The sequence below is a fragment of the Acinetobacter sp. GWC1_38_13 genome (genome assembly GCF_001767535.1).
Lineage (GTDB): Bacteria > Pseudomonadota > Gammaproteobacteria > Pseudomonadales > Moraxellaceae > Acinetobacter > Acinetobacter junii.
Genome location: NZ_MELG01000049.1, coordinates 1 through 48751 on the forward strand (window position 1 = coordinate 1; position 48751 = coordinate 48751).

Annotated in this window: 47 protein-coding genes and 1 pseudogene; 29 read left to right on the forward strand and 19 right to left on the reverse strand. The window is 37.8% G+C overall.

Translation table 11 applies throughout. The features are described from left to right. The 13 genes from A2003_RS04850 to alr form a co-directional block, all read left to right on the forward strand. On the forward strand, positions 1-753 hold a 753-nt coding region (locus tag A2003_RS04850), incomplete at its 5' end, for an RDD family protein (RefSeq protein WP_286686884.1). A gap of 298 nt (positions 754-1051) precedes the next feature. Continuing rightward, positions 1052-2107: a ubiquinol oxidase subunit II gene (gene cyoA, locus A2003_RS04855; RefSeq protein ID WP_004912161.1), complete on the forward strand. Its 1056-nt coding sequence runs from the start codon at positions 1052-1054 to the stop codon at positions 2105-2107. A 3-nt stretch (positions 2108-2110) separates the two neighbouring features. Further along, positions 2111-4093, forward strand: coding sequence for a cytochrome o ubiquinol oxidase subunit I (gene cyoB / locus A2003_RS04860; protein WP_004962896.1), 1983 nt, complete (start codon positions 2111-2113; stop codon positions 4091-4093). 4 nt (positions 4094-4097) lie between these two features. Then, positions 4098-4718, forward strand: a complete 621-nt coding sequence (gene cyoC, locus A2003_RS04865) for a cytochrome o ubiquinol oxidase subunit III (RefSeq protein WP_004962899.1) — start codon at positions 4098-4100, stop codon at positions 4716-4718. Beyond that, entirely contained in the window at positions 4718-5047 is a 330-nt protein-coding gene (locus A2003_RS04870) for a cytochrome o ubiquinol oxidase subunit IV (RefSeq protein WP_004912170.1), read from the forward strand. Before cyoC ends, A2003_RS04870 begins: the two co-directional genes overlap by 1 nt. Positions 5048-5057: 10 nt before the next feature. Next, positions 5058-5936 carry a heme o synthase gene (cyoE, locus tag A2003_RS04875; RefSeq protein ID WP_004962903.1) on the forward strand — a complete coding sequence of 293 codons (879 nt, stop codon included), beginning with the start codon at positions 5058-5060 and terminating at the stop codon, positions 5934-5936. Between the two features lie 86 nt (positions 5937-6022). After that, positions 6023-8137 carry a PA5441 family protein gene (locus A2003_RS04880; protein WP_286686885.1) on the forward strand — a complete coding sequence of 705 codons (2115 nt, stop codon included), beginning with the start codon at positions 6023-6025 and terminating at the stop codon, positions 8135-8137. A 12-nt stretch (positions 8138-8149) separates the two neighbouring features. Continuing rightward, entirely contained in the window at positions 8150-8881 is a 732-nt protein-coding gene (locus A2003_RS04885) for a DUF3142 domain-containing protein (RefSeq protein WP_112987273.1), read from the forward strand. A gap of 132 nt (positions 8882-9013) precedes the next feature. Beyond that, positions 9014-9397, forward strand: coding sequence for a 30S ribosomal protein S6 (rpsF, locus tag A2003_RS04890; RefSeq protein WP_004912183.1), 384 nt, complete (start codon positions 9014-9016; stop codon positions 9395-9397). 11 nt (positions 9398-9408) lie between these two features. Further along, on the forward strand, positions 9409-9636 hold the full coding sequence (gene rpsR / locus A2003_RS04895) for a 30S ribosomal protein S18 (RefSeq protein WP_000090661.1): 228 nt from the start codon (positions 9409-9411) through the stop codon (positions 9634-9636). Positions 9637-9648: 12 nt separating this feature from the next. Continuing rightward, complete coding sequence (rplI, locus tag A2003_RS04900) at positions 9649-10095, forward strand: 50S ribosomal protein L9 (RefSeq protein ID WP_004912185.1); 447 nt, start codon at positions 9649-9651, stop codon at positions 10093-10095. Between the two features lie 182 nt (positions 10096-10277). Further along, positions 10278-11723, forward strand: a complete 1446-nt coding sequence (dnaB, locus tag A2003_RS04905; protein WP_004912188.1) for a replicative DNA helicase — start codon at positions 10278-10280, stop codon at positions 11721-11723. A gap of 56 nt (positions 11724-11779) precedes the next feature. Then, entirely contained in the window at positions 11780-12850 is a 1071-nt protein-coding gene (gene alr, locus A2003_RS04910) for an alanine racemase (RefSeq protein ID WP_005402360.1), read from the forward strand. Positions 12851-12885: 35 nt separating this feature from the next. On the opposite strand, the gene A2003_RS04915 is transcribed toward alr, so the two are convergent. The 4 genes from A2003_RS04915 to A2003_RS04930 form a co-directional block, all read right to left on the reverse strand. After that, the gene (locus tag A2003_RS04915) at positions 12886-13620 is read right to left on the reverse strand and encodes a proteasome-type protease (RefSeq protein ID WP_286686886.1); all 735 of its coding nucleotides are present in this window, start codon (positions 13618-13620) and stop codon (positions 12886-12888) included. Positions 13621-13635: 15 nt separating this feature from the next. Then, positions 13636-14415, reverse strand: a complete 780-nt coding sequence (locus A2003_RS04920; RefSeq protein WP_286686887.1) for a transglutaminase family protein — start codon at positions 14413-14415, stop codon at positions 13636-13638. Continuing rightward, complete coding sequence (locus A2003_RS04925) at positions 14412-15014, reverse strand: alpha-E domain-containing protein (RefSeq protein ID WP_286686888.1); 603 nt, start codon at positions 15012-15014, stop codon at positions 14412-14414. Before A2003_RS04925 ends, A2003_RS04920 begins: the two co-directional genes overlap by 4 nt. Before the next feature lie 85 nt (positions 15015-15099). Further along, a complete protein-coding gene (locus A2003_RS04930) occupies positions 15100-16650 on the reverse strand; it encodes a circularly permuted type 2 ATP-grasp protein (protein ID WP_125272007.1) in 1551 nt (516 codons plus the stop codon). Between the two features lie 212 nt (positions 16651-16862). Here A2003_RS04930 and A2003_RS04935 point away from each other — a divergent pair, with 212 nt between their 5' ends. Then, a complete protein-coding gene (locus A2003_RS04935; RefSeq protein ID WP_004955109.1) occupies positions 16863-17870 on the forward strand; it encodes a helix-turn-helix transcriptional regulator in 1008 nt (335 codons plus the stop codon). A gap of 371 nt (positions 17871-18241) precedes the next feature. Here the strand turns inward: A2003_RS04935 and A2003_RS04940 are convergent, their stop codons facing one another. From A2003_RS04940 to A2003_RS04955, 4 genes are all read right to left on the reverse strand, one after another. Further along, entirely contained in the window at positions 18242-19561 is a 1320-nt protein-coding gene (locus A2003_RS04940) for an adenylosuccinate synthase (RefSeq protein ID WP_004912203.1), read from the reverse strand. A 55-nt stretch (positions 19562-19616) separates the two neighbouring features. Next, positions 19617-20783, reverse strand: coding sequence for an ATP phosphoribosyltransferase regulatory subunit (locus A2003_RS04945; protein WP_136695100.1), 1167 nt, complete (start codon positions 20781-20783; stop codon positions 19617-19619). Between the two features lie 415 nt (positions 20784-21198). Beyond that, positions 21199-21513 (reverse strand): hypothetical protein, encoded by a 315-nt coding sequence (locus tag A2003_RS04950; protein ID WP_004955112.1) that lies wholly within the window; start codon positions 21511-21513, stop codon positions 21199-21201. A 37-nt stretch (positions 21514-21550) separates the two neighbouring features. After that, complete coding sequence (locus A2003_RS04955; protein WP_286686889.1) at positions 21551-22570, reverse strand: type I glyceraldehyde-3-phosphate dehydrogenase; 1020 nt, start codon at positions 22568-22570, stop codon at positions 21551-21553. Between the two features lie 261 nt (positions 22571-22831). Between A2003_RS04955 and alaS the strand changes: the two genes are divergently transcribed. From alaS to csrA, 3 genes are all read left to right on the forward strand, one after another. Next, positions 22832-25480 (forward strand): alanine--tRNA ligase, encoded by a 2649-nt coding sequence (alaS, locus tag A2003_RS04960; protein WP_286686890.1) that lies wholly within the window; start codon positions 22832-22834, stop codon positions 25478-25480. A gap of 63 nt (positions 25481-25543) precedes the next feature. Beyond that, a complete protein-coding gene (locus tag A2003_RS04965; protein WP_004955120.1) occupies positions 25544-26824 on the forward strand; it encodes an aspartate kinase in 1281 nt (426 codons plus the stop codon). A gap of 239 nt (positions 26825-27063) precedes the next feature. Then, positions 27064-27327: a carbon storage regulator CsrA gene (gene csrA, locus A2003_RS04970; protein WP_286686891.1), complete on the forward strand. Its 264-nt coding sequence runs from the start codon at positions 27064-27066 to the stop codon at positions 27325-27327. A gap of 80 nt (positions 27328-27407) precedes the next feature. On the opposite strand, the gene rnhB is transcribed toward csrA, so the two are convergent. The 3 genes from rnhB to A2003_RS04985 all read right to left on the reverse strand — a co-directional run bounded on the left by rnhB (position 27408) and on the right by A2003_RS04985 (position 28921). Further along, entirely contained in the window at positions 27408-27974 is a 567-nt protein-coding gene (gene rnhB, locus A2003_RS04975) for a ribonuclease HII (RefSeq protein ID WP_004912218.1), read from the reverse strand. A gap of 61 nt (positions 27975-28035) precedes the next feature. Continuing rightward, the gene (locus tag A2003_RS04980) at positions 28036-28404 is read right to left on the reverse strand and encodes a hypothetical protein (RefSeq protein WP_005402351.1); all 369 of its coding nucleotides are present in this window, start codon (positions 28402-28404) and stop codon (positions 28036-28038) included. Positions 28405-28543: 139 nt separating this feature from the next. Then, positions 28544-28921, reverse strand: coding sequence for a hypothetical protein (locus A2003_RS04985; RefSeq protein WP_004962943.1), 378 nt, complete (start codon positions 28919-28921; stop codon positions 28544-28546). Between the two features lie 212 nt (positions 28922-29133). Between A2003_RS04985 and A2003_RS04990 the strand changes: the two genes are divergently transcribed. Then, positions 29134-29688, forward strand: a complete 555-nt coding sequence (locus A2003_RS04990; RefSeq protein ID WP_004912224.1) for a cytochrome b — start codon at positions 29134-29136, stop codon at positions 29686-29688. A 42-nt stretch (positions 29689-29730) separates the two neighbouring features. On the opposite strand, the gene A2003_RS04995 is transcribed toward A2003_RS04990, so the two are convergent. The 6 genes and pseudogenes from A2003_RS04995 to mnmG form a co-directional block, all read right to left on the reverse strand. Then, positions 29731-30729, reverse strand: coding sequence for an adenosine deaminase (locus A2003_RS04995; RefSeq protein WP_286686892.1), 999 nt, complete (start codon positions 30727-30729; stop codon positions 29731-29733). Between the two features lie 82 nt (positions 30730-30811). Continuing rightward, complete coding sequence (locus tag A2003_RS05000; protein WP_279684812.1) at positions 30812-32131, reverse strand: NCS2 family permease; 1320 nt, start codon at positions 32129-32131, stop codon at positions 30812-30814. A 297-nt stretch (positions 32132-32428) separates the two neighbouring features. After that, complete coding sequence (locus tag A2003_RS05005; protein ID WP_004912232.1) at positions 32429-32623, reverse strand: hypothetical protein; 195 nt, start codon at positions 32621-32623, stop codon at positions 32429-32431. Between the two features lie 319 nt (positions 32624-32942). Next, positions 32943-33224 (reverse strand): annotated as a pseudogene (locus A2003_RS05010) (TonB-dependent siderophore receptor); the annotation flags it as partial. A gap of 188 nt (positions 33225-33412) precedes the next feature. Continuing rightward, on the reverse strand, positions 33413-33745 hold the full coding sequence (locus A2003_RS05015) for a DMT family transporter (protein WP_004912243.1): 333 nt from the start codon (positions 33743-33745) through the stop codon (positions 33413-33415). Positions 33746-33863: 118 nt separating this feature from the next. Then, a complete protein-coding gene (gene mnmG, locus A2003_RS05020; protein WP_099948890.1) occupies positions 33864-35744 on the reverse strand; it encodes a tRNA uridine-5-carboxymethylaminomethyl(34) synthesis enzyme MnmG in 1881 nt (626 codons plus the stop codon). A gap of 251 nt (positions 35745-35995) precedes the next feature. Between mnmG and A2003_RS05025 the strand changes: the two genes are divergently transcribed. The 9 genes from A2003_RS05025 to A2003_RS05065 all read left to right on the forward strand — a co-directional run bounded on the left by A2003_RS05025 (position 35996) and on the right by A2003_RS05065 (position 45273). Further along, positions 35996-36370, forward strand: coding sequence for a hypothetical protein (locus A2003_RS05025; RefSeq protein WP_286686893.1), 375 nt, complete (start codon positions 35996-35998; stop codon positions 36368-36370). Positions 36371-36554: 184 nt separating this feature from the next. Next, on the forward strand, positions 36555-37460 hold the full coding sequence (gene prmA / locus A2003_RS05030) for a 50S ribosomal protein L11 methyltransferase (protein WP_004962975.1): 906 nt from the start codon (positions 36555-36557) through the stop codon (positions 37458-37460). A gap of 14 nt (positions 37461-37474) precedes the next feature. After that, the gene (locus A2003_RS05035) at positions 37475-38338 is read left to right on the forward strand and encodes a DUF3426 domain-containing protein (protein ID WP_087540420.1); all 864 of its coding nucleotides are present in this window, start codon (positions 37475-37477) and stop codon (positions 38336-38338) included. A 375-nt stretch (positions 38339-38713) separates the two neighbouring features. Beyond that, complete coding sequence (gene fis / locus A2003_RS05040; protein WP_001086304.1) at positions 38714-38983, forward strand: DNA-binding transcriptional regulator Fis; 270 nt, start codon at positions 38714-38716, stop codon at positions 38981-38983. 83 nt (positions 38984-39066) lie between these two features. Beyond that, a complete protein-coding gene (gene purH / locus A2003_RS05045; RefSeq protein WP_005402339.1) occupies positions 39067-40641 on the forward strand; it encodes a bifunctional phosphoribosylaminoimidazolecarboxamide formyltransferase/IMP cyclohydrolase in 1575 nt (524 codons plus the stop codon). Positions 40642-40746: 105 nt separating this feature from the next. Beyond that, positions 40747-42033, forward strand: coding sequence for a phosphoribosylamine--glycine ligase (purD, locus tag A2003_RS05050; protein ID WP_004955161.1), 1287 nt, complete (start codon positions 40747-40749; stop codon positions 42031-42033). A 581-nt stretch (positions 42034-42614) separates the two neighbouring features. Continuing rightward, on the forward strand, positions 42615-43487 hold the full coding sequence (locus tag A2003_RS05055) for a MetQ/NlpA family ABC transporter substrate-binding protein (protein ID WP_004955163.1): 873 nt from the start codon (positions 42615-42617) through the stop codon (positions 43485-43487). A 68-nt stretch (positions 43488-43555) separates the two neighbouring features. Then, on the forward strand, positions 43556-44581 hold the full coding sequence (locus tag A2003_RS05060) for a methionine ABC transporter ATP-binding protein (RefSeq protein ID WP_004912274.1): 1026 nt from the start codon (positions 43556-43558) through the stop codon (positions 44579-44581). After that, entirely contained in the window at positions 44578-45273 is a 696-nt protein-coding gene (locus A2003_RS05065; protein ID WP_004912277.1) for a methionine ABC transporter permease, read from the forward strand. The genes A2003_RS05060 and A2003_RS05065 overlap by 4 nt, the downstream gene beginning before the upstream one ends. 56 nt (positions 45274-45329) lie before the next feature. On the opposite strand, the gene A2003_RS05070 is transcribed toward A2003_RS05065, so the two are convergent. Continuing rightward, complete coding sequence (locus A2003_RS05070) at positions 45330-46199, reverse strand: arginase family protein (RefSeq protein WP_286686894.1); 870 nt, start codon at positions 46197-46199, stop codon at positions 45330-45332. Further along, a complete protein-coding gene (locus tag A2003_RS05075) occupies positions 46193-47179 on the reverse strand; it encodes a hypothetical protein (RefSeq protein ID WP_286686895.1) in 987 nt (328 codons plus the stop codon). The genes A2003_RS05070 and A2003_RS05075 overlap by 7 nt, the downstream gene beginning before the upstream one ends. 369 nt (positions 47180-47548) lie before the next feature. On the opposite strand from A2003_RS05075, the gene gloB reads away from it, so the two are divergent. Together gloB and A2003_RS05085 are read left to right on the forward strand one after the other, a co-directional pair. Further along, a complete protein-coding gene (gene gloB, locus A2003_RS05080) occupies positions 47549-48280 on the forward strand; it encodes a hydroxyacylglutathione hydrolase (RefSeq protein ID WP_151738640.1) in 732 nt (243 codons plus the stop codon). Between the two features lie 296 nt (positions 48281-48576). Next, positions 48577-48751, forward strand: a 175-nt coding sequence (locus tag A2003_RS05085; protein WP_286686907.1) for a hypothetical protein, incomplete at its 3' end; no start/stop codon positions are given.

The window sequence follows — 48751 nt, forward strand, 5'->3', positions numbered from 1 at the left end:
GCTCGTAACAATCAACAAGCTGGACCTTACAGTTTAGAACAAGTAAACCAAATGCTCGCTAGTCAACAAGTTTTACTTACTGACTTAGCATGGCATGAAGGTATGACTGAATGGAAAACCCTTGGAGAATTAACTCAAGGCAAACTTGTATACGAACCTGTAGGTTATTCAACTTTTAATACACCAATTAAAAATGAAGCTGAAAATTCAAGCTTCAAAATTAAAGTTGAAACGAAGTCTGATAATTTTGAACTGGCGTCATTTGCGTCGCGTGCGTTGGCAAAAATATTTGATCTAATGCTATGGCTACCGATGGCAGCAATTCCCTCTTTCTTTTTTGATCAAAGCCAATACACTCAATTGTTTGAAATTCAAAAACAATTACAGGCTACAGACGTAGCATCTAGTAAAGCTGTTGAACTGCAACAACAACTTCTTCAATTAATTCCAAATGAAGCATGGATCAGTATTTTTGCATATCTTATTATCATGTTGATGTTACAAGCATTCATGATTGCAAAATCAGGTCAAAGTCTTGGAAAGAAAATTGCCAAAATCAAAATCGTAGATGCTGAGACAACCACAAATGTAAGTACAATTCGTGCTTTCTGGGTGAGAAGCATACTTTTCATCATTCTGAATCTACTATTTATGCCTTTTATCACAATTATTGATTATGGATTCTTCATGTTGAACAAAAAACGTCAAACTTTGCATGATAAATTAGCCAAAACGAAAGTCGTAAAGCAATAAATAAGTGAAGATATAAAAAAGAGGATTTACTCCTCTTTTTTTATATATTAAATTGATATCTATAGAGAAAAATAACAACTGAACCCGAATCCCTACAAGATAAATCGGGTTTGAAAACAAGCATTTCAGCGTACTTTATCAGTAGCTTAGTTTTTCAATATGAGGCATAATGCCCTACAACGTAGCGGTGTCGGATAATTGACAAGCATTTCACAAAAAATTCTTATCAATCATGCGACACTTTAATCGCTATCCCATAATTTAATTAGGGAATGGGACTCTTCACCGAGGTTGTAAAATGAGACAAACGATTTTAGCTGTATTGTCTTTATCAACGATGGCTGCACTCTTGACTGGGTGTGGCGGTGATATGGTACTACTAAACAATAAAGGTCCAGTTGGTCAAGGTCAAAGTGACCTCATGATGACTGCGATCTATCTAATGCTTTTGGTGGTAATTCCATCAATTATCATGGCATTATGGTTTGGTTGGCAATATCGCGCATCGAATAAAGATGCAGACTATAAACCTACTTGGGCACACTCTACGACAATTGAGATCGTTGTTTGGGGTGTTCCTGTCATTATTATTGGTATTTTAGCTTGGTTAACTTGGTGGGGTTCCCACAAGTACGACCCTTACCGTCCGTTAGAGTCAGATAAAGCGCCTTTAACTGTTCAAGCCATCGCTGAACAATTCAAATGGATTTTTATCTATCCTGAGCAAAACATTGCAACGGTAAACGAAGTACGCTTCCCAGAAAAAACGCCTGTAAGCTTTAAGATTACTTCTAACTTTACGATGAACTCGTTCTTCATCCCACAGTTAGGTGGTCAGATCTATGCTATGGCGGGTATGCAGACTCATCTTCACCTTTTAGCAGACGAACCAGGTGTATTCCGTGGTTTCTCAGCTAACTATTCAGGTTATGGTTTCTCACAAATGCGCTTCAAGGCACATAGTGTAACTGAACCAGAGTTTGCACAGTGGGTAGAAGCTGTTAAAGCGGGTAATGGTACAAGTATCAATGCTGAAGCAATTCAAAAAGGTACACTTGACCAAGCTGAATTAGCGACTCTTAAAGATGGCAATCGTTCTAAATATCAGATCGAAGCACTTGTAGCAAAAGCAAAGACTCCAGAAGAAAAGCAAGAGGCTGAAGAAATGAAGCCTTACCCTACAGAGCCACATCCTGTGACTTATTATTCTTCAGTTGAGCCTAAATTATTCGAATCTGTTATCAATCATTATATGAGCAACTATCATGGTGCAGACCACTCAGCTCCTGCTGAGCATGCAACTGAAGCAACTCATACCAATGATGAACATGCCACAGCTTCTGCAGAGGAATAAGACATGTTTGGAAAGTTAGGACTTGATGCAATTCCGCACGATCCGATCGTGTTGGTCACAGTTGCAATGATGGTTTTAGGTGGTATCGCGCTTGTTGCTGGTATTACTTATTTCAAAAAATGGGGCTATCTGTGGAACGAATGGTTCACATCAGTAGACCATAAAAAAATCGGTATTATGTATATCATTGTATCTGTAATCATGCTATTGCGTGGTTTCGCTGATGCAATCATGATGCGTTTACAACTTTTCCTCGCTAAAGGCGGTGGTGAAGGTTACCTACACCCAGAACACTACGATCAGATTTTTACCGCACATGGTGTAATCATGATCTTCTTCGTGGCAATGGGTCTTGTTGTAGGTATGATGAACATCTCAGTACCGCTACAAATTGGTGCTCGTGACGTTGCATTCCCATTATTGAACTCACTAAGTTTCTGGTTATTTGCTGGTGCTGCTGGGTTGATGATGGCTTCACTAGCGTTAGGTGAATTCGCTGCGACAGGTTGGATGGCTTATCCACCTCTATCTGGCATCGAATATTCTCCTGGTGTAGGTGTTGACTACTACATTTGGGCACTGCAAGTTTCAGGTTTAGGTACGCTTTTATCTGGTGTTAACTTCTTCGTTACCATTATTAAAATGCGTGCACCTGGCATGAAATTAATGGACATGCCAATTTTTACTTGGACATCACTCTGTACAGCTGTGTTAATCATTGCATCTTTCCCTGTATTAACAGGTACGCTTGCAATGTTGACATTAGACCGTTACTTCGGTTTCCACTTCTTCACAAATGAGCTTGGCGGTAGCCCAATGCTTTATGTGAACTTGATTTGGACTTGGGGTCACCCAGAAGTTTACATCTTAGTATTACCAGCATTTGGTCTATACTCAGAAATCGTTGCAACGTTCTCTCGTAAGACGTTGTTCGGTTACAAATCAATGGTATATGCAACTATCGCAATTACTGTACTTGCGTTCGTTGTATGGCTTCACCACTTCTTTACCATGGGTGCGGGTGCAAACGTTAACGCATTCTTCGGTATTATGACGATGGTTATTGCGATTCCTACAGGTGTGAAAATCTTCTCTTGGTTATTCACAATGTATAAAGGACGCATTACTTATACTACCCCGATGCTTTGGACACTTGGTTTCCTTGTGACTTTTGGTATCGGTGGTTTAACTGGTGTACTTATGGCTGTTCCGCCTGCGGACTTCCTTGTACACAACTCACTCTTCTTGATTGCTCACTTCCATAACGTAATTATCGGTGGTGTGGTGTTTGGTATGTTTGCCGGCATCATCTTCTACTGGCCGAAAATGTTTGGTTGGAAACTCAATGAAGCTTGGGGTAAAGCTGCGTTCTGGTTCTGGTTTATTGGTTTCTACTTTGCATTCATGCCTCTTTATATCCTTGGCTTCATGGGTATGACACGTCGTTTGAATACATATGACAACCCTGAATGGGATCCATACTTAGCAATTGCATTGTTCGGTGCGGTATTGATTGCTATCGGTATTGCTTGTTTCCTTATGCAGATTATCGTTGGTTTCTTACAACGTCATCAAAATATGGACTACACAGGCGATCCATGGGATGGTCGTACATTTGAATGGGCTACCTCATCTCCTGCTCCATTCTATAACTTTGCACATCTACCAGCAGCTGACGGTATCGACCGCTTCTGGACAGATAAAGAAAATGGTGTAGCTTACGCACGCGATACTAAATATGAAGATATCCATATGCCGACTAATCGTGCAGCTGGTTTCATCATTGCAATGTTCATTACTGTTCTTGGTTTTGCATTGATCTGGCATATTTGGTGGCTTGTAGTTGTTTCTTTCGTTGCTTCAGTTGTTAGCTTGATCGTAAGCTCATTCACTAAGAATGTTGATTACTATGTACCTGCTGCAGAAGTTGAACGTATTGAAAATGAACGCTATGCGTTACTTGAAAAACACTTGAAGAAGGACTAAGGAAATGGCTGAAGTACTTCATCACGACAACCACGGTCATGACGGTCATCACGAACACGATGACACAGACTTAACGGTCTTTGGTTTCTGGACATATTTGATGAGTGACTTGATTCTTTTCGGATCACTCTTCATTGCGTTCGCTGTATTAAGCAGTCATATTCCGCCTGGTACTCCAAGTGCGAAAGATCTTTTTGGTGATTCTTTAGGTTTTGTTTTAACTGAGACCTTTGCCCTTTTGATCTCTTCGGTAACATTTGGATTCGCTGTTCTTGCATCTTATAAAAAGAACGTTAATCAAGTGATTGCTTGGTTGTTTGTTACTTTCTTATTTGGTGCAACGTTCATTGGGATGGAAATTTATGAATTCCAGCACCTGGTACATGCTGGCCATGGTCCAACTCATAGTGCGTTCTTATCAGCATTCTTTACTTTAGTTGGTACACACGGTATCCACGTAACTTCTGGTTTAGTTTGGATGCTGGTACTTATGTATCAAATTAAAAAGAATGGTTTGACACTACCGAATACACGTCGTCTTGCTTGCTTAAGCTTGTTCTGGCACTTCCTTGACATCGTTTGGATCTGTGTATTCAGCGTCGTTTACTTAATGGGAGTTCTCTAATGAGTGGTCATGACCATAATGCTGCAGGTGCATCACACGGTAACTTCAAACAGTACACGGTTGGTTTCATCCTGTCTGTTGTCCTCACCATCATTCCTTTTGGAATGGTGATGGCGGGTGGTTTTAGTCGTGGTATTTTAATGACTGTAATCGCAATTACAGCGGTTGCTCAGGTGCTTGTACAGCTTGTGTATTTCCTACACATGAATACATCATCAGAACAACGCTGGAACTTGATTGCATTCATCTACACAATCCTATGCATCGCTGTTCTTCTTGTTGGTTCAGTATGGATTATGAATTACCTACACTACAACATGATGATCTAAACTGATTGTCATGTGGAAAAAGTATTTATTCCTGACTAAACCAGGAATTCTCTTCGGTAATTTTATTACCACCTTGGGCGGCTTCTTTTTAGCCGCCCAAGGCGCTATAGATATCCTCTTATTATTATTGACCTTACTAGGGACAACTTTTGTAGTTGCTTCTGGTTGTGTCGTGAATAATGTGATTGACCAAGATATCGATCAAAAAATGCAGCGTACGATGAATCGTGCTCTTGTTAAAAAGACAATCTCTCCAACAATTGCAATGCTCTATGCATTGGTCTTAGGAGCTATTGGATTTGGCATTTTATGGTTCTTTGTAAATGCATATGCATTCTTGTTTGCTGTCATTGGTTTTGTTGTCTATGTCGGTTTTTATAGTTTGTGGACTAAACGTACTACAATCCATCAAACTGTAATTGGTAGTATTTCTGGAGCGAGTCCTCCTGTTATTGGTTATACGGCTGTAACTCAACAATTTGATATGGCTGCCCTATTAATTTTTGTTGCATATGCTTTATGGCAAATGCCACATTCTTGGGCGATTGCTATCTATCGTTTTGATGATTATAAAAACGCAGGAGTACCAATTTTACCTGTAGCACGCTCTATTCTACGCACGAAAATAGAATCCTTAATTTATGTGATTTTATTTACTATTGCGATGAATGGTTTATATGTTTATGGATATACCAATATTGTATTCTTGGTGATCTGTAATTTACTTTGTGCTTACTGGTTCTACATTGGTATTTTAGGTTTTAAAGCTGAAAATGACCAACTTTGGGCAAAACGCTTTTTCTTATTTTCAGTGATTTTGATTACTGTAATTAGTTTAAGTTTCAGTTTTACTTTTAATAGTCCTGCACCCACCTTCCCTATTTTCTAAAAAGATAGAGGAACCTCTATCTTTTTATTCTCTGCTTCAATTGTTATCATTTCGTGCAATAAAAACATTCATACTTTATTGCCTAAATGAAACTTCAAAATATATCGATTTTAAAACCCATTTTTTATACTTTTATCACAGCAATTTCTATTCAAGCTCAAAGTATTTATGCTGGAGCTGAAAATATCTGTGAACCAAATCTACACTTAGATGATCGCGATCTAAATGGTTGCAGTAATTTACCTGTTCTATATCCTTCAAACGATAGTCAAACTAATACTGCCTTATTACTAAGCGATTTGGGTCTAGCTGAAATCGAACCAATGCCTATAGATCAAAACTTATGGGATGCGACTTTTGGTTCTGTGCCATTTGATGCTGCAAATGTATCATTGGCAACGAAGAATAAAATTCAGAATCAGAGAAATGAATTAACAGTAAAAGACGAAATCATATTTGATGAACGTTGTTATAGTTTTGATTCAGGCAACTATGCTTTTATTAATCAAGTTAAAACCCATAAACTAATTCCAGCAAATGAAAAGCTTGTTCTGATCAACGAACGCAAGAAGATGAATCAATGTGACAATAAAATTGCATTGATCTCTATCGATCCAAATTGGTCAACAACCACGCGTCAATACGCATCTTATTTAAATGCGAGTATTTTGTTTTATAATGCTAACTATTCATCTTCTACGAAAATTTTTACGGTATTAACTTCGGTTGAAGATGCATGGTTGAAAGAAACAGCTCAATATATGTTGATTCGGACGACTCTCAATTCAGCTTATGCAACAGGTGTTGATCAATACGGTGATGTATACCTTGATAATATTAATCAAAACTTACTAAAACAGTTCTTAGGTCATATCACGAACTATCTAAATGCTTACCCTAATGGTCGTTATGTAGCAAGTGCGCGTGGATTTTTACGTCGTGGTTTTTGGTTATCTAAACGCCAAGATCTTTTAGTCAATGAGATCGTATGGCAAATTCAAAATCCTAAATCTAAATTTTACAATTTAGATATGGGACAACTTCCTGCTGAAATTGATAGACGTATTTTTAGTAGCAATTCATTTGAACTCAAAAATCTCAAGGACCCTTTTTTCTTGACTATATATAATTTAATGAATATGCGTGACTACAAAACTGAACATTACCAACCTATTACGTGGTCTCAACTTAATGCACAAAAAGATTTCTTTAAAACTCAATCTGAATTATTTAACTATTTAAGAGCGATTCATTTATTTTTTATTCAGAATAAACCCCAAGATGCTTTAAATTATTTACCAAAGTCAAATATTAAAAATACTAATTATTTACAACTAAGCCAAACTTTTTTAAAAGGTCAAATATTGGAAAAACTCGGTCAAAACCAAACTGCTGAAGAATACTGGACTAACCAGCTTGCTCAAGCACATACACTTTATCAGAAGGCTTTATTTGAAACCGCATTATCTAAACATTTGAATATCAAACAAGATTATTCAGCTTTTATAGGAAAGCAAGCCAAAATAAGCCAACCAAATCTACAAAAACAATTTATAACTCAACAAGCAAATATAGATAGTTTAGACAAGATTATTCAATCAAATCAAAGCACAGTCGATCAAAAGCAAGCTGCTATTCATACCTTATTAAGCAAAAGTTTAGTTCACCAGAGATTCGATTTATTTCAACAAAAATATTCATATTTGCCTAAAAATGCGAGTGAATACAAAGGATATTCAAGTGCAAAAGAACACTTAAAAAACAAACCTGAGTTTGCTAATTTTATTTGGAATGGATCAAACATCACGGCTCAACTCAAATGCGATAATCTCTTAACATTGATCCAACAACTCAGTAAATTGCCAAATGATCCCCTACTCAACATTTGTTTGGGAGAGTTTATGCGAAGTGAGCAAGGTTATAGCCTGCAACAACTCAGCTATGACGAGCAGCAAAAACCAACTATAAGTGGAAAAATTTTCGCGCGCGGTGAAATTTATAAAGACATTATCAAATCTTCTCGAAAAGATGATTTACATGCTTATGCACTGTATAGGGCAATTCAATGTTATGCACCGAGTGGAATAAATGATTGCGGGGGTATCGAAGTGACTAAAAACACACGTAAACAATGGTACGATCAAATCAAAAGAGATTATCCAACAAGTACATGGGCTAAATCACTGAAATATTATTGGTAGGTTTATCCTTTGATGTGGTTAAGGTGTATTCTTTTTAGTGTGTTGCTGTTGATATTGGGACTAAACCAACCGAGTCGACCAGCAACTCCAACTATCGATGCCAATCAATTTCAATCCTTTTGGATTTGGGGTGAGATAAAATCTGCCCCCTATCTTTCAAAGGCTAAAGAGCTTTATATTCTGCAAGGTGAAATCCGTTATTCAAAACAAAAACAGACTTCAATTTTGATACCACAAGGTATTGGTACTTTAAAACTACCCAATCAAAAAATTTGGCTCGTTTTTAGAACCCACCACTTAGATTGGAGTTCACAAAATTACCAAACCATCTTAACTCGCTTAAACCATTGGAAAAATCTAGGCAATCAGATTGAAGGGATTCAAATTGATTTTGACAGTAAAACCCGCAATCTAAATGAATACGCATATTTTTTAAGTCAATTCAGAAGTCAACTTCCCGCTCAATATAAACTAAGTATTACAGGATTACTTGATTGGACAAATTTTAAAGAGCAAGGCACCCTAAAACTTCTTAGACAAAATATTGATGAACTAGTGATCCAAACCTATCAAGGCACCACCTCCATTCCCAATTATCCTGAATATTTAAAACGTATAGCAAGTCTTAAACTGCCTTATAAAATTGGTTTTGTGCAATATGGAAAATTATATAGTGACTTAAAGACAGTTTATGATCCGCATTTTAAAGGCTATGTGATCTTTTTACTGCGTGAAAAACCGTGAATTTACTTGCGATTTGGGTGAAAGGTGTCTAAAATCGCAGCTTCGCAATTTGCGACATAACTTTTTAAGTTATGACTCCTTGCTTCTGACTCATTTTAAGTTAGGGGCTGCTTAAACCGTAAGGAGCTGACAATGCGTCACTACGAAATCGTACTATTGGTACACCCAGACCAAAGCGATCAAGTTGTAGGTATGGTTGAACGCTATATCTCTCAGATCAAAGAAGCTGATGGTCAAATTCACCGTTTAGAAGATTGGGGCCGCCGCCAATTGGCTTACCCGATTAACAAGATTCACAAAGCACACTACATTCTTATGAATGTTGAATGTGGTCAAACGACTCTTGATGAATTAGAAGAATTGTTCCGTTATAACGATGCAATCATTCGTAACATCATCATCCGTCGTGAACACGCAATTACTGAAGAATCTTTACTTGCTAAGAGTGCTGAAGAAAAACGTGCGCGTAAAGCTCAACGTGAAGAAGCACAACAAGCAATTCAAGAAGCTGAATAAGGAGAACATCAATGGCACGTTTTTACCGTCGTCGCAAGTTCTGCCGCTTTACAGCTGAGAATGTTGCGTACATCGACTACAAAGATATCGACACTTTAAAACAGTACATCACTGAAAACGGCAAGATTGTTCCTAGCCGTATTACAGGTACTAAAGCTCGTTATCAACGTCAATTAGCGTTAGCTATTAAACAAGCTCGCTATTTGTCTTTGATTCCGTACACTGACAACCATAAGTAAGTGAGGTGAGCTGTGGACGTTATCTTATTACAACGCATTAAGAACCTTGGTAAATTAGGCGACAAAGTATCAGTAAAAGCTGGTTACGGTCGTAACTTCTTGATCCCTCAAGGTAAAGCTGTAGCTGCAACTGAAGCAAACACTGCTGCATTTGAAGCTCGTCGTGCTGAACTTGAGAAACAAGAAGCTGCTATTTTAGCTGCTGCGAACGCACGTGCTGAACAATTGAACGAAGTAAATATCGTTATCACTGCTAAAGCTGGTGATGAAGGTAAACTTTTCGGTTCTATCGGTACTCGTGACATCGCTGACGCTTTAACGAACGCTGGTCTAGCAGTAGATCGTGCTGAAGTTCGTTTACCAAACGGTGCGCTTCGTCACACTGGTGAATTCAACATCGCAATCCAATTGCATCATGATGTTGTTGCTGAAGTTCTCGTTACTATCGTATCTGAGTAATTTCTGCAAAAAAAAGAGCATGTTTTTACATGCTCTTTTTTTATGTCCATAATTTTGCTTTAAGCTTTGATTCTACTTTTTCATCACTTAAACAATTTTCTTTAATAAACTTCTCCTGTTGGTATCCATTTGGATTAAGATAGTCATTCATTCACGGTTTCATCTTTTTATTAGGTCTTGTTATGTCACAGGCAAATGCCAATTTTGCAAAAAATACTCCCAACGCTGAGAGTAAAGTGAATGACTCAAGTCAACTAAAAGAGTTTAGAACGCCTCCTCATAATCTTGCGATTGAGCAAGCTGTTTTAGCTGCATTAATGACGGTAGCAGAATCATTTGAACAAGTGGGTGACTTACTCAAGGAAAATGATTTTTACGCAACTCGACATAAGTATATTTATCGAGCTATTGAAAAATTAGCGCAAGAAAACTCACCTTATGATGCAGTGTTAGTCAATGACTGGTTACTTAAGCAGAATCTACTGGATGCGATTGGCGGTGAAGAATACTTAATGCAATTGATGGCGGATTCACCATCGAGCTTCTATAACCTTGAGATCTATGCCAGCAAAATTAAGGAATTTTCAACCTTACGCAGTATGATCAAAGTCAGTACTGATATTTTACAAAATGCTTACGACACCAAAGGTCGCCCTGTTAGTGAAATTCTAGACTTAGCCGAAACTAATATTTTCTCTTTAGCGGAACAGCACAACAACAATAAAAAAGATTCAGGTCCAAAGTCGATCAGCTCAGTAACAGCTGACGTAATTAGCAAATTAGATGAGCTTTCCAAAATGGATGGCAACATCACAGGACTTTCTACAGGTTTTCTGGAATTAGACAATAAAACCTATGGAATGCAGGCGGGCGATTTAATTATTGTTGCTGCACGTCCTTCGATGGGTAAAACCACGTTTGCCATGAATTTAGTCGAGAGCGTACTGTTTAATTGCAACCTCCCTGCTCTTGTTTATTCTATGGAAATGCCAGCAGATTCAATCGCAATGCGTTTGATTTCCTCTTATGGGAAGGTGCATCAAGGGCATTTACGTTCAGGTAAATTGGACGGCGACGAATGGTCAAAAGTAACTGGTACTATTCTACAATTACAGGAAAAACATCTTTATATTGATGATTCTTCTGCATTACCCCCAACTGAAGTTCGTGCACGTGCAAGGCGTATTGCCAAAATGCATGATGGAAAAATCGGTTGCATCATGGTCGACTATTTACAGTTGATGAAAGTTCCAGGTATGGGTGATAACCGTGTTGGTGAGATTTCTGAAATTTCACGAAGCTTAAAAGCATTAGCAAAAGAAATGAACTGCCCTGTAATTGCATTATCTCAGCTCAACCGAAGTCTGGAAAATCGCCCAAATAAACGACCAGTAATGTCTGACTTACGTGAATCTGGAGCGATCGAGCAAGATGCCGATTTAATTATGTTTATTTATCGTGATGAGGTTTATAACAAAGAATCTAAAGAGGCTGGAACAGCAGAAATCATCATTGGTAAACAGCGTAATGGACCTATTGGTACTGTCCGTCTCGCCTTTGAAGGACAATATACTCGCTTTAGTAATCTTTCACCTGAATTCTATGCACAATTTGATGATGAAGAATAACGCATAATATTTTGTAATCTTACTTATTTTCTAGCCGTCCCAAAGGAGTACTCAGGGTGCGCCAAGCAACAATTTATATTGATAGTGAAGCACTACAATATAATTTAAACCGTGTTAAACAACTTGCACCACATTCCCAAATTGTAAGTATGGTGAAAGCCAATGCATATGGGCATGGAGTACAGGATTGTTTAGCCGCCTTAAATGCAACGGATGCTTTTGGTGTAGCTTGTTTGGAAGAAGCTTTAGCGATTAGGCGACTGGGATATACGCAACCCATTACCTTAATTGAAGGTGTATTTACTGAAGATGAAATGGAAGATGTTATTCAACAGAAACTTGAATGTGTTGTACATCGACATGAGCAAGTAGAATGGTTAATTCAAAATAAAGAAGCCTATAATGCCTTAGGACTTAAGGTTTGGGTAAAACTAAATAGTGGGATGAATCGTTTAGGTTTTAAGATTAATGAAATTATAGCCGTTATTCATCAACTAAAATCATTGAATTTTAACTGTGTACTCACTATGCATTTTGCAAATGCGGATGTAGATCACCCGTTAAATGAGCAACAGATTCAACAATTTTTAGAAGTAAAAAATGCATGTGAACCGATATTAGCCTCTTGTTGTAATTCTGCTGCTATCTATAAATATCCAAACTTACATTTTGATTATGTACGTCCTGGGATTATGCTTTATGGTGCAACACCTTTTGCAGATAAAGATGTTAATGAACTTGATTTAAAACCTGTAATGAGTTTTGAAGCAGAAATTATTACATTAAATCAAATACAAGCAGGCGAAAGCGTTGGTTATGGTTCTACTTTTACAGCAACGAATAGTATGCAAATTGCAATTGTTTCTATTGGCTATGGTGATGGCTATCCACGTGCATATGTAAAACCTAATTACGTAGCGATTGATAAGCAACTGACTCCTGTTATTGGTCGAGTAAGTATGGACATGATTGCGATCGACACAACTAATCTTCAAGTTAAAGTCGGCACCAAAGTTGAACTTTGGGGTAAAACACGATTGGTTGATGATGTCGCAAATGCAAATGGTACGATCGGTTATGAACTTTTATGCCGACTAAGTAATAGACCACAAAGACAACGTATCTAATAAATAAAAATCCAAGCAAAAGCTTGGATTTTTTCTTATAAGCCGTAATCCGCTGTAGGTTTTGGCAACTCTTGTAAACCTCGACGTAGCGTCTCTGACCACTGTTTACTAATTTGAGTAAAATATGGATCCTCCTCACTGATTCGTTTACCTTGAGGAATAACGAAACTATCTTTGTGATATACCAAAGCGTCCAAAGGTAAACCTACAGATACATTTGAGCGTAGCGTTGAGTCAAATGAAATCAAAGAACAGCGTAAAGCATCATCAAGTGGCATCGTATAGTGCAAAGCTCGATCTAGTATCGGTTTACCGTACTTGCTTTCACCAATCTGAAAATAAGGTGTATCCGTAGTCGCGCAAATAAAGTTTCCTTGAGGGTAAACAGTATAAAGCTGCATTTCCTCACCTTTAATCTGTCCACCCACCAAGATACTACATGAATAATTCATCTGTTCTTGCGTATTACTTGTGATGTCTTCTAAAACTCTGCGCAAAGTTTTACCAACAAGTTCAGATACCTCAAACATTGTATTTACAGTGTATAGATTTGGCTCTTGATGCAGTGTTAAAGAGTTTTGTAGATGTCCTAAAACCGCTTGTGTTGTCGCTAAATTACCAGCGGTTTGAAGTGCGATGAAACGCTCACCCTCAATACCAAAAGTATGTAATTTACGAAATACTGAAATATGATCGACCCCTGCATTTGTTCTAGTATCACTGATGAGTACTAAACCTTGCTCCAATCTTAATGCACAACAATAGGTCATCTTGCTCTCTTTTCTTCAACACGCTAAAACCTGAACAACCGACATCATACTCTCCACACCACCCTGTTCACGAACCCCACGAATAGGAGCAACATCAAGATAATCTCGACCAACTGCAACATAGATGTGATTTTGAGGGCTAAATATCTGGTTACTAACATCGAAACAATACCATTTATTGTCAACAAATACTTCTGCCCATGCATGACTGGCAAGGTGCGGTTGATTCTGATCATACAAATAACCAGAAACATAACGTGCAGGTAAATGTAATGCTTTACACATTGCAATCATGACATGTGCATGGTCTTGGCAAACACCTTTAGCAGCATAAAATGCATCTGTAGCCAATGTTGTGACAGATGTGCTCTCAGGTTGGTATGGCATTTTTTCTAATATCTTCTCAGATAAAAGAATTAAATGCTGTCGATCTTTGGCACGAACGATATCTTGTGCGAAATGCAACATCTCCTGATCACAATGAGTCAGACTGGTTCTTTGCAGAAAAATATAAGGCGAAATTTCATTTTCGAAATGCCCGATTTCAGTTTCAAATAGGTCTACAATTCCTTGAGCCATGATCGTCAAATATCGGTAATCATGATGCTGTGTTGCAGTTAACCAGAGATTATTAAAGGCATCGCGTTGGCAACGATATTCGCCTGGTACACTGATATGCCAATTCTCAATAATCTGATGCTTAGAACTTTGCGGCATCATCTTAATTGACTGCACGCTATTACGTGCATTTTGTGTATATCGATAGTGTGTTTGATGATTTACCATAAGTTTCATGTATACACCTCAAATTGATTTTCCAATTTATAAGTAAATTCATAAAACTGATTCAGATATGGTTGATCTTTCAATCCATTCCAGCTGTGTTGAAGATCACTCCAACCCAAATTAGAAAGCTGAACTATCATCGGATCAATTGAATCAAGAACAGAATGTATATTTTTATGGAATCTAAAATGTGTGTCGATTTGTTCAACAGACTGACCTAGATGAAAAAATAGAAAAATCTCCTCTTTCTCATTTTTTAAAATCTCTCGACAATCTTGAACTAGCTCTAAAATCATGTCAGGTGTATTGGTCGCATTTTTTATCAGCGTGTTTAATTCAGCATATGCAGTTGCTGAAAACAAAGCTCTAAGTTCTTGGATATTATTACGAGCAATTTCGAGTTGATTAATTAATGAGTAAGGTTGTTTCTCATCTAGCATAAATTGATTCAAATTTTCTGCATCTTCAATATGCAAACATAAACCTTGAGCAAACACTTCTGCTTTTTGATCATCCACAAAAGGGAGTTGCTCCGCAACATAACCGATTCTAAATAAATAACGACCTAACCAATATACATGTTGAGCACTTGAAATGAGTAACGTCATAGATATCCTCCTTTTTTTTAAAATTTCCAAATCACCCATCCAAGTCAATTAAATGAGTGAGTCGATTGAACAATGAGAAGGAAAATTAGGAACGTAACGTTTCTACCACCCAAGTATCTTTAATACCCCCACCCTGTGAGGAATTTACAACAAGCGAACCTGCTTGCATCGCAACTCGCGTTAATCCTCCCGGTACTATTTCAGTACGATAAGGAGAACTTAATACAAATGGTCGTAAATCAATATGTCGTTCAGCTAGCCCATCGACAGTTAGTGTTGGCGCCACAGACAACGCTAAAGTAGGCTGAGCAATATATAAATGTGGCGTCGCCATAATCTTTAATTTAAATGCTTCTATCTGTGCCTGATCTGCTTGTGGTCCGATCAGCATTCCATATCCACCAGAGCCTTGGGCCTCTTTTACCACTAATTTTTCTAAATGATTTAATACATAATCTAATTGATCATCTTCGCGACATTGATATGTTGGTACGTTATTTAGAATTGGTTTTTCACCTAGATAATATTCAATCATTTGACTAACATAAGGATAAACAGATTTATCATCAGCAACACCTGTACCTGGTGCATTTGCAATCACAACATTATGTTGCAAATATGCTGACATTAATCCTGCAACACCCAAAGTACTATCTGGTCTAAAGACTAAAGGATCTAAGAAATCATCATCAACACGACGATAAATTACATCCACTTGTTGACGTCCACGAATTGTTTTTACGAATACTTTATCATTCTCAACAAATAGGTCTCGACTCGTAACCAAGGGTACATCCATTTCCCGTGCCAAAAATGCATGTTCATAATAAGCACTATTAAAACGCCCTGGTGTTAACACCACGATTAAAGGTTGATCCACATAAGCATTCTCCGTCAGCACTTGCTTCAACAGACTCGGATAGTGTTCGATACCTTGTAAATTATTACTCACACATAAATCAGGCATCAATTTTTGACTAATTTTTCTACTCTCAAGCATATATGACACACCTGAAGGTGTTCTCAAATTATCCTCTAGTACAAAAAAATCACCCTGATCATCTCTGATAATATCGATACCACTAATTTGTGAATATATCTTTCCTTTGAGGTGGTGCTTCAGCATATGAGGCTGAAAAGCTTCATGATTCATAATTTGTTGCGCAGGAATAATGCCTTCTTTTAAGATATTTTGACCGTGATAAATATCATCCAAGAAGTAATTCAAAGCTTTAACACGCTGCTCACAGCCTGAAGAAATTTTTTCCCATTGTTTTTTTTCAATAACACGTGGAATCAAATCAAAAGGAATGGTACGTTCAGTGCCCTCTTGATCTCCATAAACATTAAACGTAATTCCTTCATATAGAAAATGCTGTTTAGCGACTGCACCTAGATTTTTTAATTCATCAAGACTTCGCTGACTTAACCACTCCTCGATCTTCTTAGATGCTTCACCGTTAAAACTTTTATCATCCAGCATCTCATTAAAGAATTTTGATTTAAGCTGCTCAAACAAATTTGTATTAACTTTGAGCTGTGAAATAAATGTAGACGATTGTAAATTTACTGCTGTTGTTTGCTCCGTCGCATAGTAATCAGTCGTGATAAATAGATCGTGTTCTTGTTCTGACATAGAAACCTCGTCTCATCATTTATTTATATCTCTAATAAGCAATTTCAATGCCACTTATAATATATGTATATTTTTTAACCAAGATTTATATGCTCTATTAAACTTAGCCATGTTTCAGTCGTAAATGCTTAATCTCTGTGTTATGAACTTGCTAAATCAAGTGAGTTTTTTTATTGTGTACACTTTAGAGCATTGAGTTAAATTCAGAACTTATGTCATCCATACAAGAAAAAGAAACTTCAAATAGCCTTTATCGCCAATGGCAAATTTTGTCTCGCCTATCTACTGGTAAATGGATGGGTACACGTGAACTACAAGAAATATTGGAACGTGAAGGCATTGATATAAGTTTGCGCACCATTCAAAGAGATCTAAATCAAATTGCACAACGCTTCCCGATTGAAAGCAACAAAACCGTACCACAAGGTTGGCGCTGGCGTTCAGATGCACCGATCCAAAGCTTACCGCATATGACTAGTTCCCAAGCAGTAACTTTTATGATGGTAGAAGAACACCTACGCCATTTACTACCGCCGAGTCTACTCGAAGAAATGACACCTTGGTTTGATTTAGCAAAACGTAGTCTTTCAACTCAAAATAACGTGCGCCAATGGATTAATCGTGTTCGTATCGTGCCAGCGAACCAACCTTTAATTCCGCCAATGGTCGATAAAAATGCACAACAAGCCATCTATGAAGGCTTGTTGCAAGATAAACAAATCGAATGTGTTTATCGTGCCAGAATTAATCAAGGCGAAGATAAAACCTATATCTTAAATCCCCTAGCATTGGTTCAAAAAGGTGCTGTAATTTATCTTATTTGTACACGTAATGATAAAACAGAAGTTCAAACATTTGCCTTGCACCGTTTTAAAGCAGCGACTGTTCTTGAAAGTCGTGCTCTACATCCCGTTAACTTTGATATTGATCACTACATTGATTCGGGTGCTCTTGGTTTTAGAGTGGACTACAGCAAACCGACCGAACAAATTCAGCTAAAACTCACAATGAGCGAAAGCACAGCTCAAAGCTTTTATGAAAGCCAACTTAGCAAAGATCAAACTATTACATCTCTAGAAGAAAATATTGTAGAAGTTGTGGCAACAGTTCCATTTACATCACAACTCGTTTGGTGGCTGAGAAGTTTTGGTAAAAAATTACTCAATATCGAACCTGCGGCTGTTTATAATGCAGTGAGAGAGATTGAAAATAATGAATAAAAAAGAGAACCATTTGGTTCTCTTAGACTTATTAAAATTTTTATATTTAAAGATAAGGTTTTTATTTTTATACATATTGTCTAGGACTTATTTTTTCGCCCGCCAGATCAAAATAAGTCCCACCAACGATGAAAAGCTGATAATGAATTAACATCGGCATGCAAGTTCATATCCATTATAGCGAATCGTCTTTTTCGTCATAGTTAAAGCCCTCTTTGTTTGAACGTACAATCAATATAATCAAGATTTTTCAAGCTGTGAAATAACAAAGATCGCAATGAAAATCTAATTATCTGCTAGGGATTTTAAATATATAAAGCTTTAAAAATAAAAAAGCTCCCTATAAGGGAGCTTTTAATCATTCACTCAGCTTAAGCTGAAAATGGATGACGTAAAATAATTGTTTCCGCACGATCAGGACCAGTTGAAATAATATCAATTGGACATTCGATCAACTGCTCAAGGCGTTTGACATATGCCAAAGCGTTTGCAGGAAGTTGATCAACCTGAGTTAAACCTACTGTAGATTCGCTCCAACCTGGCATAGTTTCATAGATAGGCTTCAAGCTTTCAAATGAAATCGCGTCAGAAGAACCTGCACAGCCTGAATCAACATCTTCATAGCCTACACAGATTTTAATTTCTTCTAAGCCATCAAGTACATCTAGCTTAGTTAAGCAAATACCAGATAAAGAGTTCACTTCAACAGAACGGCGAAGAATTTCGGCATCAAACCAACCACAACGACGTTGACGCCCAGTAGAAGCACCAAACTCATGCCCCACTGTACCTAAATGACGACCAATTGCATCACCTGTATCTGTTGCTGCATCATAGTGCAACTCTGTAGGGAATGGACCTGCACCTACACGTGTTGTGTATGCTTTAGTAATCCCGAGTACATAATCTAAATGTAATGGACCCATACCCGAACCAGAACTCACACCACCAGCAGTTGTGTTCGAACTAGTAACATAAGGATAAGTACCATGATCGATATCAAGTAATGAACCTTGCGCACCTTCGAACATGATTGCTTTGCCTTCTTTACGATAATCATGTAACACCTTAGTTACATCGATCACTAATGGCGCAAGAACCTCACGCCATTCATTGCAAAGTGCAATCACATCTTCAAACTTAACTTCTTCAACACCATAGAATTGAGAAAGTTGGAAGTTGTGAAGCTCAAGCATTTCCTTGAGTTTTTCTTCAAGTACTGCACCACCACGAACAAGATCAGCTACGCGTACAGCACGACGAGCAACTTTATCTTCATAAGCAGGACCAATACCACGACCAGTCGTACCAATCTTAGCATTGCCACGCTTTTTCTCACGTGCTTGGTCAAGTGCAATATGATTTGGCAAAATCAATGGGCAGTTTGGAGAAATACGAAGACGCTCTTTAACAGGTACGCCTTCAGCTTCCAAAATCGCCATTTCTTTGATTAATGCTTCAGGTGAAAGCACAACACCATTACCAATTAAGCACAATACGTTTTCACGTAAAATACCAGATGGAATGAGGTGTAATACAGTCTTTTTACCACCGACCACTAGAGTATGACCCGCGTTATGTCCACCTTGATAGCGAACTACCGCAGCCGCTTGGTCTGTGAGCAGGTCGACGATTTTACCTTTACCTTCGTCGCCCCATTGGGTACCAAGTACCACAACATTTTTGCCCATAATAGCCTCATTACATCATGCTGTTAAAATTGGAAACTAAGTCAAAACTTAGCAATTAAATTTTTTCAATTACCCATTGCCCATTCTGTGACACCATTTGATGCGTCGCATAAGGAACAGAGTTTAAATCATCTTTACCTAACAGTTGCACTACACGCATACCTTGATGACGTGCACCTGCAATTGCTTTCAATAAATTTTGATCATTTCCACAAGGAGCTACTATCGTTTCAATTTCAGTAAACTGAGTAGATCCTAATGCATATAAATCACAGCTAAAACCAGTCGCAGGACGTGAACGACCAAAGTGTTCACCAATTCCATCATAACGACCACCTTGAGCTAGTGGTGCTGCGCGATTAGGTGCGTAAATGGCATACATTAAACCAGTGTGATAGTGATAACTACGAAGCTCAATCACATCAATACCGATGTTTAAATTCGACCATTTAGACTGAATTTGTGTAAATGTGCTTTCTAAAGCCTCAAATGCAGTTTTGAAGTCAGCATCATTTAAAATATCTTGGCTAAGATTCGCTTTTAATGCACCCAAATCACTTGCGTAACGACCTAATGCATAAAAATCAGAGCCCATTGATAAGTCTTGGGTAAACTCAGCTAATTCTGGTAAAGCTTTACGCTGATAAAGATCAGAAAGTTGATTCTCTGTATTCTTATTTAAACCAGCACGCTTAACTAAGCTACGGAATAAACCTACATGACCTAAGTCTAAATGAGCGCCTTCTAAAGTATGCGCTTGTTCAATTAAACCCAACATCACATCAATCATTTCAACATCAGCTTCGATGCTATCATGACCATATAGCTCAGCACCCAATTGTAAAGGCGCACGCGTTGCATTGAAATTCTGTGGTTTAGTATGAAGGACTGTGCCTGCGTAGCAATAACGAGCGACGCCTTCAATTGGTCGTACATGTGCATCAATACGCGCTACTTGAGGTGTCATATCAGCACGAACACCTAACAAGCGACCAGAAAGTTGATCTATAACTTTGAAAGTAACTAAATCTAAATCTTGATTTGATTCTGAAAGTGAAGACAACGATTCGATGTATTCAATAAATGGCGTATACACCAATTGATAACCTCGAACTGCGAGGAAATCTAGAGCTTCTCGGCGCAATGTTTCGACAACTTGCGCTTGTTCGGGTAATACATCTGCCACCCCGTCAGGGAGCAACCATGTCTCTGAAATGGTCATGTTCCAAACCTAAAATCTGTTTAACGTGGAGGCATCCACATAAAAAGCAACCACATAAAAAAATCGGGTGAATGCCCGATTCAGCGTAGTGTAGCATGAAGATTTATGTGATGCACCTTCGAATTTGAATAATTCTTTACCAATTAACTAGAAAGCCAGCAACTTGTTATTTTAAATTTAACAAATAGATTCAATACATTAAGATCACTCATCAATACAAACAACACTTATGTTCCATGAAAAGAAGTGCCCAACATCTGTACTATTGAACTGTTCTCGATTGGTGAGATATTACTTTTTGATGACGAATGTTACTTAAACAATTAAAGCAAAATATGCTTATAGTATTTTTCCAAATAAGAAACTGCTTGACTAAGTAGTAGATTTATAAAACAACTCAAATAAACAAATGAACTTAGCTTTTGCCTTTTGTGCCCTTTACCACGATTTCTAGAACCCCCACCAATTCAGCATTCTGCTTTTCTAAAGCAGCGACATTCGCAATCGTCTTGTCTAATACTTCTTGTTGGACATGCATTTTTTTTGCCATATCTTGCATAATTTCAAGACCTTTTTTGAGGTGCAGCTCTAAATGCAAGACTTTTTCCTCTAGCCTAACGATATCTTTTGCAGTATCAGTAGGTTGATTATTTTTAAATAAGAACCAAAACAAAAATAAAACTGCCAATAGCAATAATCCAATAAATCCCCAAACCATCATTAAGCCCATTACATTCCCCAATAAATTGTTTTTTATTATTTAAATATTAAAAAGATTCACACAAATCTAATAAGCGATTCGCATAACCCCACTCATTATCATACCATGCAAAAACTTTTGCTTGATGCCCCACGACCATCGTTTGCGTCAGGTCAACAATTAATGAATATGGCGAATGATTAAAATCGCTTGATACCAAATCTTCATCAGTCACTTGCATAATTTGAGCATAGTCAAACTTAGCAGCTTTACTTAGAACTTCATTAATTTTATGAACTGTGATCGGTGAATGTGAAACAAATGAAATATCTATCGCTGCAACATTGATAGTCGGCACACGAATAGAGTACCCATCTATACGACCATCCATTTTTGGCATCACGCGTTTTAATGCGCCCAAAGCACTTGAAGTAGTAGGAATAATATTTTGTCCAGACGCTCTGGCTCTTCGTAAATCACGATGAGCATGATCCAAAACTGATTGATCTGCAGTCACTGCATGGATCTCGGTCATGAGAGCAGTATCAATGCCAAAAGCATCATCAATAATTTTGACCAAAGGCACTAAGGCCTGTGTCGTACAAGAAACGCTAGAAATAATTTGATCAGTAGGTTTGACATCAGCATGATTAACACCATAGACGATAGCTGCATCAACAGAATCAAATGGTGCTGCACCAATAATTACTCGCTTTGCACCTGCATCTATATGACGTGTTGCATCAGCTCTCGATCGAAATAAACCTGTACATTCGAGCACAACATCTACAACCAAACCAGCCCAAGACAATAGTTCAGGCTGAGCCTGTTTAAATACTTGCAGTCTTAATTGTCTTTGATTTGAATGAATATTTAAAAAAATTTGTTCGTTCTCAATCTCAATATCGACTTGACCAGCAAAACGACCATGCGTTGTGTCATATTTAAAGAGATGAACTAAAGTTTGAACATCAGCAATATCATTAATCGCTACAATATCAAATTGAAATTGCTTAGGGCTTTCAAACCATGCACGTAATACATTTCGACCAATTCGACCAAATCCATTGATAGCGACACGTTGCATGCAAAGCCCTTATATTCATCAAAACATCATATTTTCTTGCTATATGGTAAAACATGATCCGCCTTGTTGAATATAGATTTTTAGCTGAAACACAGTTTTATATGATATTGCTTGCAAAATCGTTGGTCGGGCACACATTTTCCGTTATAATTTAGCACTTTTAAAATCTACGCCATGTAAATGCGCTTTGTTTGCAAAAATTCAAAAACAACTCGCCTATTTTACATATAGCCAAATTCAAAATTATGGAGTGTCTTGGTTGTGAGTACTCGTTTTATGACATCAGCTGAAATTCGTGAAGCATTTTTGCGTTACTTTGAATCGCAAGGGCATACACGTGTCGCTTCGAGTTCACTCGTTCCCGCCAACGACCCTACTTTATTATTCACAAATGCTGGTATGAACCAGTTTAAAGACTGTTTTCTTGGGTTAGAAAAGCGTGACTATGTACGTGCTGTTTCTTCTCAAAAATGTGTACGTGCAGGTGGTAAACATAATGACCTAGACAATGTAGGTTACACAGCACGTCACCATACTTTCTTTGAAATGTTAGGTAACTTCTCATTTGGTGATTACTTCAAACGTGATGCATTAAAATTTGCTTGGGATTTTTTAACGAACGAGCAATGGCTAGCATTACCTAAAGATCGTTTATATGTCACTGTTTACCATACTGATGATGAAGCATTTGATATTTGGAACAAAGAAATTGGTTTAGATGCAAGCCGTATCATTCGTATCGGTGACAACAAAGGTGGTCAGTACGCATCAGATAATTTCTGGGCTATGGGTGATACTGGTCCGTGTGGTCCTTGTTCTGAAATTTTCTATGATCATGGTGATCACATTTGGGGTGGATTACCTGGTTCTCCAGAAGAAGATGGCGATCGCTTTATCGAGATCTGGAACAACGTATTTATGCAGTTCAATCGTACTGCTGATGGTGTGATGCACCCTCTCCCAGCTCCATCTGTAGATACAGGTATGGGCTTGGAACGTATTTCTGCTGTTCTACAACATGTTAATTCTAACTACGAAATCGACTTGTTCCAACACTTGCTAAAAGCTGCTGCAAATATCATCGGCATTCAAGATGAAGGACAACCATCATTACGTGTACTGGCTGACCATGCTCGTTCTTGCTGCTTCTTGATTGCTGATGGCGTAAACCCATCAAATGAAGGTCGTGGTTATGTTCTACGTCGTATTATCCGTCGTGCAGTACGTCATGGTAATAAGCTAGGCGCTACAGGTACATTCTTCTACAAGATGCTACAACCATTAGTCGAAGTTATGGGTGAAGCTTATCCAGAGCTTGCATCACGTAAAGATGTGATTGAAGCGACTTTACTACGTGAAGAAGAACAATTTGCAAAAACACTTGAGCAAGGTTTGAAGCTTTTAGAAGCTGAGCTTGCACAGTTGAAAGATACTGTGATTCCAGGTGCAACTGTATTTAAACTTTACGACACTTATGGCTTCCCAACTGACTTAACTGCTGATATTGCACGTGAACGTGGTTTTACCATCGACGAAACTGGCTTTGAAGTTGAAATGGCTGCACAACGTCAACGTGCACGTGACGCAGGTAAATTCGCAGTTGACTATAATAGTATTGTAAAAGTTGAAGGTGAAACTCAATTTGATGGCTATGATGCAACTCAAGGTCAAGGTCAAATCGTTGCAATCTACAAAGACGGTACTCAAGTTGATGAAATCAATGAGGGCGATGAAGCGCTTATCGTTTTAAACCAAACGCCTTTCTATGCAGAAAGCGGTGGTCAAATCGGCGATACAGGTATATTCAAAAACGATACAGGTATTTTCGAAGTACAAGATACTAAGAAATCTGGTGGTGCTTTTGTGCATCAAGGTATCGTGACGATGGGTAGCTTAAAAGCAACTCAAAATGTTGAAGCAACAGTTAAAGCAGATATTCGTGCTGCTACAGCGCGTAATCACTCTGCCACTCACCTTCTACATGCAGCTTTACGTCAAATTTTAGGTGATCACGTTCAGCAAAAAGGCTCATTGGTTGCTAGCGATATTTTACGTTTCGACTTTGCTAACGACCAGCCAGTGACATTTGAACAGCTTCAACAAATCGAACGTCTAGTGAATGCTGAAGTTATTGCAAACACTCCTGTGACAACTGAATTGCTTGACATCGAGTCTGCTAAAGCCAAAGGTGCGATGATGCTGTTTGGTGAGAAGTATGGCGAAGAGGTTCGCGTTCTGTCGATGGGTTCAATTATCGAAGAGAAAAACTTCTCAATCGAACTTTGCGGTGGTATCCACGTTAAACGTACAGGTGATATCGGCTTATTCAAGATCACTTCTGAAGGTGGTGTAGCAGCTGGCGTTCGTCGTATTGAAGCTGTAACAGGAACTAAAGCTTTAGAAGCTGTTCAAAAAGCTGACAGCGATATCCAAACAATTAATGGTTTGTTGAAAGCTCAGAAAGACCAAACTGTAGAAAAAGTTGAAGCAATTGTTGAGACTGCATCAAGTTTGCAAAAACAAATTGAACAGTTAAATCAAAAAATAGCAAGTTTCCAAGCTGCTGATTTATTAGACCAAGTTAAAGAAATTGCTGGTCGTCAAACATTAATCACAACCGTAAAAGGTTTAGATGCCAAGTCATTACGCAATTTGCATGACAGCGTAAAATCAAAATTGGAAGATGCAGTCATTATTTTAGCTGGCGTTGAAGGCGATAAAGTGAGTTTAATCGCGTCCGTCGCTAAACAATATGCTGCAAATCTAAAAGCGGGTGACATTATCAAACACTTGGCTCAAGAGCTAGGTGGTAAAGGTGGTGGTAAACCTGACTTAGCACAAGGTGGCGCGCCACTAAACGAGAAGTTTGATCAAGTTTTTGCAGCATTGCCTGCTTGGCTTGAGCAATAAGAACTTCACTTTTGTGTAACTGACCCTGATGCCTCTCAGGGTCATGGCTTATATGGAACAACTATGGCATTAATCGTTCAAAAATATGGCGGTACTTCTATGGGTACTCCTGAGCGCATTTTAAATGTTGCTCGTCGTGTCAAGCGCTGGCATGATCACGGTCACAAAGTGGTCGTTGTTGTGTCTGCAATGAGTGGTGAAACGAACCGCTTACTTGCGCTTGCAAAAGCCATTACCAACACCCCTGACCCACGTGAATTAGATCAAATGGTGTCAACGGGTGAACAAGTAACGATTTCCATGTTAGCTATGGCACTGAATTCAATTGGTGTAGAAGCTAAGTCATATACTGGTCGTCAAGTTGGTATCAAAACGGACAGTGCTTTTACCAAAGCGCGTATTGAATCTATTGATACTGATGTCATGACCAAAGATTTAGATGCAGGTCGTGTTCTCGTTGTTGCAGGTTTCCAAGGCTTTGATGCCGAAGGAAATACCACAACTTTAGGTCGTGGTGGTTCTGATACCTCTGGTGTTGCAATTGCAGCTGCATTAAAAGCTGATGAATGTCAGATTTACACTGATGTTGATGGTGTTTATACAACTGATCCACGTGTCGCACCTAAAGCGAAAAAGGTTGATCGTATTTCTTTTGAAGAAATGCTAGAAATGGCATCGTTGGGTTCAAAAGTTTTACAAATTCGCTCTGTTGAATTCGCAGGTAAATATCAAGTTCCATTGCGTGTATTATCAAGTTTTGATAATGACGATGACGGCGCATTCGATGAAGAATTCAAACAAAATGTAGGCACACTAATTACGACTGAGGCTGAAGACGATATGGAACAACCAATCATCGCAGGTATTGCATTTAACCGTGACGAAGCAAAATTAACGATCTTAGGTGTTCCTGATGAACCAGGTATTGCATCTAAAATCTTGTCACCTATCAGCAATGCCAACATCGAAGTGGATATGATTATCCAAAACGTTGAAGAAGATGGTACAACTGATTTCACATTCACTGTAAATCGCAATGATTTAGCAAAAGCTAAGGCGATTTTAGAGCAAACAGCAAGCAGCATTGAAGGATGTGAAGTTGTTACTCGTGATGATATCGTTAAAGTATCAATCGTAGGTGTGGGTATGCGTTCACATGCAGGTGTTGCAAGCAAAATGTTTACTGCATTAGCTGATGAAAGCATTAATATTTTGATGATTTCAACATCAGAAATCAAAATTTCTGTACTTATCGAAGAAAACTATTTAGAACTTGCCGTACGTTGTTTACACACAGCTTTTGGTCTAGATCGTGAACACGGCGAAAGCAGTGCACGTGCTTAATTAATAGCTTGTTAAACATATTTACTTTCAAGTAAATAGCAAAAAAAACAGAGCCACTATAGTTTTTACTACAGTGGCTCTGTTATATTAACCTTTGAGGTTTTTCAGTGATTCTTAACAGAACGTACGAAAAATAATGTTTTTTACATATTTCTGTTGGAATTTTCTGTATATTAAGGCTGTGCTTTCGAACAATGAATTCCCTGTCGCAAGTTTAAGCGTTTAGCAAGGAGATAAACATGCTGATTCTGACCCGTCGTGTCGGAGAAACATTAATGATTGGGGATCAAGTCAGTGTTACTGTGCTTGGCGTAAAAGGCAATCAGGTGCGTATTGGTGTTAATGCTCCAAAAGAAGTTTCTGTGCATCGTGAGGAAATTTACCAACGTATCCAACATGAACGTGCCATGCATGAACATTTACAACATCTTGATCAGGATTATCAACTTTCGTATGAAGAAGATAATAACGATTTTCCGCGACATAATAACTTTAATCGTTAATTTTCAGAATTCTTCCCACATAATTAAAGCGACACAAGATGGTCGCTTTAATTTTATTTAAAACCTCAATTTATAAGAAATTATAAACCTAAAGCTTTTTTTACAGGTGCGTAACTACGACGATGTTGATCAATTACGCCGTGTGCTGCAATAGCTTCAAAATGCGCTTTTGTAGGATAACCTTTGTGCTTTGCAAACCCATAATCAGGATATAATTCATCTAAGGTCTTCATTTGATGATCACGTGTAACTTTAGCTAAAATACTGGCTGCACTAATCTCAGCATGAGTCGCATCACCTCCCACAATTGCTTCACATGCAATCTCAATCCCTTTTGGAATTTGATTACCATCTACAATTACTTTGTGTGGCGTGGTTTTTAAATTTTCGACCGCACGGCGCATTGCAAGAAATGTGGCTTGCAGAATATTCATTTCATCAATTTCAGTATGTGTAGCTTCAGCAATTGACCAAGCTAATGCCTTTTCTTTAATCTCTATAAACAACTTTTCGCGTTTCTTTTCAGTTAATTTCTTAGAATCATTTAATCCTTCGATTGGATTATTAGGATCTAGGATCACCGCAGCTGCAACAACTGAACCCACTAGAGGACCGCGCCCTGCTTCATCTACACCAGCAACAAACATAATTTACTCGCAAAAAATTGGCTGCATTTTAGCAGCCAATCAAAGTCAATTGAATACAGAACTATTTTACCACTTCTGATACGCAAGCATTCATAGTTTTAGCTACTGCTACACCTGTTAAAGTTGTTCGCGCTTTAGAATCCACTGCAGCAAGTGCCAATTCTGAAGGTGATAAAACAGTTGGTGCATTTTTGCCAACGCATTTACAAATTTGGGTTTTCTTCTCTTTCTTCTGGGTCTTTGTCATTAATTTACTTGCAATTTTCCAAGCTGCAAAATCATCAATATCATGATTACACTTGGTCTGTGCAGCAAACTGAATTGCAGATGTTCCTAATTTTAAATTACTTTGCTCACCACTTTGCACAGTACTACAAGCCGCCAAAGCAAAGACCATTGAAATTGCCAAAACAAATTTATTCTTATACATGTAACTATCATTTTAGTTGAATAATATCATGATTAATCTAGCACTCTAAGAAACTAAAAATGATTTGAAATTATAAGAATATCTTCTAAGAAACAAAGCTGAAAATCATCCAGCTTTGTCTAATTTCTTACTTTTATTTCTATTTCTTTAATGCTTCAGACACGCAGGCATTAACAGTTTCAGCAACCACTTGATTCACGATCGTTGCTCTTGCAGTTGGATCAATTGCAGCTGTAGCCAACTCCAAAGTCGTTACACTATTGGGCGCTTTTTCACTTACACACCCACAAACATCAATCTGAATATTTTCACGCTGTTCAGTGGTCATCAAACGTGTTGCTGTTTTCCATGCAGGTAATGTATTGATTTCACTCATACATTTAGCATTAACCGCAACCTTTAATGCCGTTACACCTAACTGTTGAGATGTAGATGGTGTTGTAGAAGTATTTGTATTTGGCGCAACACATCCATTTAAAACAAATAATACTGGCAGAGCCAACAATAATTTTTTCACAACTTTTAACCTTATAGCGACTTAATTGCAGTCGTATTTTGCACAAAGCATTTTATTAAGCAATTGACCGTGCAGACTTATTACATATTTAAACATATCGTTTCGATTAATAATCGTTGCAAGGACAAGACGCTCTGTTACATATACACCGTATGAGGAATAAATAACGCTATTTAAAATCTACAAAATCATATCACAGCTAGGATGTTGCGATGTCAACCTCAGCACAGTACTACACTCGCACAGCACAAGTATTACATTGGCTCATGGCCGTTATTTTTATCGTTGCATGGCTTATTGGATTTTACAGTGGAAATTTTTTAAGTTATGAAGTTGATGGAACGTTTAAAGGCACTGTTATTACACTTCATAAGAATATTGCAACAACCATTATCTTTTTAGTCGTTATAAGAATTTTTTGGCGTTATACCCATCCAGCTCCACAACTACCAAATACCATGTCACCAATGATGAAAACCTTGGCACATATTGGTCATTTTCTATTATATTTAATGTTACTAGCTCTACCAATTACAGGCTGTTTATTCAGTTGGAGCGCTGGTCACCCTGCCCCTGTTTTATACTTATTTGAAATCCCCCGTCTAGTTCAAGACAATCCAGATTTATTAGCAATCGTTAAACCCCTACACATTTATATATCGTGGTTTGCGGGCTTACTTATTGCAGGTCATATTCTCGCAGCGATTAAACATCATCTCATCGACAAAGATAATGTATTGCTCAGCATGCTAAGACAACCCAAATAAAAATTGATATAAAAAAACCGCTTATCGCGGTTTTTTTATGCATTAGATTTTTCTAATTTCGGTAATCCATTTCTGCTTATCATCATCAGAAATAAATGAAGCTTCAAAAGAGTTAATCGCAAGCTGCTTTAATTCCTCATTTGATAGATTCAAAGCTTGTTGAATCGCAATAAAGTTATCATTCATATATCCACCGAAATATGAAGGATCATCCGAGTTTACAGTGACATGTACACCTTTTTGCAGCAAACGACGAATGTTATGCTCAGCCATATCTTTCACGACACAGAGCTTTAAGTTACTTAACGGGCACACTGTTAAGGGCATTTTCTCTGCAATCAGGCGCGTCATCAGTTGCTCGTCTTCTTCTGAACGAACACCATGATCAATACGATTCACCTTAAGTAAATCTAAAGCTTCCCATATATATTCAGGAGGACCTTCTTCTCCAGCATGTGCGACGATCAAGAAACCAGCTTCTCGTGCTTTGGCAAAAACACGTTCAAATTTTGATGGTGGGTGTCCAACTTCACTTGAATCCAAACCTATGGCAATAATATCATCTTTGAATGGCAAGGCTTGTTCTAACATTTCAAACGCTTTTTCTTCACTTAAATGGCGTAAGAAACACATAATCAATTGAGAGCTGATACCCAACTTTTCTTTTGCATCGGTGCATGCACGCTTTAAACCATTTAAAACGGTAACAAACTTAACACCACGCTCAGTGTGTGTTTGTGGATCAAAGAACATTTCTGTATGTACCACTCGATCTTCTGCGCATTTTTCAAAGTATGCCCAAGCCAAATCGTAGAAGTCCTGCTCATGCACTAACACATTGGCGCCAGCATAATAAATATCTAAAAAAGATTGAAGGTTATGAAAGTTATAAGCCTGTTTCACTTCTTCAACAGATTGATAAGGAATCTGAATCTGATTACGCTGTGCAATAGCGAACATCAACTCTGGCTCAAATGTCCCTTCAATATGCACATGTAATTCGGCTTTGGGCAAAGCACGAATCAGCTCGATTTGATCCATATAAACTCCACGTCTAAATAAAAAAGGGTGCTGCCTAACACGGTACACCCTTTAAAGGTTTTATCACTTAGTTTTAAGTGGCTTAGCCACCAAACGCAACAAATTTAAATACCCAAAGTGCAGCAATAATCCACACCATATAAGGTACTGTTTTTGCCTTACCTGTAAACAGCTTAACCAATGCATAACTAATGAAACCCATTGCAATACCATCGGCAATTGAATAGGTAAATGGCATAAATACGATCGTTAAAAAAGCTGGTACAGCTTCAGTAATATCATCCCAATCAATGTGCGTAATTCCTTGAATCATTAACACACCGATAAATAATAGTGCTGGTGCAGTTGCAAAACCTGGTACGGATTGTGCCAAAGGAGCCAAGAATAAGCAGCCGATGAAAAGTAAAGCAACCACAACCGCAGTTAAACCTGTGCGACCACCAGCTGCTACACCTGAAGCTGATTCAATATACGGGGTGGTAGATGATGTACCTAATGCAGCTCCCGCTACAATTGCAGTTGAGTCAGCAAATAGGGCTTTCTTTAAGCGTGGTAATTTACCATCTTGAAGCAATCCAGCACGATGTGAAACACCAACCAAAGTCCCGGTACTGTCAAACAAGTCAACGATAAAGAATACAAAAATAACCCCGACCATACTTGCAGTAAATAGACCTTCAAAATCCATTTGCATAAAAGTAGGTGCGATTGATGGGATATGTCCTACGACACCTTTGAATTCATTCAAACCCAAAACAGTCGCTATTGCAGTGACAACTAAAATACTGATGATGATTGCACCTCGAACTTTTAATTGATGCAAAACAACAATCATTAAAAATCCGAATAATGCTAACAATACTGTTGGCTGTTTAATATCACCCAATCCAACCAATGTCGCTGGATTATCTACAATAATTCCTGCATTTTTAAGCGCAATCAATGCAAGGAAAAGACCTATTCCCCCACCAATCGCAAACTTTAAAGACATCGGAATCGCATTGACGATTGCCTCACGAATTTTAAAGAAACTTATAGCAAGGAAAACAAGACCTGAGACAAATACCGCTGCTAAAGCAGTTTGCCAAGGCACCTCCATGCCCAAACACACAGAATACGTAAAATATGCATTTAAACCCATACCTGGTGCGAGTGCGATCGGATAATTCGCCACAATCCCCATGACCAAACACCCGATTGCAGCAGCCAAACAGGTTGCAACAAACACAGCACCATGATCCATTCCGGTTTCAGATAGAATGAGTGGATTTACAATGATGATGTAACACATGGTCAAAAATGTGGTTACACCTGCTAGAACTTCTGTTCTAAAGTTGGTTTTGTTATCACTTAATTTAAATAAGCGTTCTAACAGTCCAACTGAAGCATTAGGCGTTGTCATATAGCACCTGTTAAAATCTAAGATCGTAGAATATGAAATCTATACGCTTGTGTTTCAAATAATTTTTTGAATGTACACAAAATGGTATACAAGGCTAAAAGCAATCTACATGCCAGTTTCACGCTTGCTATACAGAGGAGATGTATAAATTTGGTTCCGATTTCAAAATGTAAAAAGCCGCATAACAAGATGCAGCTTTTTTATTTAATGGTAAATATTTTAACAGATTCTAATAAAAACTTGGACACAACCCGATAAAAAAAGCTAAATCCTGTGACATTTTACCTGAGAACTTAATTATTCGCTTCGGTAGGTCGCTAATCGAGAATGCTTCACATAATTTGGATTGTGTTGAATCGAATTTAGGCTATGTTCTGCATCGTTCACAATCTTCATCAGCTCTTGTCTTTTTTTGTTCTGCGAATCAACATAAACCGCATAACCCAAAATAAAAACAGAACAGAGAATAAGTATTGAAAGTACTATCTTCATTATTATTATCTCTAATGTATGCTTTTCTTAAATACTAACAAATGTGTACAAAAATGTATATCAATTAACACTTTTAAATCAAAAACAAATGTAATGTCACAATAATTTTTTCCGATAAAAGCTGAATTTGAACATTTTTTACACACTTAAATATTAGAATAATAAAGTATTTTAATCAACAACTTTTGCATAAATTCAATTAGATAATTTTAATATTTTACCAATTGATTAATTAATATTTATTAAATCAGTAATAAATTAAGCTTAAATAGTACCTTTATCGCTTAAAGGTACTATTTGATATTGCTAAAAATCGCTTTTAGAACTGATAGTTAACTCTTACTAAGAAGTTACGTGGTGTTCCAGGCATAGAGTCCGAACGCCAATATTCTTTGTTGGTTAAATTATTCACGGCAAGCGTAATATTCCAAGGATTTGCACTATAACCAATCGCAGCATCAAGTCGTGTAAAACCTTTTAAATCAGTGGATGTACTATTGAGATTACCATTTGGATAAACTTTTGCATCACCCACATATGTAGCACCTAGCTCAGTATAGATTTGATCTGTCGGCAAATATCGAATAAACAAATTTCCTGATGGATGGAAAACAGGGTCAATAAATTAGCTCGTCGTTTATTGCCAAAAGCTTATGCGGAAATTGATACAAATACTCAATTTGATAGGAAAAATCTGCGTCTAGGTATCGAAGTTACTTTATAAAAATGATTAAACATTAAATTAAAACCGAACGCTTCGTTCGGTTTTAATTATTATTCGGAAATAAATCAATGCGGACTAGATTTTGATAAAAGGTTTAGAATCAACACACCACACATAATTAATGCTATGCCGATAATTCCCCATAGATCCAATTTTTGATCATAGAAAAACCAAGCAAAGGTCGTGATCAATACAATTCCTACCCCAGACCATATCGCATAAGCAATACCAACTGGAATTGTTTTCAGGGTCAAAGATAAGCAATAAAATGCAATGATGTAACCTAAAATCACAATGATCGAAGCAAATGGCTTTGTAAATCCTTCGCTACTTTTCAGTGCAGATGTCGCAATCACTTCTGCTGTGATCGCTACAAATAAAAATATCCAACTTTTCACTTACCACACCTGCTCTATCCAAACAAACATTTCACATCTATTAATTCAATCATAAAAAAACACCCTTTAATAAAAAGGGTGTTTTCTAGTTCTAAGATCAAGAATCTATTAATAATATTTAAGCAGATTTCTTCGCCATATTATTTTTACGAATCGTAATCATCACCAACTGAACTGCTGCAGGAGTGACACCTGGGATACGGCTTGCTTGCGCTAAAGTTTCAGGGCGAACTGTTTTAAGCTTTTGAGTGATCTCGCGAGATAAACCTGAAACACCATCATATTCAAAGTCAGCTGGAATCTTCGTTTCTTCAAGGCGTTTCATCTGAGCAACATCATCATGTTGACGGTTGATATAACCTTCATATTTCACAGCAATTTCAATTTGCTCACCGACCTGTTCAGAAACCTCTGAGCCTGTAAGTTCAGCAATTTGACCAAAATTAATATTTGGACGTTTCAATAAATCAATCGCGCTGCACTCTTTGCTTAGGTCCGCACCAGTCATTTCAACAAACTTTTTACCCATCGGGTTATTCGGTGCTGCCCATAAGTGTTGTAAACGTGATGTCTCGCGTTCAACAGCTTCCATTTTTTCGCTATATGCAGCCCAACGTTCGTCATCAACCAAACCAAGTTCACGACCAATTGGAGTTAAACGTTGATCTGCATTATCTTCACGAAGCATCAAACGATATTCTGCACGTGAGGTAAACATGCGATATGGTTCTTTAGTCCCTAATGTAATCAGGTCATCTACAAGTACGCCCATATATGCTTGATCACGTTTTGGTGTCCACTCTTCTTGTTCCCAAGCACGACGTGCTGCATTCAAACCAGCAAGTAAACCTTGAGCACCTGCTTCTTCATAACCAGTGGTACCATTAATCTGACCAGCAAAATACAAGTTTTGAATTGCTTTAGTTTCAAGCGTAAATTTCAATGCTTGCGGGTTGAAATAGTCATATTCAATTGCATAACCTGGACGCAAGATATGAGCATTTTCCATACCGCGAATCGAACGCACTAGATTGAACTGAACGTCAAATGGCAATGAAGTTGAGATGCCATTTGGATAAAGCTCATGCGTATCTAAACCTTCAGGCTCTAGAAATACCTGATGCGAATCTTTATCAGCAAAACGATGAATTTTATCTTCAATCGAAGGACAGTAACGAGGACCAACCCCTTCAATCACACCTGTATACATAGGTGAACGATCTAAACCACCACGAATAATTTCATGTGTTTTTTCACTGGTATGAGTGATGTAGCAGTTCACTTGTTCAGGGTGCATCGATACATCACCCATAAATGACATCACTGGAGATGGGAAATCACCTGGTTGTGGTGTCATCACAGAGAAATCAACGGTACGCGCGTCAATACGCGGTGGTGTACCCGTTTTTAAACGACCTACTGGAAGTTTTAACTCACGTAAACGATGCGCCAAAGCAATCGAAGGAGGATCACCTGCACGACCACCGCTCGAATTTTGCAACCCGATATGAATGACACCCCCTAAGAAAGTACCCGTGGTGAGTACAACGGTTTTGGTATCAAAACGAATACCCATTTGGGTCACAACACCTTTAACGGTATCGCCTTCAACAATTAAATCATCAGCAGCTTGTTGGAAAATATCCAAGTTCGCTTGGTTTTCTAAAGTATGACGAATGGCAGCTTTATAACGGACACGGTCTGCTTGAGCACGCGTCGCACGCACAGCAGCACCTTTGCGCGAGTTTAAAATACGGAATTGAATACCGCCCTTATCAGCAGCAAGCGCCATTGCACCGCCAAGCGCATCTATCTCACGAACTAAGTGCGATTTACCAATACCACCAATCGCTGGGTTACAGCTCATCTGCCCCAAAGTCTCAATATTATGCGTCAACAATAATGTTTGTCTTCCCATACGAGCCGCCGCAAGCGCAGCTTCCGTACCAGCGTGACCGCCACCAATTACGATAACGTCGTAAACTTTAGGATAGTGCATAGTGGTAATGTGTATTTAAAAAATGACAGAGTATTATACAGAAGTTTTCTATTAAGTTGACAAAATCCGTCAATATTCTTGTAATCCCTATCTGCTTAGCTTGATTTAAATATATACAAAATAAAACTTAATGTTGCACTTTTCATGCATTGTTAACACATGGACTTATAACTATTAACCTGATATCCACTGTTCCGATTCAAAAAATTCTTATCATTATTAGTGCATAACAAATACTTTAGGAAAATGATATGAACACTAAGCTTTTATTTTCGACGCTTATTTGTAGCCTGTGTTTTGCTGTAACAGCACAAACCAACGCAAAAACCACAGTTGATGCACAAACTCAAAAGTATCAACAAGTATGTAAGGGCAAAAAACAAGGTGATATGATTTCATTTGCCTACAAAGGTGTTGTCTTTAATGGTACATGTGAGCCAAATGAAGCTGGTAAATTAGCATTCCAACCTCCAATGCCTGCAAATAATGCAACGCCTGAAACTCAAACTAAGATTTCAGAAACACAATCAGAGCCTCGACCAGTGAGTGCGCCTGTTCAGCCTATGGAAATAACACCTCCTCCAATGGAACAATCAGCTCCACATATTGAACAAACAGCTCCATAAGAAATTGGACACCTATATATAGTTATATAAGGATGCTGTTCAGCATCCTTATTTTTTGTTCAGGCTATATCAAAAGAATTATGTTTGAAAAAACATCTTAAAATTGTAATCAGTCTATTTTATAATCCCTCTGTATGGTCTGAATCTATTACAATAACCAAAATACATTAACTTAGGTTTTCCTGTGAACTGGCTACAAATTCATATTACTGTCGATCAAAAACAAGTTGAACTAACTGAAACTTTGCTCCTTTCTTTGGGTGCTGTCAGCGTTACGCTAGATGATGCCGAAGATCAAGCACTGCTTGAGCCATTACCAGGTGAAACCCCTCTTTGGAATAAAGTCATTGTAACGGGCATTTATCAACAAGAAGAAGATGCTCCAATTGATGTTGATACTTTAGAAGCTTTTTTAAAAGCACAACTCCCTGATGTTCCAATGCGCCATGAGTATTTAGAAAACCAAGTTTGGGAACGCGCATGGATGGATTATTACGAACCAATTCAAATTGGTGAAAAATATTGGATCGTACCAGAATGGTTAGAGCCACCTGAAGCAGATGCAACCAACATTAAACTTGATCCAGGCTTAGCATTCGGTACAGGTAACCATGCCAGTACATTCCTATGCTTACAATGGCTAGGTAAGACTGATGTAAAAGATAAAATCGTGATCGATTACGGCTGTGGGTCAGGCATCTTGGGTGTTGCTGCCCTTCTATTAGGTGCTAAAAAAGTATATGCCACAGACATTGATCCACAGGCTGTTCTAGCAACAAAACAAAATGCAGAGTTGAATGGTGTACTTGAGCGTCTGTACGTTGGCTTACCAGAAGAATTCAATAACGAGTTTAAAGGTCAACAATCGGACATACTAGTTGCAAATATTCTAGCTGCACCTCTAATGGCTTTAGCGCCTGAATTCTCAACTTTAATTAAAAATGAGGGAGAGTTCGCACTTGCTGGTGTAATCGAAGAGCAAGTTGCTGATGTTTCTAGTGTTTACTCTGAGTTTTTTGATATATTAGAGATCGAAAAGCGCGAAGAGAACTGGTGTCGCATTTCAGGAAAACGCAAAACAACAATTTGAGAATATTGTTCCTCATGAGTGAAAAACAAACCCGCTGCCCTAAATGCTCAACCGTGTATAAAGTGACCCCTTCACAACTCAGTGTTGCTCAGGGCATGGTTTGTTGTCCTAAGTGCGTTATTAACTTTAATGCTCTGACCAATCTTTTAAATACAGAGACAAACGAAACGATTCCTACACAAACCAATCGTTCGCTATTCTCCTCTATTCAACCTGATAGCAGCTTTGCTGAAAAGCAAATGCAAATTTTAAGTATTTTCGATCAAAAAATTGAAAACTCAAATATCGATCTTTTGACCTATCTAAACAATTTAAATTATTTTAATACTGAGCCTGTCACGGCTTTACCAAATTTAAATTTATCCGAAGATGCTTTATTGGTTGATCATGAACCAACATCGAAACAACACGGGTGGCTATATTACAGTCTTTGGGGGATCGGTAATATTGTCCTCATTTTGGTTTTCGCTTTTCAAATCTTATGGTTTAACCCAAAGCTTATGCATGAAAGCCCTGCTTTAAACCGTATCTTTAACTATGCATGTGGTGTTTTGACTTGCAAAACACTAGATGAACAATACAAATATCTAAGTTTTGAGAAAGTTAAAGTTAAACGCTACAGTAAAAACGAAACAATGTTTTCGGGTGTGCTGATCAATCATCATAAAGATAGTGTCTTGATTCCTTCGATTAGACTCATCCTTAAAGACAAAGGTAAGACCGTTACGGATATCACACTCAAACCCCAAGACTATTTAGTAGACAGTCTAAAACCGATTCAACGCATCCCTTCAAACAGCCCATTTAAATTCGAATTTACCGTTGAACAAAGTAAAAATAGCTTCGACAACTATAGTTTAGAAATTGTACAGCCCTAAAAGCATAAAAAAGTGACAAAAAAATAAAAAAAAGTGCAGTTAATTTGCTCACTTTTTCGCAGACAGTGGTATGATACGCGCCACGAATGCTTTGACCTACTTACTCCTCGTTATTTATAAACAATAAAATCGTTAAACGAACTGTGCTTTAATACTATAAGCGCATTGTTGGTTTTTTTGTTTTTGAAAGTAGGCTGTAACAAATATTTAACTATTGTTACGCTTATTTTTTACACAATTCGAGGATTTGTGGCAAGCTAATAGTCCTTTTGTTTTAGAGTCACTGTTTTAGGATCTAAAACAGGGCTCAGTAATTTAGACCACATTTATATATCACTTTACCCAAGTGATATTTGATTTTTCGGATTAACACGCATGAATAGCAAATCTCCTATTTTTACGGCTCAATCTGATGTCGCTCTTCGCATCCATGTAGATCGCGCAGTTCGTCATTATTTTGCACAGTTGCAAGGTGAGCAACCATCTCAAGTATATGACATGGTTTTAGCAGAAATGGAGAAACCTCTTTTATCTGTGGTCTTAGAATATACTCGTGGCAATCAAACTCGTGCTGCCGAGATTTTAGGCCTTAACCGTGGTACTTTGCGTAAAAAGTTAAAAGCTCACGGTTTAATGAGTGAATAATTGATAAAATGCTCACGTTCTCGTGGGCATTTTTTTATGCTTAATTGTTTTAATCTGTAGACTTCAAACTGTTGACCAAAATCATGACTATCAAACGTGCTTTAATCTCTGTTTCCGACAAAACTGGAATCGTTGAATTCGCTCAAAACCTTGCTGCTCTAGGGGTAGAGATCTTATCTACTGGCGGTACTTATAAGTTGCTGAAAGACAACAACATCGCTGTCGTAGAAGTTTCTGAGCATACAGGTTTCCCTGAAATGATGGATGGTCGTGTAAAAACACTACATCCTAAAATTCATGGTGGTATTTTAGCTCGTCGTGGTCTGGACGAAGCTGTAATGCAAGAACACAACATCGATCCGATTGATTTGGTGATTGTAAACCTTTATCCATTTGCAGCTACAGTTGCAAAACCAAACTGCTCTCTTGCAGATGCGATTGAAAATATCGATATCGGCGGTCCAACTATGGTTCGCGCCGCTGCGAAAAACCATGCCTCAGTTGGTATCATTGTGAATGCATCTGACTATGATGCTGTAATAGCAGAGTTAAAGACAAATGGAGCTCTTTCTTACGAGACTCGTTTTGATTTAGCAGTTAAAGCATTTGAACATACTGCTCAATATGATGGCATGATCGCATCTTATTTAGGAGCACGTGTTGGTAAAGCTGAGGGTGAAGCAGATTTATTCCCTCGCACGTTCAATACGCAGTTAAATAAAGCACAAGATTTACGTTATGGTGAAAATCCACACCAAAATGCAGCGTTCTATGTTGAAGCAAATGCTAAAGAAGCATCAGTTTCAACTGCAAAGCAATTACAAGGTAAAGAACTTTCTTATAACAACATCGCTGATACTGATGCTGCACTTGAATGTGTAAAATCATTTGCAAAACCAGCTTGTGTCATCGTTAAACATGCAAACCCATGTGGTGTTGCTGTTTCTTTAGATGGCATTAAGGCAGCTTATGATCTTGCATATGCTACAGATCCAGAATCAGCATTCGGTGGCATCATCGCATTTAACCGTGAATTAGATGTAGAGACTGCTCAAGCGATTGTTGATCGTCAGTTTGTTGAAGTGATTATTGCTCCAAGCATTGCAGAAGGTGTACTTGAAGTCACTGGTGCGAAGAAAAATGTCCGTGTCATGGTTTGCGGTGAGCTTCCAGCGATTGATGCACGTGCGCCGCAACTTGATTATAAACGTGTCAATGGTGGTTTGTTAGTTCAAGATCAAGACTTAGGCATGATCACTAAAGATGATCTTAAAGTTGTGACTAAACGAGCGCCAACTGAACAAGAAATTGATGACATGATTTTTGCTTGGAAAGTTGCAAAATATGTGAAATCAAACGCAATTGTTTATGCCAAAAACCGTCAAACCATTGGTGTAGGTGCAGGTCAAATGAGCCGCGTGAACTCTGCTCGTATTGCTGCGATCAAAGCTGAACATGCTGGTTTAGTGGTCGAAGGTGCAGTTATGGCATCAGATGCATTCTTCCCATTCCGTGATGGTATTGATAACGCTGCAAAAGCAGGTATCAAATGTATCATCCAACCAGGCGGTTCTATGCGCGACGAAGAAACGATTGCTGCAGCAGATGAAGCTGGTATTGCAATGGTCTTCACTGGTATGCGCCACTTCCGTCACTAATAGATTTAAAAAATCCCTCTTGCGATGTTTTAGTTGCATCTCAAGGGGGAATTTTCTATTTTTAGTGGATGTACTTGAGATACTTAAAAAGGAAATAAATTAATAATGAATATTTTAGTTTTGGGTAGCGGTGGCCGTGAACATGCACTTGCATGGAAAATCGCACAAGATGCACAAGTGACTAAAGTTTTTGTTGCGCCAGGCAATGCTGGTACTGCAACTGAAGACAAATGTGAAAACGTTGAACTTGATATTTTAGATAATCCAGCAATTATTGCTTTTGCCAAAGCAAATGATGTTGCTTTAGTGATCGTAGGACCTGAAGCTCCATTAGTAAACGGTGTTGTGGATGCAGCACGCGAAGCTGGTCTAAAAATTTGGGGTCCAACTCAATACGCAGCTCAGCTTGAAGGTTCAAAAGCATTCGCTAAACATTTCTTAAAACGTCATAACATTCCAACTGCTTTTTATGATGTATTTACTGAAGTGGATGCTGCTAAGGCTTATGTCGAGCAGAATGGCGCCCCTATTGTAATTAAAGCTGATGGTTTAGCCGCTGGTAAAGGCGTTATCGTTGCGATGACAAACCAAGAAGCATTTGATGCCATTGATGATATGTTAGCGGGCAACAAATTCGGTGATGCTGGATCACGTGTTGTGATTGAACAATTCCTCGAAGGTGAAGAAGCAAGCTTCATTTGCATGATCGACGGTAAAAACATTTTACCGATGGCAACTTCACAAGACCATAAGCGTATTTTTGAAGGTGACCAAGGTCCAAATACGGGTGGTATGGGTGCGTACTCTCCTGCTCCAGTTGTTACACCGGAAGTATTTGAACGCGTAATGAACGAAGTTATGCGTCCTACTGTTGATGGTATGGCAGCAGATGGTCATGTTTATACTGGTTTCTTGTATGCTGGTTTAATGATTGATGAACAAGGTCAACCACGTGTGATCGAGTTTAACTGTCGTTTTGGTGATCCTGAAACTCAACCGATCATGATGCGTTTAAAATCATCTTTAGTTGATTTAGTAGAAGCTGGTATTGCTGGTAACTTGCCAAGTGAAGCCGAATGGGATGATCGCAAATCAATCGGCATTGTACTTGCAGCTGAAGGATATCCTGAAACTGTACGCAAAGGTGATGTGATATCAGGTATTGGTCAATCTCCAGAAGATACAAAAATTTTCCATGCAGGTACTGCAACGACTGAAGATGGTCATGTGATTACTGCAGGCGGTCGCGTGCTTTGCGTGACTGCGCTTGGAGACACCGTTCTAGAAGCTCAAATCAATGCACTAGAAGTATGTGGTCAAGTGACATTTACAGGTATGCAGTATCGTAGTGATATTGGTTATCGCGCAATTGCACGTGAAAAAGCAGAATAAGCTTTGGTTAATTAACAAAAGCCTTCTTCGGAAGGCTTTTTTATTCTTTAATGAGCATAAAAATCATTTCCTTATTCATTATTTAAATATTAAATTCAGAAAAATATATATCACTAATTCAATAAAATCTGACATTTCCACCATTAGAAAAAACTATAAAAGTATCATTTATTTACTTTTACCAAAATTAAACTATTTTTCTAATAATCATATATTTATACCCATAAGTAGAAAATAGAACACTATAACAGAACCCAAATTATTGTTATGATTGCCAAAATTTTCGGCGAGTACTTTTAGTTATATGCATATTTTTTTATATATGAATAAGAATATGAAATTTAACTCGAAAAGTATCAGCTAATCTCGATTTGATATGAAAATTATTGAACTAATGTGCTTAAGTCAAATTCTTAAGATCAACGTTCTTAATTTTCTGTTGTTGCAAATAATTCGATCAGTCGCCTGTTCATAACACTAAATTTTGAACCGACTCACCTCTTTGTAACAAGAACCCTATAGCTCTTAAGTAATGCATTAGCGGATTATTTACTAAGCATTATTCCGATTAGGATTTACACATGAAAAAGCTAATTAGTCTTTTTTTAAGTGTGTCTGTGTTATTACTTGCAGCGTGCAGTAAACAACCTGACACCAAAGCAGAACAAAAAAATGAAGCGGGTGGATTACAAACCGTTGTAATGGCATCAACAGGTTCAGATGCTGATATTTGGCGTTTTATTGCGACCTTGCCAGAAACTAAAGCTGCTGGTATCAAGCTTGAAGTGAAAAACTTTACAGACTATGTAGCAATGAATACAGCTGTAGCAAATAAAGAAGTTGATGTGAATGCATTCCAATCATATGCTTACCTTGTTGCTTTCAATGCTTCAAATCAAGATAAGATTGCACCAGTTTCAACGACGTACTTAGAGCCTATGGGCATCTACTCAAGCAAAGTCAAAAAGGTCGAAGAGTTTGCTGAAGGTGCTTCTATCGCGATTCCAAACGATGCAGCAAACGAAGCTCGTGCGTTATTGTTATTACAAAGTGCTGGTTTGATCAAATTAAAAGCTGACTTTGATCCAGCAAAAGGCACACCAAGCGATATTATCGAAAATACGAAAAAACTCGATATTAAACCAATTCAAATGGCAACTGCTGTACGTGTTAAAGATGAAGTTGATGCGATTGTATTGGGGAATACCCTTGCAATGGAAGGCGGCTTGAATGTTCTAAAAGATTCTATCTTTTATGAACCAATTGACCAAAGCACGAAGCTGAATGTCAACATTTTAGCTGTAGCTGATTCAAGAAAAAATGATCCCGTATTACAAAAGCTTGGAACTCTTTATCACACTGAAGCGGTGAAAAAATATGTTCAAGAACATTTTGCTGGTACGAAAGTTGACGTGAATAAACCTGTTAGTTATCTCACAGAAACAAATTCGTAATATAATCTGTATAGGAAACAGGCAAATCACTTTGCCTGTTTTTTTCATTTTTGCTTAGTATTGACGATATGATCCAATTTAAAAATATTTCAAAGCATTACCAGCTAAAAGGTCAAACGATCAACGCTCTGGATCAAATTAATTTAGAGATTCCAGAAGGCAGTATATTTGGCATTATTGGGTATAGCGGTGCGGGGAAAAGTACGCTAATACGTTTGATTAATCTGCTTGAACGCCCTACTCAAGGTCAAGTCATTATCAATCAGACTGATTTTACGGCTTTAGATGCCCGTAGCCTTCGTCAAGAACGTGCAAATATTGGCATGATCTTCCAGCATTTCAATTTATTACAGACCAAGACGGTATCTGAAAATATCGAGATGCCGCTAAAATTACTGGGTCATAGCAAAGTTGAACGTGAAAAGCGTTTGAATGAGCTGTTAGACTTTATTGATCTAAAACATAAGAAAGATGCATATCCAGATGAGTTGTCTGGCGGTCAAAAGCAACGCGTGGGTATTGCACGTGCACTGGCCAATCATCCTAAAATCCTGCTTTGTGATGAGGCAACTTCCGCTCTAGATCCTCAAACCACAAAATCTGTGCTAGCATTATTAAAGAAGATTAATAAAGAGCAGAATATTACGATTGTTATGGTGACCCATGAAATGGATGTAATTGAATCTGTTTGCGATTATGTTGCGGTCATGGAAGCGGGCAAAGTGATTGAAACTGGTCCAACTTTAGATATTTTCAGTCAGCCTCAACATCCCACAACCAAAACCTTTATTCAAACTGTTTTACAACAGCAATTGCCGATTAATATTTTAGATAATTTAGAACACCAAAATCACAATAGTATCTATAGCTTGCAATTTCTCGGCACGTCAGCCCAAGAAACTGTTATTCAAGCCGTCATTAAAAAATTTGATATCAGCTTAAATATTCTTTTTGCAAACATGACTGAAATTAATGGCACTGTAATCGGACAAATGTTTATTCAACTTTTGGGCGATCAACTCATCATTCAGGAAGCAATCAAATTTCTTGAGGGTCAAGGTGTAAAAGTTGAGCAATCAGGAGTCAGTCAATGAGAGATTTAATTGTACAGTGGCTCACTGAAGTGACAGCTCCTTTTTGGAAAAGTGCTTTAACAATCGACCAGTTTGTTACAGCATTACAAGAAACATTTCAAATGGTTTTCTTCGCTTTATTGTTCGGCTGCATTTGGGGATTCATTCAAGGCATAACTTTAGTTGTTACGCGTACAGGTGGTATTTTACAGAATAAAGCAATTTACTATGCCATAAACCCCATCGTAAACGCACTCCGCTCTTTGCCCTTTATTATATTACTGATTGCTGTTATCCCGTTGACTAAACTGTTAGTCGGTACATCAATTGGGACATGGGCTGCGATTGTGCCTCTAACGATTTATGTAGGACCATATTTAGGTCGTCTCATCGAAACATCTTTACTTGAAGTTAACGAAGGGATTGTTGAATCTGCACAAGCAATGGGAGCTTCGCCTTGGCAAATTATTTTCAAGTTTATCATTCCTGAAGCACGTAGCTCCCTTATCCTTAACTTAACCACTGGCACAATTTCTTTAATTGGCGCAACGGCGATGGCAGGTGCAGTTGGTGCGGGCGGTATTGGTGATTTAGCGATTTCATACGGTTATCAACGCTTTGATACTAGTGTGGTCATCTTAACCGTGATCGTGCTATTGCTTTTAGTTCAATTCGTTCAGTCTTTTGGTGACTGGTTAGCTAAACTTCGATAAGTTAAAACATCAAAAAACTCTCAAAATGATCTTAGTTTATTTTGAGAGTTTTTTATTTACATAGGATAGTAAATCTCATTTGCAGCCTTGAAGGTATTTACATGTAATGGTACCAAATCCTCTAATTGTTGATATCCACCAGCCAAAACAAACAAAATTGGGATTTTCATTTTTTTTGCCATATCAAAAACCAAATAGTCTCGAGCATATAACAATTCTGTCGTAAACCATTTAGACCCATACTTATCATGCTGATGGCAATCCATCCCTGCTTGATAAATAATTAAGTCTGCTTCCCAACGAGAAGCGTATTGAAATGCCTCAAATACGGCTTCTCGATATAAATCAAAATTTCCATTTTTTGGATGAATATAGCGCGTCAGACTACGCTCACCAGCTTTACAACCGAATCGAATCCCAAAAATTCCAAAATTCACAAGATTACTCAGGCGGTTAGTGAAAATGGCAGTACCATCACCACCGTGTTGGTCACAATCCAAAATAAAAATGCGCTTTTCTGGATATTGTTTTGCCACCAATGCTAGGCCATTAAAAGTACAATATGCAGCACCAGACTCATAACTAGCATGATGAAAACCTTGGGCAATATTGGCTGCCACACCCTCTTTAAAAGCGATCTCAGCAGCAACCAACTGTCCTGCTTGTACTGACAAAATTGCATCACGCAATTGTTCATTCCACGGTTTAAATCCTTGGATAGTTGCGAAAGAACTTTCACCTGTTACAAAGGCGTCAACAAACTGAGGGTTGTGTAACTTTTTTAAAATCTGAACATCTATTATTCCAGGATCAACAAATTCTACCATTTGTTGGTGGTGCAAGACCTCCGCCACAGCTGAAAGCTTCTCCATACTGTTGGTATGTGTCTTTGCGTAATATCGAGGTGAATAACAAGCTTTTAGCATGGATGCTCTACGCATAACTGATCTCGAGCAATTTCCATCAATTGACTCAATTCAGTTGAATCAGGTCTAAATAGCCCATTATCGACTTGTTGCTTGAAATGATAACCAAAAGCACGCGCTCGATTTTGAGGAGATACAGCTAATGTCGTCAGTCTTAAAAACCAAAAACCATTCATCTGAGAAATCGGAATCACATAACCTTTATATTGTTTATTATTTGATTTTTCTAAGTTCTCTATCTCATATTGCGCAGAAAACAGACTCCCTGCTGGTAACCGTACACCATTCATGATCAAAGGAACTAAACTGATACAGGAATGATTATCACCCATATTCATTTTTTCCATCATTATCGGTTGATCATGTTCATCTACAAAAATATTTATCTCGCCTTGTCTAAGAAGTCGATGATGTGCAATTCTTAAAAAGAACTTCTCAGCCATAGGACAGGAACCTACTTTAGGCTTCTCGGTCAGCGCAAGACATTCGATCATATCTAAGACTGTTGAATCTTGTGGAAGAATAATATCTGCAAGTAACTGACATATCAGTATACTTTCTTCTAACTCTGCATATTGATGTAGTGTTCTTAATTTCGATTGAAAATCATATTCTTGTTGTAGGTTTTGGGTAAATGTTTCTTGGGGATTCAAACGAGTTAAACTCTCAATCACTTGTGGATTTTGATCCAAATTGCGCCATGTAGATAACTCCAAACCATATGACGAAGATTGATTTAAAATATTTCTTAGTGCTTTGGTATCGTAGTCATCAAAAATGCGTAAGTCTTGAAAGCCAATTAAATCACGTGGTTGTGAAACAAACTCCGCTATTACCCGTGTGGCTTGTGTATAACCACATCCCCGTCTTTCAGTTTGATGGCTGAAATGTTCATTCAACATTTCAGTGAGTTTTGCTGATAAGGGATGCAAATATTTTTTAAAAATAGTGACAACTTCATGATCAACTAATTCAGACATAATCCCTCCTCATTCTTCTTATATCCCACAAGCACCACTTCATCCCTTTCATTTATTCATAATTATTTATTTAGATATATCAGCTCGAGTTTATTATTCAAATATCGAGTTTCCGTTCTTTGTCAAAGCCCCATAAAAATCATGATCTTATAAAGACTTCTGATCTCATATTCATGCAATTTACTACACTTGTCAACCTTAAATACAACCCTAGATTAGATAGGTCATATAATGACGTGAAAGGTCAATAAGTCACTTGATAAGCTGTTCATGCTTTTGCACTTGTCACAATTTGGACTTACACTGTTAAGTAATGATTTTCTGATTGATCTACAAAAGTTATTTTAATAACTGTTTTAGGGATAGTTTATGCAATACAAAATCCACGTTATCGATGTTAAAAACAACCTAAAAAATTACATTTGGTTGTTAGAAGACACACGTACAAATGAAGTGATTGTTGTAGATCCAACAGAAGCGAAACTAGTCACGGATTTTTGTGAAACACATCAATTACACCTTAAACAAATTTGGCTGACGCATTGGCATCCTGATCATACAAATGGCGTAGAAGGCTTGTTGGCTGAGCAAAACATTCTGGTTTATGGTCCGCGTGATGAGCTCAGTAAAATTCCCTATCTTTCAAACCCTTTACAGCATGATTATCATTTTTTCTTTAATGATTTAAAAATTGAAGTGATTGCAACTCCTGGGCATACGTTAGGTCATATCACTTATTTTATTGAAGAAATAGATTCTTTGTTTTGTGGAGATACTTTGTTTGCAATGGGATGCGGTCGCTTATTTGAAGGTACTGCTGAGCAAATGTATCATTCATTGAATAGATTAGCAGCTTTGCCTATTCAGACAAAAGTATATTGTACTCATGAATATACACTTTCGAATGCTGAATTTGCGTTAACCATAGAACCTCATAATATTGCTCTTCAAGAACGTTTCGAGCAAGTAAAAATGCTAAGAGAATCAGATCAAATCACTCTACCCTCTACGATAGAACTTGAGCTAGAAACTAATCCATTTTTACGCACAGAAAATGCTGAAGAGTTTGCCCGCATTCGTAGTCTGAAAGATCAATTTTAAAATTTTAGGTTAATCAATAATTTCATTTTCCAACCTAGCCATATTGTGGAAAATGAAATTATTTTTTACATATATTTTCCCAGATTTATTGCTTTTCAGCTTATCGAATATCACTTAAATTTTTTAATTTTTCAATATAATACAATTATTTATTTTTTAATTCTCGAAAATTAGTATTAAAAATTTACTCTAGTTTTACATTATTTACATCTAGAAAAATAAATATATGCAATCCCCCTTTAAAAAAAATTCATCAACCCCTATTAATGAATAATGATTCACAAGGAGTACTGGTTATGAAAAACAGAGTTGTTAAAGCAAAAAATTTATTGGCTTTCCGTATTTGGTTAGAAAAATTAGGTTATTCGGTGAAAAATTTAGCAGACAATCGCGGGTTCACTTTCAGTTTTAAAAAAGAATACGGCTTGGTTACAGGTGACTTATCTGGAAATGCTTTAGCAATGCAACTCG

What these genes read in the sequence shown, in the direction of transcription:
- purH (WP_005402339.1), top strand. Translation starts at nt 39,067, where the DNA reads ATGACTATCAAACGTGCTTTAATCTCTGTTTCCGACAAAACTGGAATC.
- A2003_RS04915 (WP_286686886.1), bottom strand. Translation starts at nt 13,620, where the DNA reads ATGACCTATTGTTGTGCATTAAGATTGGAGCAAGGTTTAGTACTCATC.
- A2003_RS04950 (WP_004955112.1), bottom strand. Translation starts at nt 21,513, where the DNA reads ATGGGCTTAATGATGGTTTGGGGATTTATTGGATTATTGCTATTGGCA.
- A2003_RS04920 (WP_286686887.1), bottom strand. Translation starts at nt 14,415, where the DNA reads ATGAAACTTATGGTAAATCATCAAACACACTATCGATATACACAAAAT.
- A2003_RS04945 (WP_136695100.1), bottom strand. Translation starts at nt 20,783, where the DNA reads ATGACCATTTCAGAGACATGGTTGCTCCCTGACGGGGTGGCAGATGTA.
- A2003_RS04935 (WP_004955109.1), top strand. Translation starts at nt 16,863, where the DNA reads ATGTCATCCATACAAGAAAAAGAAACTTCAAATAGCCTTTATCGCCAA.
- A2003_RS05070 (WP_286686894.1), bottom strand. Translation starts at nt 46,199, where the DNA reads ATGCTAAAAGCTTGTTATTCACCTCGATATTACGCAAAGACACATACC.
- A2003_RS04870 (WP_004912170.1), top strand. Translation starts at nt 4,718, where the DNA reads ATGAGTGGTCATGACCATAATGCTGCAGGTGCATCACACGGTAACTTC.
- purD (WP_004955161.1), top strand. Translation starts at nt 40,747, where the DNA reads ATGAATATTTTAGTTTTGGGTAGCGGTGGCCGTGAACATGCACTTGCA.
- A2003_RS04940 (WP_004912203.1), bottom strand. Translation starts at nt 19,561, where the DNA reads ATGGGCAAAAATGTTGTGGTACTTGGTACCCAATGGGGCGACGAAGGT.
- A2003_RS04980 (WP_005402351.1), bottom strand. Translation starts at nt 28,404, where the DNA reads ATGTATAAGAATAAATTTGTTTTGGCAATTTCAATGGTCTTTGCTTTG.
- A2003_RS05035 (WP_087540420.1), top strand. Translation starts at nt 37,475, where the DNA reads ATGAGTGAAAAACAAACCCGCTGCCCTAAATGCTCAACCGTGTATAAA.
- A2003_RS05055 (WP_004955163.1), top strand. Translation starts at nt 42,615, where the DNA reads ATGAAAAAGCTAATTAGTCTTTTTTTAAGTGTGTCTGTGTTATTACTT.
- A2003_RS04880 (WP_286686885.1), top strand. Translation starts at nt 6,023, where the DNA reads ATGAAACTTCAAAATATATCGATTTTAAAACCCATTTTTTATACTTTT.
- A2003_RS05060 (WP_004912274.1), top strand. Translation starts at nt 43,556, where the DNA reads ATGATCCAATTTAAAAATATTTCAAAGCATTACCAGCTAAAAGGTCAA.
- A2003_RS04885 (WP_112987273.1), top strand. Translation starts at nt 8,150, where the DNA reads ATGTGGTTAAGGTGTATTCTTTTTAGTGTGTTGCTGTTGATATTGGGA.
- A2003_RS04925 (WP_286686888.1), bottom strand. Translation starts at nt 15,014, where the DNA reads ATGACGTTACTCATTTCAAGTGCTCAACATGTATATTGGTTAGGTCGT.
- gloB (WP_151738640.1), top strand. Translation starts at nt 47,549, where the DNA reads ATGCAATACAAAATCCACGTTATCGATGTTAAAAACAACCTAAAAAAT.
- A2003_RS04965 (WP_004955120.1), top strand. Translation starts at nt 25,544, where the DNA reads ATGGCATTAATCGTTCAAAAATATGGCGGTACTTCTATGGGTACTCCT.
- rnhB (WP_004912218.1), bottom strand. Translation starts at nt 27,974, where the DNA reads ATGTTTGTTGCTGGTGTAGATGAAGCAGGGCGCGGTCCTCTAGTGGGT.
- A2003_RS04930 (WP_125272007.1), bottom strand. Translation starts at nt 16,650, where the DNA reads ATGTCAGAACAAGAACACGATCTATTTATCACGACTGATTACTATGCG.
- A2003_RS05065 (WP_004912277.1), top strand. Translation starts at nt 44,578, where the DNA reads ATGAGAGATTTAATTGTACAGTGGCTCACTGAAGTGACAGCTCCTTTT.
- A2003_RS04955 (WP_286686889.1), bottom strand. Translation starts at nt 22,570, where the DNA reads ATGCAACGTGTCGCTATCAATGGATTTGGTCGAATTGGTCGAAATGTA.
- dnaB (WP_004912188.1), top strand. Translation starts at nt 10,278, where the DNA reads ATGTCACAGGCAAATGCCAATTTTGCAAAAAATACTCCCAACGCTGAG.
- fis (WP_001086304.1), top strand. Translation starts at nt 38,714, where the DNA reads ATGAATAGCAAATCTCCTATTTTTACGGCTCAATCTGATGTCGCTCTT.
- cyoC (WP_004962899.1), top strand. Translation starts at nt 4,098, where the DNA reads ATGGCTGAAGTACTTCATCACGACAACCACGGTCATGACGGTCATCAC.
- cyoA (WP_004912161.1), top strand. Translation starts at nt 1,052, where the DNA reads ATGAGACAAACGATTTTAGCTGTATTGTCTTTATCAACGATGGCTGCA.
- rpsR (WP_000090661.1), top strand. Translation starts at nt 9,409, where the DNA reads ATGGCACGTTTTTACCGTCGTCGCAAGTTCTGCCGCTTTACAGCTGAG.
- cyoE (WP_004962903.1), top strand. Translation starts at nt 5,058, where the DNA reads ATGTGGAAAAAGTATTTATTCCTGACTAAACCAGGAATTCTCTTCGGT.
- mnmG (WP_099948890.1), bottom strand. Translation starts at nt 35,744, where the DNA reads ATGCACTATCCTAAAGTTTACGACGTTATCGTAATTGGTGGCGGTCAC.
- A2003_RS04995 (WP_286686892.1), bottom strand. Translation starts at nt 30,729, where the DNA reads ATGGATCAAATCGAGCTGATTCGTGCTTTGCCCAAAGCCGAATTACAT.
- A2003_RS05000 (WP_279684812.1), bottom strand. Translation starts at nt 32,131, where the DNA reads ATGACAACGCCTAATGCTTCAGTTGGACTGTTAGAACGCTTATTTAAA.
- A2003_RS04990 (WP_004912224.1), top strand. Translation starts at nt 29,134, where the DNA reads ATGTCAACCTCAGCACAGTACTACACTCGCACAGCACAAGTATTACAT.
- cyoB (WP_004962896.1), top strand. Translation starts at nt 2,111, where the DNA reads ATGTTTGGAAAGTTAGGACTTGATGCAATTCCGCACGATCCGATCGTG.
- csrA (WP_286686891.1), top strand. Translation starts at nt 27,064, where the DNA reads ATGCTGATTCTGACCCGTCGTGTCGGAGAAACATTAATGATTGGGGAT.
- A2003_RS05075 (WP_286686895.1), bottom strand. Translation starts at nt 47,179, where the DNA reads ATGTCTGAATTAGTTGATCATGAAGTTGTCACTATTTTTAAAAAATAT.
- A2003_RS05005 (WP_004912232.1), bottom strand. Translation starts at nt 32,623, where the DNA reads ATGAAGATAGTACTTTCAATACTTATTCTCTGTTCTGTTTTTATTTTG.
- rpsF (WP_004912183.1), top strand. Translation starts at nt 9,014, where the DNA reads ATGCGTCACTACGAAATCGTACTATTGGTACACCCAGACCAAAGCGAT.
- A2003_RS05025 (WP_286686893.1), top strand. Translation starts at nt 35,996, where the DNA reads ATGAACACTAAGCTTTTATTTTCGACGCTTATTTGTAGCCTGTGTTTT.